This is a genomic window from Petrotoga sp. Shatin.DS.tank11.9.2.9.3, from assembly GCF_003665005.1.
Classification (GTDB): domain Bacteria; phylum Thermotogota; class Thermotogae; order Petrotogales; family Petrotogaceae; genus Petrotoga; species Petrotoga mobilis.
This window is the reverse complement of sequence record NZ_JGVT01000001.1, coordinates 346,030-388,642: the sequence shown is the minus strand read 5'-3', so window position 1 is coordinate 388,642 and position 42,613 is coordinate 346,030. Positions and strand designations below refer to the sequence as shown.

General features: G+C 33.9%; 32 protein-coding genes, 1 other RNA gene and 2 pseudogenes. 23 read left to right on the top strand and 12 right to left on the bottom strand.

What is annotated here, in order from left to right:
* The first annotated feature begins 182 nt into the window (after positions 1-182).
* From BZ25_RS01720 to BZ25_RS01705, 4 genes are all read left to right on the top strand, one after another.
* Positions 183-1,862, top strand: coding sequence for a phospho-sugar mutase (locus tag BZ25_RS01720; protein ID WP_103065449.1), 1,680 nt, complete (start codon positions 183-185; stop codon positions 1,860-1,862).
* Positions 1,863-1,885: 23 nt separating this feature from the next.
* Positions 1,886-2,464 (top strand): hypothetical protein, encoded by a 579-nt coding sequence (locus BZ25_RS01715; protein WP_121515525.1) that lies wholly within the window; start codon positions 1,886-1,888, stop codon positions 2,462-2,464.
* Between the two features lie 11 nt (positions 2,465-2,475).
* A complete protein-coding gene (gene truA / locus BZ25_RS01710; protein ID WP_121515524.1) occupies positions 2,476-3,213 on the top strand; it encodes a tRNA pseudouridine(38-40) synthase TruA in 738 nt (245 codons plus the stop codon).
* 77 nt (positions 3,214-3,290) lie between these two features.
* The gene (locus tag BZ25_RS01705; protein ID WP_121515523.1) at positions 3,291-4,337 is read left to right on the top strand and encodes a hypothetical protein; all 1,047 of its coding nucleotides are present in this window, start codon (positions 3,291-3,293) and stop codon (positions 4,335-4,337) included.
* Positions 4,338-4,341: 4 nt separating this feature from the next.
* Here BZ25_RS01705 and BZ25_RS01700 read toward each other — a convergent pair whose 3' ends face one another.
* The 6 genes from BZ25_RS01700 to BZ25_RS01675 form a co-directional block, all read right to left on the bottom strand.
* On the bottom strand, positions 4,342-5,070 hold the full coding sequence (locus BZ25_RS01700) for an ATP-binding cassette domain-containing protein (RefSeq protein WP_121515522.1): 729 nt from the start codon (positions 5,068-5,070) through the stop codon (positions 4,342-4,344).
* Between the two features lies 1 nt (position 5,071).
* Positions 5,072-5,251, bottom strand: a complete 180-nt coding sequence (locus BZ25_RS01695; RefSeq protein ID WP_103065453.1) for a hypothetical protein — start codon at positions 5,249-5,251, stop codon at positions 5,072-5,074.
* 264 nt (positions 5,252-5,515) lie between these two features.
* Positions 5,516-5,875, bottom strand: a transfer-messenger RNA (tmRNA) gene (ssrA, locus tag BZ25_RS01690).
* Positions 5,876-5,955: 80 nt separating this feature from the next.
* Positions 5,956-6,576, bottom strand: a complete 621-nt coding sequence (locus BZ25_RS01685; protein ID WP_103065454.1) for a HEAT repeat domain-containing protein — start codon at positions 6,574-6,576, stop codon at positions 5,956-5,958.
* A 16-nt stretch (positions 6,577-6,592) separates the two neighbouring features.
* The gene (locus BZ25_RS01680; protein ID WP_121515521.1) at positions 6,593-8,188 is read right to left on the bottom strand and encodes a DNA repair protein RecN; all 1,596 of its coding nucleotides are present in this window, start codon (positions 8,186-8,188) and stop codon (positions 6,593-6,595) included.
* A 61-nt stretch (positions 8,189-8,249) separates the two neighbouring features.
* On the bottom strand, positions 8,250-9,668 hold the full coding sequence (locus BZ25_RS01675; protein ID WP_121515520.1) for a glycosyltransferase: 1,419 nt from the start codon (positions 9,666-9,668) through the stop codon (positions 8,250-8,252).
* A 358-nt stretch (positions 9,669-10,026) separates the two neighbouring features.
* Here BZ25_RS01675 and BZ25_RS01670 point away from each other — a divergent pair, with 358 nt between their 5' ends.
* The 5 genes from BZ25_RS01670 (at position 10,027) to BZ25_RS01650 (ending at position 19,091) form a co-directional block, all read left to right on the top strand.
* Complete coding sequence (locus BZ25_RS01670; protein WP_121567218.1) at positions 10,027-10,929, top strand: phospholipase D-like domain-containing protein; 903 nt, start codon at positions 10,027-10,029, stop codon at positions 10,927-10,929.
* Positions 10,930-11,010: 81 nt separating this feature from the next.
* The gene (locus BZ25_RS01665) at positions 11,011-12,738 is read left to right on the top strand and encodes an NAD+ synthase (RefSeq protein ID WP_121515518.1); all 1,728 of its coding nucleotides are present in this window, start codon (positions 11,011-11,013) and stop codon (positions 12,736-12,738) included.
* A 306-nt stretch (positions 12,739-13,044) separates the two neighbouring features.
* Positions 13,045-13,779: a hypothetical protein gene (locus BZ25_RS01660; protein WP_147429923.1), complete on the top strand. Its 735-nt coding sequence runs from the start codon at positions 13,045-13,047 to the stop codon at positions 13,777-13,779.
* 127 nt (positions 13,780-13,906) lie between these two features.
* The gene (gene glgP / locus BZ25_RS01655; protein WP_103064713.1) at positions 13,907-16,474 is read left to right on the top strand and encodes an alpha-glucan family phosphorylase; all 2,568 of its coding nucleotides are present in this window, start codon (positions 13,907-13,909) and stop codon (positions 16,472-16,474) included.
* Positions 16,475-16,568: 94 nt separating this feature from the next.
* Positions 16,569-19,091: an adenosylcobalamin-dependent ribonucleoside-diphosphate reductase gene (locus tag BZ25_RS01650; protein ID WP_121515516.1), complete on the top strand. Its 2,523-nt coding sequence runs from the start codon at positions 16,569-16,571 to the stop codon at positions 19,089-19,091.
* Positions 19,092-19,181: 90 nt separating this feature from the next.
* On the opposite strand, the gene BZ25_RS01645 is transcribed toward BZ25_RS01650, so the two are convergent.
* A complete protein-coding gene (locus BZ25_RS01645; RefSeq protein WP_121515515.1) occupies positions 19,182-19,526 on the bottom strand; it encodes a DUF190 domain-containing protein in 345 nt (114 codons plus the stop codon).
* Between the two features lie 59 nt (positions 19,527-19,585).
* Positions 19,586-19,963, bottom strand: coding sequence for a fluoride efflux transporter CrcB (gene crcB, locus BZ25_RS01640; protein ID WP_121515514.1), 378 nt, complete (start codon positions 19,961-19,963; stop codon positions 19,586-19,588).
* A 209-nt stretch (positions 19,964-20,172) separates the two neighbouring features.
* Between crcB and BZ25_RS01635 the strand changes: the two genes are divergently transcribed.
* From BZ25_RS01635 to BZ25_RS01575, 14 genes and pseudogenes are all read left to right on the top strand, one after another.
* Positions 20,173-21,273 (top strand): tyrosine-protein phosphatase, encoded by a 1,101-nt coding sequence (locus BZ25_RS01635; RefSeq protein WP_199676822.1) that lies wholly within the window; start codon positions 20,173-20,175, stop codon positions 21,271-21,273.
* A gap of 113 nt (positions 21,274-21,386) precedes the next feature.
* Positions 21,387-21,717: pseudogene (locus BZ25_RS01630) on the top strand (ISLre2 family transposase); the annotation flags it as partial.
* A 139-nt stretch (positions 21,718-21,856) separates the two neighbouring features.
* Entirely contained in the window at positions 21,857-22,042 is a 186-nt protein-coding gene (locus BZ25_RS10175; protein ID WP_147429922.1) for a hypothetical protein, read from the top strand.
* Positions 22,030-22,392, top strand: coding sequence for a hypothetical protein (locus tag BZ25_RS01625; protein WP_121515513.1), 363 nt, complete (start codon positions 22,030-22,032; stop codon positions 22,390-22,392). Before BZ25_RS10175 ends, BZ25_RS01625 begins: the two co-directional genes overlap by 13 nt.
* A gap of 177 nt (positions 22,393-22,569) precedes the next feature.
* Positions 22,570-24,294: a class I SAM-dependent DNA methyltransferase gene (locus tag BZ25_RS01620; RefSeq protein WP_199676821.1), complete on the top strand. Its 1,725-nt coding sequence runs from the start codon at positions 22,570-22,572 to the stop codon at positions 24,292-24,294.
* On the top strand, positions 24,294-25,676 hold the full coding sequence (locus BZ25_RS01615; protein ID WP_121515511.1) for a restriction endonuclease subunit S: 1,383 nt from the start codon (positions 24,294-24,296) through the stop codon (positions 25,674-25,676). The genes BZ25_RS01620 and BZ25_RS01615 overlap by 1 nt, the downstream gene beginning before the upstream one ends.
* Before the next feature lie 28 nt (positions 25,677-25,704).
* Positions 25,705-26,760, top strand: coding sequence for a hypothetical protein (locus BZ25_RS01610; protein WP_121515526.1), 1,056 nt, complete (start codon positions 25,705-25,707; stop codon positions 26,758-26,760).
* Complete coding sequence (locus BZ25_RS01605) at positions 26,757-27,812, top strand: hypothetical protein (protein WP_121515510.1); 1,056 nt, start codon at positions 26,757-26,759, stop codon at positions 27,810-27,812. Before BZ25_RS01610 ends, BZ25_RS01605 begins: the two co-directional genes overlap by 4 nt.
* A 128-nt stretch (positions 27,813-27,940) precedes the next feature.
* Entirely contained in the window at positions 27,941-31,885 is a 3,945-nt protein-coding gene (locus BZ25_RS01600) for a hypothetical protein (RefSeq protein ID WP_199676819.1), read from the top strand.
* Positions 31,885-32,685 carry a hypothetical protein gene (locus tag BZ25_RS01595; RefSeq protein WP_121515508.1) on the top strand — a complete coding sequence of 267 codons (801 nt, stop codon included), beginning with the start codon at positions 31,885-31,887 and terminating at the stop codon, positions 32,683-32,685. The genes BZ25_RS01600 and BZ25_RS01595 overlap by 1 nt, the downstream gene beginning before the upstream one ends.
* Positions 32,672-33,832: a hypothetical protein gene (locus tag BZ25_RS01590; protein WP_121515507.1), complete on the top strand. Its 1,161-nt coding sequence runs from the start codon at positions 32,672-32,674 to the stop codon at positions 33,830-33,832. Before BZ25_RS01595 ends, BZ25_RS01590 begins: the two co-directional genes overlap by 14 nt.
* A gap of 18 nt (positions 33,833-33,850) precedes the next feature.
* Positions 33,851-35,536, top strand: a complete 1,686-nt coding sequence (locus BZ25_RS01585; protein WP_121515506.1) for a helicase HerA domain-containing protein — start codon at positions 33,851-33,853, stop codon at positions 35,534-35,536.
* Positions 35,529-36,170 (top strand): hypothetical protein, encoded by a 642-nt coding sequence (locus BZ25_RS01580; protein WP_121515505.1) that lies wholly within the window; start codon positions 35,529-35,531, stop codon positions 36,168-36,170. Before BZ25_RS01585 ends, BZ25_RS01580 begins: the two co-directional genes overlap by 8 nt.
* Before the next feature lie 65 nt (positions 36,171-36,235).
* Entirely contained in the window at positions 36,236-37,633 is a 1,398-nt protein-coding gene (locus BZ25_RS01575) for a serine/threonine-protein kinase (protein WP_199676818.1), read from the top strand.
* A 703-nt stretch (positions 37,634-38,336) separates the two neighbouring features.
* On the opposite strand, the gene BZ25_RS01570 is transcribed toward BZ25_RS01575, so the two are convergent.
* The 4 genes and pseudogenes from BZ25_RS01570 to BZ25_RS01560 all read right to left on the bottom strand — a co-directional run.
* Positions 38,337-39,500, bottom strand: a complete 1,164-nt coding sequence (locus BZ25_RS01570; protein WP_121515503.1) for a DarT ssDNA thymidine ADP-ribosyltransferase family protein — start codon at positions 39,498-39,500, stop codon at positions 38,337-38,339.
* 807 nt (positions 39,501-40,307) lie between these two features.
* Positions 40,308-40,436 (bottom strand): hypothetical protein, encoded by a 129-nt coding sequence (locus BZ25_RS10525; protein WP_255415868.1) that lies wholly within the window; start codon positions 40,434-40,436, stop codon positions 40,308-40,310.
* A gap of 170 nt (positions 40,437-40,606) precedes the next feature.
* Complete coding sequence (locus BZ25_RS01565) at positions 40,607-40,813, bottom strand: hypothetical protein (RefSeq protein WP_121515502.1); 207 nt, start codon at positions 40,811-40,813, stop codon at positions 40,607-40,609.
* A gap of 423 nt (positions 40,814-41,236) precedes the next feature.
* Positions 41,237-42,052, bottom strand: a pseudogene (locus BZ25_RS01560) (IS110 family transposase); the annotation flags it as partial.
* Positions 42,053-42,613: the final 561 nt, after the last annotated feature.

Here is a 42,613-nt window from a genome sequence, read left to right as displayed (position 1 = left end):
GTACGCTTTGACGTGTGAGAGTAGGTATCGCCCCCTTCCTTTTTTTTAAATGTTTCTCTGCCCAAGTCCCGCCCTAAAAATTGCCGCGTAGAATATACGCGGCATTTTTGTTTATTAAAATGAAGAAAATATGATATAATTTTTTAGACAAAAAAATTCTAAAAATGGAGGTAGGAAGTGAGATGGAGGATGTTAAGGAAGTAGCATATAAAAGATATCAGCAATGGCTTGAAAGTGTAACAGATGATTTCAAGGAAGAACTACTCCGTTTAAAGGATAATGAAGAGGAAATTATTGATCGCTTTTATAAAGATTTAGAGTTTGGAACTGGTGGATTAAGGGGTATAATGGGTGTTGGTACCAACAGAATGAATGTATATACAGTAGCTCGAGCAACTCAGGGCTTCGCTAATTATTTAAAAAAATATAAAGATTTTCCGAGTGTTGTTATTGCTTACGATACGAGGTTAAACTCCGACCTATTTGCAAAGGTTGCTGCTCGAGTATTGGCTGCTAATAACGTTAATGTACATATTTTTGATCAAGTTGCTCCTACACCCTTACTTTCCTTCACCGTAAGAAAATTAAAAGCAGATGGAGGAATAATCATAACAGCAAGCCATAATCCACCGCAATACAACGGTTACAAGGTTTATACATCCGACGGCACTCAAGCTGTTCCCCAATATGCAAATGAAATTACTTCAGAAATTGAAAAGTTAGATTACTTCAAAGATATTAAAATGATGGGATTCGAAGAAGCTGTTAATTCTGAAAAAATAAATATACTCAGCGAATCTATTTTCAATGATTATTTAGATGAAATTGAAGGGTACATTAGGTCCTTAAATCCAAAAATGGATAAAAAACCCTTAATAGTATATACACCATTGTATGGAGCTGCTTTGAAATTAGTTGAAGGCATTTTGAATAGGTTAGGTTTTGAGTTTAGTCTAGTTGAAGAACAATCAAAAATTGATCCTTCTTTCTCAACTTTAAAGGTTCCTAATCCCGAAGAGAAAGAAGCATTTGAATTAGCTTTGAAAAAAGCAAAAGAAATAGATGCCGATCTAATTTTGGCAACGGATCCTGATGGAGACAGAATAGGGGTATTTGAGAAGTATAAAGGCGATTATGTATCTTTTACAGGAAATCAAATTGGAGTGATGTTGGCTCATTATTTGTTAAGCAAATTTAGGGAATTTTCTTCCTTAAAACCAGACGATTACATTGTAAAGACAATAGTCACTACTGATATGGTTAAACCCATTGCCCAAGAGTTCGATGTAAAAGTCGAAGAAACATTGACAGGATTCAAATATATAGGAGAAAAAATAGAAAAATACCTAGGAAGTGGGAAAAAATTTATATTTGGATTTGAGGAAAGTTATGGATATTTGGCGAACGATCATGTGAGGGATAAAGATGCCATAATTGCTGCTGCATTAATTTCCGTTATGAGTTCTGAGTCCCTATCCAAACTGAAAACACTCACCGAGTATTTGAAAGATCTAAAAGAAAGATATGGTTATTATGATGAAAAGCTTCTTTCTTTTACTTTTGAAGGGTTTGAAGGAACTCAAAAAATAAAACGCATAATGAGCAAAATGAGAAAAAATCCTCCTATAAAAGTTGGTGATTTTCCTTTGAAGGAAACTTTAGATTATCTTAATGGAATAGAGGGGTTTCCGAAATCCGACGTAGTAGAACTGAGATACTCAAACGTTAAAATTATAGCGAGGCCTTCAGGCACAGAGCCAAAAATCAAATTTTATATTATGGTAAAATCATCTTCCGAAAATGAATCTCGCAAATTGATAAAAGATGCTGAGCAGGCTATCTCAGAAATTGTAAATGTTTAGTATTCTAATAAAGGTGAGTGAAAATGAGGTTTCATAACGTTTTATTTACAGATAATGGTAATTTCGTAGAAATCAACGATATTTCTTATTTAGATGGAAGCACTATAAAAATAAACGACATTCTTCCGCCTTCGATTTTAAGAAAAGGTTCTGTTAACTTCGTGGGATATTTTCTTGTGGAAGAGGATAATAATGATCTATCAGGTATAAGAAGATATTTAAATATAAGCGAGCGAAGAGGAAAATACCTTAAATTAAGTTATTGTGATGACATATCTAACACGGTTAGAGAGATTCATGGTGATTATGTTGATCTGGTTTCTAAATATGCAGGGTTAAGGAGAGTAATCTCTTCTTTCAACGATTTGATTTTAGAAAACGATATAAACAATAATTTTAGTTATTGGTTAGAAAAGACGGTTGAAAATGTTCCTCTTGACGTTAGAGAGTTGATTGCTCAAAGAATTACAAAATTTGTTAATTTGTATTTGATAAAGATCTATGAAGGGATTTATAAAAGAAATATAGATCTATTAAAAAGATTTGAATCGGAAATCGCATTCAAAATTTTAGAAGCTCAACTATTACAGAAGACATATTAGGAGGAGTATTCGTGAAATGGGTTGCAGCAACGGTAATGTATGATGGTTCAAACTTTTATGGTTATCAGAGTCAACCGACATTTCGTACCGTTCAAGATGAGTTTGAAAAAGCCTTAAAGGTTATTTTTAAAAAAGAAATTCCTTCTTATGCGTGTGGAAGAACTGATACAGGAGTACATGCGGTAGGCCAAGTTATTTCCTTTAAAGTAGAAAATGAAAATATGACTGAAAAAAATATCAAAGATGCTTTGAATGCTATTTTACCAGAAGATGTGTATGTAAAAGAAGTCAAAGAAGTAAAAGAAGGGTTTAATCCAAGGGCAGAGGCAAAAAAAAGAATATATCATTATTTTATTTATATTAGTGAAGATCCAAATATATTTTTAAGGGACAGAGTATGGTGGATCCCTTTTACATTGAATTTAGAAAAGATGAGACAGGCAGCAAAATATTTTGAAGGGGAGCATGATTTTACAAGTTTTAAAACCGGTAACGATGAAAGAAATCCCATAAGGACCATTTATAGGGTAAGAATAATAGAGTTAAGAAAAGATTTAATATTGATAAGAGTTGAAGGCAAGTCCTTTTTAAAAAGAATGGTTAGAAATATCGTAGGTTCATTGGTAAAGGTGGGTACAGATGTATGGGAAGTGGAAAAAATACAGGAAATTTTGGAAGCAAAAAAAAGAGCTTTAGCACCTGCCTCAGCTCCTGCGCAAGGGTTGTATTTTTACTCAGCTTTATTTTAATAAATGGTATAATCTTAGCCAAAGTGGAAATAGGCTTAATTTATAATGGACCTTCTAACTATTTCGACGAGGTCTTGTTGAATCTCTACAAATACGCGGATATCTCCATACCTCCTGATGAAAACTCTCAAATTTTGGAAATAGATTATATTAACGATCTATTTTATATAAGATATAACAACACAATTTTTACAACCTCAATGGAAAATTTGGATAGTACTATCCATGAAATACTTAAGGAACTTCCTAGGAGCGTTTTTGTTATCGCAGAAAACTCTTTTATTCTTACAGACGATGGAACCAAAACGTCTGCTTTTTTAAGTTGGAATCAAAATATGAGTGTACTTTTAGATGTCAATGGTTTTATTTTTGAGCATAAGTTTTCTCCACCCATTGGTGAGATGATTACAAGAGTACCTTCAAAATGGATAGAGCTAGAAATTACGGGTGACAGCAGAGAAGCTACTTTAAACAATCTAAAAATAAAAACACCAATTACAATAAATGTACCACCTTCAAAACTTACTTTCACGGATGGAGTAAAAAAAATAGAAATAGACTTAACGAATTATGAAGGTGAAAAATATACATTAGATCTGGAAAAACAACAGATATATAAAAAAGTTGAAACTAATATAGATAAAGTATTTGAAATTGAAAGTGGCGTATTTTTCTATGGAGAACCTTTATCTATTTGGGTGCCAAAAAAAGGAGAACCTGTCATTACTAAATCCCGGTTTTATTGTGATTATGGTGATATAGAAGAAAAAAGTAAGACATTCTATATCGATGGAGAAATTGTTTTTGCCTATGAAAAAGATAGTACGGTATACTTACTTTCCAGTTCGGGCCAATTTCTCACTTTGGGTAAAAAGAATATAAATCGAGATTTTGAAAGAGCTCCTTTATCCATTTTGGTCACAGATGAATATATTCAAATAAAAACCTTCAAATTAGAAAGTTATAGGATTGAATTTGCTGGAGGAATATTCAAAGAAGGAAATGTTTACAATATGTTTTTAGAGTTGCCTTCCTATGCACCACAAAAGGAATACGATTTAGGTAAGTTTGATATCGAAATTACAAAAAACGAAGTTATAATCTATTCTAATGAAGATGAGTAATAAACTAAAGAGGGAAATTCAGCAAAAAACCTTCAATACTCCCTTTGTAAACAATCTCACCCTGATCCAAAAAAACAATCTTTTCTGCAATGTCTGAAAACAAGGAGAGATTTCTTGTAGATATAATCAATGATCGATCTTCTTTGATATCGTAAAGAAAGTCTTTAATATTTTTATGCATGAAATCGTCCAAATGATCTAAGATAGAATCAAATATGAATACTTGTGGGTTTCTAACTAAACTCAGAAAAATTATAAATGAAATCTTATCTCCAATTGTCCAATTCCAAAAACTCTCATAACTTTTTAACGAAGAATGATTGGAAAAGATATGTGCGATATTAAGCTTTTCAAGAAGTATAAATTGCTCATGTGATATCTCGGAAGGTTTTATTCCTAATACGAGGTTGAAGACTTCACTTAAAGTTAAGAAATTTATATTATCAACAAAGGTTGGCTCCGAATATGCAATTTCGGAGCGCAGATATCGTTTTTCAATATTATTGACATCCTCACCTAAAAATAAAATCTCACCAGTAGTTTGGATGTTTTTAAAAAGTTCCTCATTCAAAGTTACAATAGATCTTGCTAATAAAGATTTACCTGCATTCCTAGGTCCATAAATTAAAAGAATTTCATTTTTTGATATTTCTAAATTAATATCATTTAGTAGTCTTTGATTGTTAATGTATACAGATAAATCTTTAATTTCGATAATCTTATCTTTATCCATTTTAATGTTTTGTGCTTTTCATATTATTAAAAAAATATTCCTCTTTGACTAAAGCTAACTTTCTAATACTTTCTTCATTATCAGCATTTTTTAGGGATCTAATAAAATCAATTTGGGAAGAGTATTTAAATTTTGCATAATCATCATTTTCTTCGTAAGTACTTTGATTTTTTTCATACATCGTGAGTGCCGCCTTCCTTCGCTTAATCTTAAAATTGGTGGCTTACCAACAATATGATACTCTCTTCTTTATACAAAAAAGCTAAATTTCATTACATTTCTTTTATAAAACAGTGAAAAATCACATGTTTAAGAAAAGAAAAAAGGGCGGTCTATGCCTCCCTTTCTTTGTTTAACATAAAATATTATTTTTAAGAACGATTGTATTTCTTGAGCTAAAGCCTGAACAATTAATGTGAAAGTTTTAACATTTTGCCTTAAAAAATGGTGGAGACGGCGGGAATCGAACCCGCGTCCGAAAATAGGTGAAGCCGGCTTCTCCGAGCGCAGTCCGCAATCAGTTTTCGGAAATTGTGACTTTGCGGACCGAGTCACAATTTCCTATTACCCGTTGGTACTTCTAAAATCCGGGTAAGAGATTTTAGAAGTGGAACCTTTTTCTGACGCCTCATTCCTCAAGCAAGGTTCCAAGAAAACTTGGGGAGAGACGAGCCGCCGTCTACGCAGCAGCTAATGCTAATTCTGGTTCTTCGGCATTTCAATGTTTTTTCGTTTTTTACGAGGTTTCAGACTCCTCGACTCGCTTCCCGACTTCAGCCTATTCCCGTCGAACCCAATCGTCCCCATACTTTATTCCTTAACCCGTTCGGGGTGAATTCTTTTTGCTGGGATACGTTTATATTATAACAAATTTTCAGTTCAAAATCAAGACCTCTTAAGATGCCACTGTAGTTTTTCAGATATTTCTGGGTCACGTTCTTGTAGGTATGGAACCAAATCAAAATTCTTAGACAAGATTTTTGTTATTGAATCCAAAATGAGCACTTTTAAAGAGTTGTTGGAAGTTTTATAATACTTTTCTAAAAGTATATCTAAAGTTTTTCTGTTCGGTAACTCGGTAATGGCCATAACGCTTATCTCTTCTATTTCCCATTCATCGCTGTCAATATAAGTTTTCAATATGTCTAAATAAGATTCATCTTTTGTGATTTTTAATAGATTTTCTATGATCAAAGGGAAAGCCCTCTCATCTGAAAATTTATTGAACATCATCTTAAGGTTTTCCACTATTTCATGGCACTTCAAGTCAGATAAAAGTTCAGCTAGATACAACAAAACAGTATCGTCTTGAAAGTTCAGATTGAATCTTCGTTTGAACTCTTGTAAAAGGTATTCTTTTCCCTCGGGTGCCATAACGCTCAATGCATCCCTTGCCAATTCTCGAACTTCGTAATCATCGTCATCTAATAGCTCTATTAAATTAGGTATAGCTTGAAGTCCTTTTTCATCAACTATCTTTTTTATCAGATCTTCACGACTGTACATCTTTTACACATCCTTTTCAATAGACAATATTCCCGTACATCTCTTTTATTTCTTCCAATCTTTCATTTTCTGATAATTTTATGATTGCTGAACTAGTTTCTTCGTTTGACGATTTTACTATTTTAAAGTGTTCAGTGGCGAAATTTGCTACTTGGGGCATATGAGTGATTACAATAATTTGTTTGTCTTTTGATAATTCGTTGAGTTTATTTCCTACAACATCTGCCATCCTTGGGCCAACTCCAGAATCAATCTCGTCAAAAACCATAGTATCAATTGCGTGATTTTTCCCTAGTACAACCTCCACTGCTAATATTATTCTAGACAATTCACCCCCAGAAGCTATTTCGGATAAAGGCATAAAATCACTTTTTGGATTTGTTTTTAATAAAAAGGTGATCCTATGTGCTGCCTCTTTTTTTGGCTCTTTTAGTCTTTCTATCTTCCAATCTATCTTACTATTTTCCATATTAAGATCCTTCAGATTGTTTTCAATGTTTGATTTTAAATCGTTGAGAAAAGGAGTAACCTTCTCTATTATTTTATCACTGAGTTCTAATAATTCGTCTTTCAATTTATATAATCTTGGTTCTAACTCGTGAAAATCGCTTTTTATTTCTTCTAATTCATTTTTTTGAATTCTAAACTTGTTGAGATTTTTTAAAACATCATCAAGAGATGGACCATATTTTCTTTTTAAATCGATGATTTTGTTCAGTCTCTCGCTGACTCTTTCCAATTCTTCTGGATCGCTATCTAGTTGAGATAATCTATTTTCTAAAAGGGTGTATAATTCGGCTATTTGTTCCTGAATAGACGAAGCTAGAGAATGTTCTTCAATGAATCCAAAATCTTTTAACTTTGACAAATTGTAAATTATATAACCAATTTCCTCATCGATACTTTGTTCCTCTCTATCTTTTAGTATGTTTAAAGATTCTACCAAACGTTCCCTGATTTCTTCTAAATTATTTAGAGTTTTAAACCGAGCAGAAAGTTCATCATCTTCATGAGGTTGAAGATTCGCCTCTTCAATTTCCTGGATCTGGTAGTTTAAAATATCAATATTTCGAAAGATTTCGGTTTTATTGGTTGGAAGGTTTTCTAGCTTTCTTTTCAAATTCAAGTATTCCTCATACCCCTTATCGTAATCAAAAAAATATTCGGGGAATTTCTCTCTCAAAATCTTAAAAATCAAAGAATTCTGATAATTCTCGTCTCTCAAAGCTATGTTGGAGTCTTGAGAATGTATTTCTAACAGATACTTCGAAATGTCTTGAACGACGTTTTTAGGAACTATTGTATCGTTAACTCTGAAAAGTGTCTTTTTAGGAGTGAAATTTACGGCTAAGATCAAATCATCACCATCAAAGGGCACGTATTCTCTCAGCATCTCTTTGATAAAATCATTAACGGTAAAATATGCTGAAACTGAACCTTCTGAGGTCTTCAGGTTTTGAGGAACGTTTCCTATTAAAAAAAGATTTAAAGCATTTAGAAACATGGATTTTCCCGTTCCCGACTCACCGGTGATAGCGCAGAAATTATCGTTAAAATCCACGTTAGCACTTTTAAAGAGACCAAAATTTTTTATGGACAAAGAAAGTAGCATTTACCACACCAACCTTACAATCGGCACTTTATTCTTCTATCATCGAAATTATACCATAATTTTAAATCTTTTTATTTTTTAAATAATCAAGTATTATTTCATTTGCATCTAAAGGAGGCACTTTTTCTAACGTTTTTTTGGGAAGTTTAACTCCTTCCTCAATAACCTCTAAATATCCTCTAGCAGTACTCTTCCAAGTATAATTTTCTAAAACTCTTTTTTTAACCTTTTTTGAAAAATAATCATAATTATTCAAAGCTTTTATTAAGCCCTCAACAATATCTTGAATATCTTCAGGATTAATTAACACACCTGAACCATCCGAAAATATTTCGCTTGGTCCACCATTCTTTGTTGCAACAACAGCAAGGCCACAAGCGCCTGCTTCGATAGGAGCTAAGCCAAAAGGTTCATAAAAAGAGGGTAAAACAAAAACGGACTTCAATTTTGAAAAGAGTTTGTAAGCGGTAGCTAAGGCAATTTGAGATTTTAAATCAAAAAAATATACCTTATCTTTTATATCTGCTTTTTCTATTTCTTCCAAAATTGGGGTTAGGATGGATCTTTCTTTTTCTGACAATTTTTGTATGTCGGTGAAAGGATCAGGAATGCCCCTAAGAAATATTCCTAGATTTGCCTTATCTTGAAGATCTCTAGAATTTGCATATGCCTTCACAACAGCGATATGATTCTTTTTAGCATCTAAACGGCTGGAAAGAATGATAAAAGGTTTTTGCTGTTTATTTAATTTATTTTCAATTTGAGCGACAGTGTCTTGATCGAGAACAGTCATATCGTCGTTAAAGATATCCGTGTTAACTCCAGGGGGAATCACTTTGTATTTACTGTCGTTTGCAACTTCAGAAACATCGGCATACAAAGGATGAGAATATTGTTCATATCTTTCCATAGATGTGGAGACAATAATTTTAGATGCGTATTGCATTGACAACCTTTCAGCCATTATTCTTTGTGAAAAATGGTACTCTTTGTCGAGATCTTCAAAATTCTCCGAAGAGACGTTTAATTTGTCCATTTTTTGGGCACCTAAAGAATGCCCTGTGAACGAGAAATTTAAGCCTAATTTTGATTTTAAAAGAACTCCTGAGTACCCTCCATCGGCGTAATGAGTGGTTATGAAATCTATATTTTTGCCTTTGTAAAATGAAAGAATATTATCAACGTATTCCTTTAAAAATAGCCACAATTGTTCTTTGTTTAAAAATTTTTCTCCGCCAAAAGGTATTCTAACGATAGTTGGGTTTTTATTCGTATCAAAATAATCCAACTCCTTAGAAAACTCGGGCCAGTTGGGATCAATTATCTGTCTGGTAACTATATCCACAGAAACATTTAAATTAGCCAGCTCTTTAGATACTTCTTTAACGTAGATCAACTGACCACCAAAATCAGGATGCTCAGTTAAATGAGAATCGTTTTTGTCAAAGTTGCCCTGAGGATTGAGAAACAACACCTTCATGCAAAATTCCTCCAATAGTCTGTTATTTGCAATACAACAAATATATTTTACCATACTTATAATAAATTTTCTTTTCAACGCGCTTTTTAGAAACATAATCTGAAAATATGCTATAATTCTAAAGATTTCAATCTTTTTTCTGTGGGCAACGGGGCAAAATATTGATTTTTTTCCTTATAGATGGGCTGCTTGGCAAAAAATAAAAACCCTTTTTTCCTTAATAGATGGGCCGTTTGGCAAAAAATGAAAAACCTTTTTCCTTATGGGCGGGGAGCGGGGCGAAGGGGCGCTAACACAGTTTTAGAAGTAATTCTCATAATAAAGCTTCAAAAGTTCACCACACGGAGGTTTAACAACATTGAAAACAAAATTTACTTTAACAGCATTATTTCTATTTTCCTTTACCTCGCTTTTTTCCTTTGAACTCTTCTTCTCTGGTGGCGAATTAGTACACTTTATAAATCAAAAACTAAAAACAAGCACTTCAGTAAAAGTTGTATCTTTTAGTTTAGATGATACAATTTCTGAAAATTTATCAGCTATAAACCATCAAATATTTTTAGAAAAAGATGGAGGATATTCTGGAGATATAAATTTAAGCATCAAATACGATAAAAACACTGACGGTTACCTACATCAAAAATATATGATCTTCGATAACAACTCAGTATTATTTGGAACTGGGAACTTCACTACAAGCGGTTTATTAACAGATCTAAACATCTTCATCTACACCGAAGATGAAAAGATTGTTAAAGTTTTTCTTGATGAATATGAGAACTTTCAAAGGGGTAAATTTGGATATTCAAAAGAAGTAATCAATCAGCGTCTAAACACCACCGAATTTGGGAAGGTAAAAATAATAACTGGGCCATCAAAAGAGGTTCTTAACTCAGTCTTAAATGAGATTAAGAGATCCAAAATTTCTTTAAAAGTCTTTTCGTATTCTTTCACCGATCCCTATTTCGTTCACATCTTGGAACAAGTTTCTTCCAACAATGTAAAGGTTGAAATACTATCCGATGATTGGAACAAAATCTACACTTCACCCTTAAAATATATGCAAGGCATAAATATAAAGTATAGGAATGACATTCATGCAAAGTGTATAACAATAGATGGAGAAACAGTTATTATAGGAAGTTACAATCTGACGTACAGGGCAAGAGAGAAAAACGACGAAATGGTTGTCATAATAAAAAACAAAAGGTTAGCTGACATCATAAATAGAAAATTTGATTTATTATGGCAAGAATGGTAAAATATATTGGTGTTTCTTTTTTCAATATCCGAAAAAGGAGGTCCATGCTTTTAAAAAATAAACCTAAAGCATAAATTAGCTATGAAAATAAGAATATCTTTGGCTCAAATGAATTCTACAGTTGGCGACTATCCAGGAAATGTTGAAAAGATAAAAGATTTCATCTCTAAGGCAGATGAAAAAGGTGCCGATCTAATACTCTTTCCAGAATTATCTCTAAATGGTTATCCTCCAGAAGATTTAATCTTAAAAACTCAATTTCTCAAGGATTCTTTGAAAAGTATAGAAGAAATACAAGATTTTAGTAAATCTAAAGATGTTGTAATAGTTTTAGGTGCTGTTGACTGGGATGTTGAATCCTACAACTCTGCTTTTGTTATATACAAAGGCAAAATCTATGGTAGTTATAAAAAGATGTTCTTACCAAACTACTCTGTTTTTGACGAAAAAAGGTATTTTACTGCCGGTAGAGTACCTTTTTTAATGGAAATGGAACGGATCAAAATAGGAATTACAATTTGTGAAGATCTGTGGGTTCCCAATGGACCGGCTGTTTCTTTAGCCCAAAACGGAGCCAATTTGATTTTAAATCTTTCTTCATCTCCTTTTTATAAGGGAAGAAATAAAGTAAGGTTTGAAATGCTTAAAACTAGAGCATCAGAGTTATCGAGTTGGATCGCTTATTGCAATATTATAGGTGGTCAAGATGAGTTAGTTTTCGATGGTGGAAGCGTTGTAATTAACCCATACGGAGAAATAGAATTAAGCGCTCCTTCTTTTGAAGAAGGCTTGTATTTTATAGATTTAGATCCCCTCGAACCCACTAGAGCCAATTTAAGGGAAGGGAAAAGGAAGCATTACAATCAAAGTGCCTATTATGAAAGTGTAAATACAATCAAAATAGGAAAAAAGATTAGAGAAAAAACTCCTATAAAAGCTGTTAAAGTTGACTCTTTTGATATATACGAGCAATTGTACCTCGCTGTAAAAACAGGGATAAAAGACTACGTTTGGAAAAATGGTTTTCAAAAAGTTGTATTAGGATTGAGTGGAGGAATAGATTCCTCGCTCACAGCCGCTATTGCTGCGGACGCTATAGGTCCTGAAAATGTTTTGGGATTACTAATGCCTTCTCAATACTCTTCTAAAGGCAGTATCGATGATTCGATAGAGCTATCCAAAAATTTGGGAATTAATTATAAAATAATACCAATAAATGACATATACGAAAAATATATTGAAAATTTGAAGGAAAGCTTTAAAAACACTGATGAAGACAAAACTGAAGAAAACATTCAAGCAAGGATAAGGGGAAACTTAGTAATGGCATTTTCGAACAAATTCGGATATTTAGCCTTAGCTTGCGGCAACAAAAGTGAAGCAGCTACAGGATATGCTACATTGTATGGTGACATGGCGGGAGGATTCTCTCCCATTAAAGACTTATACAAAACAGACTTATATAAAGTTGCTAGAAAATACAACGAACTTCACGGAAAAGAAATTATTATAAGATCTATATTAGAAAAACCGCCTTCAGCAGAGCTTAGACCAAATCAAAAAGATGAGGATACTTTGCCGCCATATGCTTTACTCGATGAGATTTTATTCAAGTATATAGACAGAGAAATGTCATATGATGAATTACTACAGGAAGGATACGATGAAGGGTTATTGAAAAATGTAATAAACATGGTCAACAAGAACGAATACAAAAGAAGGCAATCTGCTCCTGGTATAAAACTAACTGAAAGAAGTTTTGGAAAAGACAGAAGAATGCCAATTACGAATAAATATATTCCCTGGTAGTTAATGTCAAGTAAGTGGGGAAAAGGGAGCTAAATAAATACCTTTTTCCTTATGGGCGGGCTGCGGGGCGAAGGGGCGCTAAATAAAGACTAAGCGCAACTTACAAAAAACGATGTTAACAATTAACTAAAAAAGCTCTACTTTTAAAAGGGTCACAGGGCAGAGCCCTTTTGCTGATTTATGCAAAAAAGTTTCTTAAAACGAACTTTGATTTTGGGGATCTTAAGGGGGAAACCCCTTAATGGCCAAGGGTGGGGAACGGGGAAAAGGGCGCTAAAAACAACCATTAAAACAGGAGAAAAAATCATGGAAGAAAAAGAAAAAAACCAATCCAACGACAGTCTAAAAAATTTATTAATCATCATTGGCACTATGGCAGTCATATATTTTGCTACTTTCATACTATGGAATTTGTATGTAGAAAACTTAGAAAGCCATTATTACTATCCATATGTAAAAATCAAAGAAACAGGCTACGAACGGGTTAAAAAAATGCCTTTTTCGCCCAAAGGTTACAATATAACCATTGAAAAAAGCAATATCACAAACACTTACACAGTAAAAACAAAGTTTGGTTCATTCAATATTCAAACATTTGACGATAGATTCTTCTTTTTTGAAAACTCTGATATGATTGTAATCTCATATCCTTCATACGATTTCAGGGGACTCGAATATTCTGTAATTCTAGAAAATGGAAATATCTTTAAATTTGTTATAGTACCAAACGAAGAAATCGTAGAAGATGTTTTCACCTTTGTTGAAAATCTTTTAAGAATAAGGGTCTTAGAGATTCCAGAATTAGCAAATTATGAATATATCAAAGAAAGTGAGAACAGTTACACCATTGTAAGTAACGATCAAGAGTTTACTTTATCAAAAAATTTGATAAGTACGGTAGGTGAATCCCAAGACTACATTTATTTCATTTCGAAAAAGTATGGGTTGTTCAACAAGATATACTATTTAGAAAAATCAACCAATAATTTTGGAGAACTAATAATGATATCGGAATCTCAAGAATTTTGGAGCAATAATTAGAAAATATAAAAATAAAGAATTTTTAAGTATAATATTTATTGTAAAAGATTTACTGGAGTTGGGTCCAAAAGGGGGTATCTAATTTTTAAAGATTCTATCATCAAAAGCTATATTGGGAGGGTAAAAAATGGATTTTATAAGTAAAATTACCGTCGTTCCAAAAATCCCGGAAAAGATTCTGGGGTTAAAAGAACTCTCTGAAAACATGTGGTGGACATGGAATTATAAAACTCAAGCCTTATTCGAAACCATAGACAAAGAGCTTTGGGAGTCCACTCAGAGAAACCCGGTTACCTTTTTAAAACGTGTGGAACAAAAAAAGTTAAACACTGCTGCAGAAGATTCGAAATTTAACGAACTCTATCAAGAAGTCATGAAAGAGTTTTCTAATTATATGAATGAAAATAGCAACACATGGTTCAGTAAGACCCACCGTTCTTTTAAAGATGGAGAAATTGCTTACTTTTGTATGGAATATGGCATTCACGAGTCTTTTCCTATGTATTCTGGTGGTTTAGGAATATTGGCTGGTGATCATCTAAAAAGTGCAAGTGATCTAGGTATACCGCTTATAGCTATAGGTTTACTATACCAAAAGGGATATTTTATTCAGAGGCTTAATTCAGAAGGATGGCAAGAAAGTATATTTTTAGATTACGATTTTTCGGATTTTCCTATTATTCCCGCCAAAGATAGCAACGGGGATGAAATATACGTCGATATAGACCTATTAGGGAAAAAGGTATTCGCTAAAGTTTGGCAGGTAAAGGTAGGAAGAGTGAACCTATACCTCTTGGACACCAACCTAATGCAAAATGATCCTGAAGATAGAGAAATAACCTCCACATTGTATGGTGGAGACATAGAAATGCGTATAAAACAAGAAATACTAATAGGGATTGGTGGTGTTAAAGCCGTAAGAAAGTTAGGATACAACCCATCTGTTTGGCACATGAATGAAGGTCACGCTGCATTCTTAGGTCTTGAAAGAATACGTGAATTAGTCCAAGAACATGGCTTAACTTTTCAGGAAGCAGTAGAAGCGGTTCGGGCTGGAAACGTTTTTACCACTCACACTCCCGTGCCTGCTGGAAACGATGTATTTTCTATTTCTTTAATTGATAAATATTTTGGAGACTTTTGGCCTAAATTAGGAGCTTCAAGGCAAGACTTTCTCAATTTAGGATTAGAAAAGAGACAAAACGCAGAAGAATTATTTTCAATGACCATTTTGGCGCTAAAACTCTCTGGAAGATCAAATGCTGTTTCAAGGCTACATGGAGAAGTATCGAGAAAGTTATGGAACCATGTTTGGCCAGGTATCGAATGGTTGGAAGTACCTATAAACTATGTTACCAATGGCGTACATATAGACACATGGTTAAACCCAAAATTGCAGGAATCTTTAAAAGAATACCTGGGTGCTGACTGGATGTCAAAAATTGACGATCCAGAACTTTGGGAAAAAATTGATAATATCCCTGACCATGAACTATGGGAAACTCACCAACAATTAAAAAAAGAGTTAATAGAATACATTAGGAAGAGTATAAAAGCACAAAGATCGAGACATGGAGAAACAGTTGAACAACTCGAGGAAGTAAACCAAATAGGTGATGAAAAAGCTTTAACTATCGGTTTTGCCAGAAGGTTTGCTACTTACAAACGGGCAGATCTAATATTCAGCGATGAAGAAAGATTAAAAAAGATCTTGAACGATCCAGACAAACCCGTACAATTAATATTCGCTGGTAAAGCTCACCCTGCGGATAAACCAGGTCAAGAACTCATAAAAAAGATATACGAATACTCACGAAAACCTGAATTTCAAAATAAGGTCATAATTCTAGAAAACTACGACATGGATATGGCAAGGCACTTAGTCTCTGGGGTGGACATTTGGTTAAACAACCCCAGACGTCCAAGAGAGGCATCTGGAACATCAGGTGAAAAAGCGGGAATGAATGGAGCCATAAACTTCTCAGTCTTAGATGGCTGGTGGGTTGAAGGATACAACGGTAAAAACGGATGGGCTATAGGGGATAACAGAGACTACGAAGACCTGAAATTACAGGACAAAATAGACAGTGTTTCAATATACAACCAATTAGAAAAACAAATAGTGCCTATGTACTATGAAAAAGGAGAAACTGACGTTTCAAAAGAATGGGTATCAAAGATGAAAGAGTCTATTAAAAGTGTCACATCTTTTTTCAACACAGCCAGAATGCTCAAAGAATACACTCAAAAACTATATATGCCCGCTTTCGAGCAGCACACACGTTTTTCAAACGATGACTTTAAATTGGCAAAAGAATTTGCCGGATGGGTTAAATTGTTAAAAGAAAATTGGGACTCTATAAAAATACATGTCAAACTCGATCAAGATCTTACTGGTGTAAAAAATGCAGAAGAAGAAATAGGAGTACAAGCAGAAATATACTTGCCAGGTATAGGTCCAGACTCAATCCTACCAGAAGTTGTATTTGCAAGGTTAAAAGATGGTAAGATTGCAAACATAAGGCGGTACGATATGAAACTCATCAAAGAAGTACAAAAAGACACATATCTATACTCAGTAAAATTTAAAATAGAAGACAGGGGGGAATATGGAATAAATGTAAGGGTAACACCTAACAATCCTCTCATGCCCCATAAAAACTACTTGATGGGACTAGTAAAATATCCTCAATAAGATTTTGTAAATTTTTAATAGACCCCCTTGATTTCAATATATTGTCGTGTTATCATATAAAAGTACAATATATTGATTCAAGGGGGTAATTTTCATGAGAGTTTTAAATAAATGGATCCAAAAAGAACCATCGAAGAATGCAATCACCATATTAAAAGACAGATATTTCTTAAAAGATGGCGAAGGGAATTATTTAGAAAGCACATGGGATGAAGTTGCAAAAAGGATTGCAAGACATGTTGCTGCAGCTGAAGTAAACTATACCAACGATGTAGAAGAAATAAAAAATGCAGAAGAGCATTTTTATCAACTAATTAAATCTCGAATTTTCTTACCGAACAGTCCAACGATATTCAACGCAGGCAAAACAATGGACAGACAATTATTCAAAAAAGATATAGAAGAAACAACTTTAGAAGACTACAAAACAATTTTTGATTCAAGAACAAAACACAACATGTTATCTGCATGTTTTGTAATCCCTATGGACGACTCAATGAGCGCCATATTCGATGCGGTAAAAAATGCTGCTTTAATAATGAAATATGGAGGAGGAGTAGGATACGACTTCTCTGTTTTACGTCCAAAAGGTTCTTCTATCGCAGGAACAGGGGGAAAATCCTCCGGACCTATTAGCTTCATGCATGTTTTCAACACAGCAGCTTCCACGATAGAACAAGGTGGGGCAAGGCGGGCAGCTCAAATGGCTGTATTAAGGTATGATCATCCCGATGTCTTTGACTTTATAAATTCCAAAAAAGACAACAAAGGCAACAATGTCTTGAATTATTTCAACATTTCAGTAAACATTGACAACCCAAAAGAATTCAAAAAAATGCTCGAAGAAGATGGGGATCTCACCTTAGAACATCCCGCATCATCCATAAGAAAGACTATCAAGGCAAACGATTTAATGAACAAAATGGTAGAAAACGCATGGAAAACGGGAGATCCTGGGATGCTTTTCCTCGGCAGACACAATCAGTACTATGCTATGAGTGAGCATACTCCAGTCACTGCCACAAACCCATGTGGAGAAGAACCACTGCCACCCTTTGGAAGTTGTAATCTTGGCTCTATAGACGTTGCAAAACTAGTGGAAGACATGGATTTAGGAAATCCCCACTCTGAGGATATTTCAGAATTTCAAGAAATAGTATATTGGGCTGTAAGATTTTTAGATGACGTCATAGAATCAAACATCTACCCTCTGAAAGAAATTGAAGAAATATCGAAAAAGCAAAGATTTATTGGATTAGGCATAATGGGGTTAGCGGATGCATTATACAAAAAAGAGCTACCCTACAACTCAGAACAAGCCAGAAAGTTCATGGCAAAATTAACCGCCGAATTAGCGTATTTCTCTCACGTTGCAAGTACTGAATTAGCCAAAGAAAGAGGCAATTTCCCAGACTTTCAACGATCCAAATACCCTAACGGTTTCATACCATTTCCCATGTTGGATGACGAAATAGACGAAGACCTAAAAATATGGAATGAAAAAATACGCCAACATTTTCAAGGCGAAGCCACAAAATACAAAAGAAATGTACAAACAAACACCATAGCCCCCACAGGTTCAATATCTAACTTAGCAGACACATCAAGTGGAATCGAACCAAACTTCTTACTATCCTACGTAAGATACATGACCAACAAAGAAGGAGACAGAGTGCCTCTATCTTATATAAATCCAATATTAATGGAAAAAATAGGCACCAACATGACAGAAGAGTTAAAAGCAGAAATCATTGAAAAAGGAAGTATTCAAAATATAGACAGCATACCAAACGAAATCAAAAAAATATTTGTAACCTCTATGGATATACCACCAAAAGATCATTTGTTGGCTCAACACGTAATTCAAAGTTATCTTGATGCCTCATGTTCTAAAACTATAAATATGCCCAAATCTTCAACTATAGAAGACGTTAAAGCTATCTATCTACAAGCATTAGAATTAAACCTAAAAGGATTGACTATTTACAGAGATGGAAGCCTCGAAACCCAAGTTCTAACCTCAGCATCCCAAGAAGAAAAAGAAACATCCGGAACACAAGGCAAAAACGTCACATTTTTTGTCTTGGATGAAAAACACAAACTAAGGGCAAGGCCAAGAAAAGAAACCTTACGAAGCGTCACACGAAAGTTCAAACACGACACGGGAACGGTATACGTCACAGTTTCTTTCGATGATGCTGGAGAAGCGGTAGAAATCTTTCTATCAGATGGCACGGAAACGGCAGAGGTCATTGGAAGATTATCATCCATAGCTTTAAGAGCAGGCGTCTCAACGGATGAAATAGTTGAGCAATTAAAAAAAGTTAAAGGAACATATTGTAAAGGATTGGCACAGGAAATAAGCAAAGCCCTCAACGATTTCAACCAGTTATGGGGATCTAAAATAGAAGATTATGAAGTAATAAGAACGGGCACACCTAAAACCAGGGAAGAAGTAGAAAAATTTGTCTACGCCAACGACTTAAAATACGAAAAAGGTTATTACATAGACTCAGAAGGCAACGCATACTGCCCAAGCTGTCTATCTAAAAATGCTCTGATAAACGAATCAGGCTGTGTCACCTGCACCACTTGCGGATGGTCAAAGTGTTCTTAAAAAGATATAATTAACAATTAATTTAACCCCGGTGGAAATACTCACCGGGTTTTTGCTTCGTAAATATGACTTAGCTACCATAACTGCACTTTATCTACTTTTTTTACTGCTAGAATAACTAATCACCTTTACATCTTCGACAGTAATTAATCCATCTTTAACTAATTCCTGGACCTCAGGTAATATTTTTTCAATCTTTTCAGCCTCATCTACCACTTCTATTATCAAAGGAAGATCTGAGGATAATTGTAAAATATGTGCACTTTCTATTCTACTGTTTAACCCGAAACCTTCTATACCTCTAATGACAGTAGTACCAGCCATCCCAGCTTTTTTAAACTTTTTAACTAAAACGTGGTAAAGCGGCTCATGATTCCATTTATCTGTTTCACCAATATATATTTTTAAAATCTTGCCTTCTCCTGAATATTGCATAATTTTCTCCTTTCTATGGACTACCTAGCAATTTAAATAAATTTATTAAGAAAACGAAATTAGCTAATAGCCTTTGCTACAATAATGCCTCCCATAACAGAAAGAAGAGCTAAGAGCAAATTCGATAGGATATTCATTCCAGCAAAGAACCAATCACGTTCTTCAATAAGAACAACTGTCTCATAACTAAAGGTTGAAAAAGTAGTCAGAGCACCGATAAATCCAGTGGTGATTGCCAATCTGAGGTAAGGATGAGTTATACCTTTCTCTAAGAAAAAAGTCATTATAAATCCAAGAAAAAAAGACCCAAGAACATTAACTATTAAAGTACCATAAGGTAAAACACCCTCAAGTTTCAAGCTTACCCACCTCGAAAGCAAAAATCGACTAATTGCTCCAAAAAATCCTCCTAAACCTACAAAGAAAATTTCTGCCATGCTTAGCTCCTTTCTTGTTTGTAGTATCGTTTAGCATTATTATACATTATCTTTATTCAAAAACAAAAAAGATGGTATAATAATTACAGGGATCTTAAAATAGAAGACATGGAAGTAATTTTGTAACTCTGAAAAATTATCTATGTGAACTAAATTTAATTATTTGCTTTAGGAAACAAAAAAAGAAAATTACTAGGGGGTGTAAGAAAGTGAGTAAGCTAAAGAAAGTTTTTCATACTGCAAGCTTCGTTTTAGCTGTTTTCTTAGTTTTATCATTGGTAAATATATCTTTTGCGCAAGGGATAGTTTCGTCAGATGTGGTTGGGACTGTTTCTGAAATTGACAAATATGGAAATGTCCATACTGATATCCCAGAAACAACAATCTTCGAATATGGTTTTGAAATAGGGGATATGCTATTATTAAAACTTGATGAAACAAACGTTATTGCACCTTTTGTTACAACTTATGGCGACGTTGACAGAGGCAGTCCACTTGTTAGAACAACAAGTGGTCATGTTCAACTTGCAATTAACTATGGGAATTTCGCCAAAACCTATAATTTAGAAATTGGAGAAACAATAACTATCCAACTCAAAGAAAAAGGAGCGTATAAATCAGAACTTGAAATTCGTCATTTAGTTAGAACAAACAACAGGGATGACTATGCAAGTGATGAAATCTTTGCCAACTTTAGAGAAGTTACCCTTGGAAATATTGGAGAGGGGAAACTTTATAGATCTTCACACCCATCCATCGATGATCCGCGTTCTCCATATGCAAGTAAATTAATGGAAAAAGCAGGAATTAAGACTGTAATTAATTTATCCGATTCACAAGAAGAATTGATGAACAATCTACAGTATTCAAGTTATTACAAGACGATATATGATCAAGGCAATCTGATAGCTCTTAACATGGGTGTAGATCCTATGAGTGAAGACTTTGCAAGGAAATTAAAAGAAGGGTTACTTTTCATGATTGAAAAAGAACCTCCATATTTAGTGCATTGTGTGGAAGGAAAGGATAGAGCAGGTATAACTGTTGCACTTTTCGGGGCAATAATGGATGCTTCAACAAAAGAAATATATAGCGATTATGTAAAATCATACGAAAATTATTACAATATAGAGGAAGGGACACCAGCCTATGAGGCAGTTGAAAGAATAATTTCAGATTTATTTGTTGAAATGAACAATGGTGATCGAGTTGATGATTCAAATATAAAAGAGGTAGCTATTAAATATCTAACAGAAAGAGTAGGATTAACCAAGGAACAAATTTATCAACTACAACAGAAACTAAAATAAAAAAAGCAAGATCTATATACCCCCCTTTGTGGTGGATTTTCTATTTTTTCAAAATTTTTTATCAAAGGCCTAAAAAATATGATATCTTTTAATTTAAATATGATTGAAGTTTGTTGTCTTCAACATTCAGGCCATTATCTTCAAGAAGATGTTTGAACTATTCAAAGACGAAACCCTCAAAAATCGGAGAAGGATTAAAGCTAAGAGCGAAATTAAAGGCATTTGAGAAAAATGGAGACAATTTAAGAGACGTCGAATGGTGCAAAAAACGAAAAAACAACGATGAAAGTTATAAAGTAACAAAGAAGGAAATAAAAGAGGCAGTAAAGAGAGTTAAAACTTATACCAAAGAAAAAATAAACAATATTACATTATTAAAGATGATCAAAGTTAACGATATCTCATAGAATTCTATTAGTAATAAAATATGGAAGAATGATATAAAAAACACATAATAATGGAGCCTTTGCTTTAAGCAATTAGATGGGTTGTCTTTAAAAAAATATTCAACAGTTTCTAGACACTATCCTTACTCATCCAAAATTGCTAAAAATAAATCGAGCATGCTAAAATATCTTCTTTTTTGTTCCTTTTATTGGTAGTAAGTGCAGTTTATGCTAATTCACAAGAATTAATAACAATACCAGATATAGAAAACCTCGAAAAAGCAAAAGTTTCTTCTATATTGGGTGGAGACACAATTAACACTTACCAATACGCTGAAAGTATCAGATTGATCGATGGAGGTGGAAGCTGTTGGGAGAAATAATATATGAACAACTGAAAACCCTTAAATCTGTTGAAGAATTGCACCAAAGATTAAAAGAATCCGGAATGAAATGGAATAAAGCACAATTACAACTATTTCTTCTTATGGATAGTAATATTAAAAAGACAGGGGATTTATACAGTGTTAAAGGAAATAATCTAAATACTATGATATTGGACATAGTGGATAAAGTAATGGAGGGTAAATCTATTGTACCTATAAAAAAAATTATGGAGCATGTGCCAAATGATATTATAGTAAGTGCAGAAGAGATATCAAAAATCGCCGTGCAAAGCGGGAAGTATAAACTTCATCACAATCGAGCTATTTTAATCAGAGCAAAAAATTAAGGAGGGATTTTTATTCAGGAACTAAAGGATAGAATCAAAAGACTTGGTTATGAAGAAATAAAGGATATTGATGATGCTACCTTTATAGCCAGTCATAAAGATATATATGTATATGTAAAAAAAATAGATGAAGAACAGTTAAGGCCAGAACTAGTTACTGCCGTAACATTTGAAGCGATGGCAACAGACCCTATTCCTACATATGCTTGGATTACAAATGGTACCAGCAATGCCTATGTACTTGTGGAAGAGGAAAAGGGTGTTCCAGAAATTCCATCAGTCTTTGAAGATGAAAACAAATTGTACTCAGGCAAAAAGCAACTTACTGATAGGGACAAATGGTCAATAAGAAAATATCAGGAGTTACAAGAGAAATTTGATGGACTCCATGAAATGATTTATGGAATGAAAGACCATGTAAATAACTCCAATGATGTAATCGATGAATTCAGCAAACTTATTTTTTTGGAGACCTTCAGGCTTTATCATTCTGAATATAGATTAACTAAAGGGAATGTAGGGGGAAAACTATTTAATGAAATATATAGATATGAATATGTAGAAAAGTATAAGGATAAGGCAGTCCAGGAAATAAGGGAAGCCTTCAAAGAAATAAAAAACCATGAAGAGTATGTTGCTATTTTGGATAATGGGGAAAAGGCCAACATATTTGGTGCAGATGAATATATAAAATTAGAGAATCCAAACATCTATATTGCTGTTTTAAAGGCTCTCCAGGATTTGGGGCCAATATTAATTGATGGTGTAGAGAGGCGTGCCACATTACGGGATTTAACTGGGGATGTATTGGGTAGGGTTTATGATGTACTGCTTCGTGGGAAGTTTGAGAATAAAGGTGGTATGGGTATCTATCTTACCCCAAGACAGGTAACGGAAGCAGCAGCAGAAATGGTTTTACACGACCTTACCAAAGACGGGGCAGCAAAACTAATTGCTAAAGACCCCAAAACAGGAGCACCTATCCTCCATATAGGTGATTTGTGCTGTGGTTCGGCAGGATTTTTAATAAAAATGCTTCAGAAGATAGAACACTACCTTCTGAACAAATTGACAGGAGACAAGAAGCAGTATGAGGAACTTTTTGAACAAATGAAGGAACACTGTTTTATAGGTGCGGATAATGCCCCAGGAATGGTTCTCAAGGCAAGAATCAATATGGCACTGCATGGAGCGCCTAAGTGTCCTATTTTCCAAACGAGAAATTCCCTTATGAATACACGACTTGAACCAGGTACATTCGATGCAATCCTTACAAATCCCCCATTTTCAAAAAACGGAATTGCGAAAAAGATTAAGAAGAGAAATACCACTGTTGAAAACCCTGAAGGTGCTGAAATTATCAAATATTATTCGTCTGACATAGATGAAGATGGACAAAACAGGATGAGTCCCTATGGCTTATCACTTGGGTCAGAGCCAAACAGCAGAGGCAAATGGAAAGAAGTAAAGTCGTCGGTAGACCCAGCAGTGTTATTTATTGATAGAAATCTGCAACTGTTAAAACCAGGCGGATTGCTCATGATAGTTGTACCAGATGGAATCCTTTCAAACTCCGGGTATAAATATGTTCGCGAATATATTATGGGTAAAAAGAACCCTGTAACAGGTGAATTCGAAGGTGGCAAAGCGATACTGAAAGCAGTAATCAGCCTTCCACAGGAAACTTTTGCCCTTTCAGGTTCAAGTGCAAAAACGTCGCTGCTATATTTAAAGAAGAAAGAACATCCAGGAGAAAAACAGGGTCCTGTATTTATGGCAGTTACAGATGAAGTTGGATTTACAGTAAAGCAGAATGTTGAAATACAGTTAGGCGATGACCACAACGACTTATTAAAGATTGTGGAGGCTTATAAAAAGGGTATACCAGAGGAGGAACAATAATGTATTTTGAATATATATACCCAAAACTTATAGATGATAGAATAGATGCTCAATTTTTTACTCTTGAATACATAGAATCATTAGAAAAAATTAATAAGTTTAGAATAGAAACGCTAGGAAATATTTCAGAAAGAATTTTCGACCCTCCACATACTGCTCCTGAATTTGTTGATAAGTCAGATTTTGAAATGATTATGATTGAAAATATAACTTTAAATGGAATTGAAGGTAACTTTAGAGCAATTTCAGAAATTTGTCATAAAGATGTATTTAAAAATTCACATTTAGAAGGAAATGAATTATTGGTTAGTAGAGTGGGAAATTCAAGTGGTACTTTTGCATCGGTTTTTCTTTGCTACAAAGGAAAGAATGTATCAGGTAATATTTCTATAATAAAATTAAAAAATGAAGTAATTGATAAAGAATATGTTTTTGCCTATTTTAATTCTAATGTTGGACAAAACTCAATAAAGCGGAATATTGCTAACACTGCGAGAAAATTTTTGACTATTAATAATATTAGAGAATTCCAAATCCCTATCCCATCTTGTGAAATTCAAAAGTACATAGGAGATAAGGTTAGAAAAGCAGAAGAGTTGAGAGAAGAAGCGAAAAGGTTGAAGAAAGAGGCTGAAGAAATTATAAATAAGTCATTAAATTTCAAACAATTGGACTTGTTTTATAAAGGAATTAAAGTAAAATTCAAATGGATAAGTACCAATCTACTTACTGATAGAATTGATGGGAATTATTATGAACAAAAATATTTTGAAACTATTAACCATATTAAGAGAAATTCAAAGAAATATATAACTTTAAACAGTATAATAGATTCTATTTATAGTGGAAAAAAGCCTATATATGAAGAAAAAGGTGCAGAAGTATATTTTGTTCAAAGCGGAAATATATCGTCAAACTTTTTGGAAATAGATAACAAAGAAAAAGTAGATTTAAGCAAATATAGTCAGGTATTATTTGGAGATTTATTAATTGCCAAAGATGGTGAAACGATTGGAAAAATTGCTATTAACTTTACAAATGAAACAATTATTATTAACGAACACACGTACTGTATTAGATTAAAAGAAAATTATAAGTATTATTCTGCTTATATCTATTACTTATTGATTAATGATTATATAAATTCATTATTTTGCAGAGAAGCAACAGGAAGTGCACAAAAAAGCTTAAATTTTTCATTTGCTGAAAACATTATTATTCCTATATTAGAAGAGTATATAATTATGAATTTATATAATTTAGAATTAAGGCGGTGCAATAATATCTATCAATCTAAACATCTAATCCAAGAAGCCAAGCAAGATATAGAAGACCTGATAGAAGGCAACTTTGATATGTCAAAAGTAAAGGCGGATAATTAAAATTTTAAGTCAAAGGCAGATGAAACCTTTGGTAGACATAAATGAATTGGTGGAAAGTTTAAATAGTCTATATGACAATGGAGAAATAAAAAATAACACTGATTTACAATACCTTATAGGCCAAAACTTTGTTAAGGTTGCAGAGGATAGGCTAGTTATCACAAAAAAATGGATTAAGTTCAGCGGAAAGGCAGGCAGGGAAAATTTTATATCTTCACTTCTCTGTTTCTATCCGCCTCTGTTACTTAAATTGCTAAAAAAAGTGTACGAAGAGGCTTGTATTATAGGTCAGAGGGGGGACAGCAAAGCCTTGTACGAGTTTATAGACAGCATTCCTGAATTTGCTGAAACTATATTAAACATTAAGGATAAAGATGTAGAAGAGACGAAAGAAATAAAGTCTTTTTATCATGCCGTGTTTAATGGGTATCCTCAATATCCTTCAATACTTACAAAACTAAAAACCATGCAGCTGGCAGAGGACACAGAGGATGTAGAGTTATCACCGATGGGTAATAATCCTAATGAAATATGGATCAAGGGCAGGATGATAACTTCATCTGTAAACGTCCTGGAGTTAAAGGATAAAAATAAATACACCTTTACTCCCTATGAGTATAATGATGTTCCGGTGGAAGAGCCAGTAAAAGAGGTTCTTTCTTACCCATGGGAAACTTTTCTAACAATACTATTAATGGTAGCCATTGAATACCAGACTGCCGGTTTTGAAGGCTTATCCATAAGACCTACGGACCATACCAACTATTATGCAACCCAGCCTTTGGATTTTTACATTATTAATACAAAGGGCAGAGAAGTTAGGGTAGGAAGACTTAAAGATTTTGTATATGAGTTTTGTATTGGAAATGATATGTATCTTTTTCCAGATAAGGCTCCTGAAGTAGACAAAGTAGTTTTTGATATGATGGATGTACAGAAAATTGATTTTAAAGATGGGGAATATGTCCTCAATGAAAAATTTAAAGACCTGATATACTCAAAGGATATTATTATAAAAAACCGCTCAAGAAAGTTTAAAAGCACTCTTAAAGACTATATAGAAAAGTTGAGGAATACATTATGATTATCAAGATAGGTAGGGACAGATTTTGGGTAAAGACAGCCAATATAGAAAGATGGGCAGAAATTTTAAAATCTTTACCGAAGAAAATACCCTGCAACAGTAAGAAAGATTTAGCCAGAGATTATCTAGGCTATGAGATTGACAAGAGCGGGAGAATTGTGAATGCTGATGAGGCATATGGTCTTTTCGGTGCTGAAAAAAGTAGAGACTCTTTAACTATTACTGGATGTAACTTTATAAAGAAAATTAAAGATGGATATGAACTTACAGAAGGTGCCAATGAATTGGTAGAAAAATTTAAGCATGATGAGGAATGGGAAAAGGTGTTAGGAAGACAATTATTAAAGTATTCCATAAGAATTAGGGCCATTGCTTATGCTATGCTAAATGGAGGATATCTCTATTTTGAAAAAGGATATATGGGGAACTTTGTAAAGGCTTATATTATCCTAAATGACAAGAAGTTTTACATTTTCAGCAGCAAGTTCGATCAAATAAATATTAATAGTTTAATGAAGGAGAATCCATTAAAGATATTAGGCGTTTTTTGGAGAAATGAACTAGATGTTTCAGAAATAGAAGAAATTGAATTTAGAGGTGTTAATAAAGATTATCCTTCTTTAAGCTCTATGAGTACTTATTTAAAAACACCAATGCTGTTATTTGACTACTTAGGGTGGATTGTTGAAAGTGGAGATGGAAGGTACATTTTAGATAAACATAAGATAAAAGAGGATGCAGGTATTGATATATATGAAAGTTTAGTAAATGAAACCGATATGGATGATATAGAAATTCTACATAAATTAATTAAGGAGTACTCGGATGCAAGGGAATTTTTCCCAATAGAAATAGTAGGCTCCATGTTGAAAAAGATGGTTGACGGTGAGAATACCATGACAAATGAACGATGGATTGACCATTACTTTGTTACAGGTATAAACAAAGGGAAGTTTATAATTAAAGACCATGAGCAGGGACAGCCCAGGCATGGCAGGGGCTTGCTGGGGAAAAAAGATTATCAATTAATTAAGTTGGAGATTAGAGATTAGGAGGAATGGATATGTCTATATGGGCTCCCTTCGGTACCAGTGATTTTCCTTTAAATCAGCCGATGGTAGGGCAAAAAGAATTTTACGGGATTTTTAAAGGCTTTACGAAGACTATGAAAAGTGCAGGGATGGCAACTATTTTTCCGCTGATTTCAAAGTGGGGTGTAGGTAAATCCCGTATCGGTTTCGAACTTATTTCGGAACCTCTTGGAATGGACAAGGGCTGGATTGTTAATGAAGATGGTGTACAAAAGGAAGTAAGAATTTTCAAACCGAATTTCGAAGATAAGGTGCTACCGCTATACATAAGGTATTCCCAAATGTGCCATCCAGATTTAATTGGAGATAACTGGGTGGTTTATGGCATTTACACAGCACTGTCTTATTTAAGCAGAGAACCCGATGGAAGCATTCAGGGAAAGATTATGGAAGCCATTCAAAATGCCTTTTCTCCTGTAGGGTTTGATAGAAACATCCTTGGAGATTTACTGCAAGTAGACAGGGTAAATTTAAATGAGCTGGTTATAAGCAAAGAAAAATTGGATGAGTTAACCAGAAGAGCAATGGAGTATATTAAGAAATTCGGTATTGAACATTTTCTTATTATTTGCGATGAGTTAGAAACAGCTGGGGAAATTGCAAAGTATGGAATTGAAAAAGAGAAGAAACTGGTAAATAAAATTGATGGAGAAGCAATTCAGGTAATTACAAGTGCTATAAAGCATGAAGACCCAAGGAAGAAATATCCAGAGGTTTCCTATCTTCTTTTGTGTTCTACAGTTATAGGAGGGAGTATCCAGGGGATAGGTGCTTTAGATAGAAGAACCGAAATGTATGAAATGCTTCAGAATTCCTTCGCAGATATATCGGATTATATAGCCTATCTTAACAATAAGGGTATGATACCTGAGTATCCAAAAGGACTGATAGAGGCAGCCTATACCATTGCAGGAGGTAACTTTGGTTGGTTCAACGTTATTATGAATAACGTAGACCAAAAGATGGAAGATAGTTTTGTCAAAAGACAAACAGGATATATTTTTGAAACCATATTAAATTCTAGCAACCGTTTTAAGGAAAGTTTGATTGATAAACCTGCTTTTGACTATATTCAGTGTGATGACAGATTCAGACAGACTATTAAGCATGCTCTTTTAGAGCAAATCCCTAAGAAGAAAACAAGCTATTCTGCGGAAGAAATAAATGCCATGATGGATGCAAAGGCAGAAGATGGCGAAAAGTTATTCAAAGAGTTTTACTGTGTGAAATTAGAAAAGGATGATTTGGCGGTTTATCTAAATTCTCAAGGCTACAAAAGAGAAACGAGAGATATATTTGTTAATAATTTCGGTAGCAGTTTTGATTTAGGCATACTTTTAAGAACCCTGAAGACTTTTTCTCTCAATGTAAAAGAAAATGAGTATATTGTTGGTAAGGAAGAAGAAACATTTTTAGACCAGGTCAGGATGTTGTATCCCAAGGATGATATTGAAGAATCAGCGAGAAATATCTATGGATATATTCTTGAAAAAATAGAAAAAGATGATATAAAAAAAGCAGAATATATTGGACCAAACTTTGCTTACTTAAGTCGCCTTGATAAAAGGTATAGAGTAGAAAAAGATGATTTTGGTTACGTTCCGGATACTGAAAAAAATAAAGAGATTGAAGCGCTAGTAAAAGAAATAATCAAAAACAGAAAAGAGGAAGTAAAAAGGGTTCTTTCGGGTACCTGCAGGGCTTTAGAGATAAATTACCCTGAGGAAAGTTTCTATACTATCGATGGAGTTGAATGTGTCAGGACCAAGGTAGAAGGAGGACCATATCTTGATGTTCATGAGGACAGAATAGTAGATATTATATGGGGCAAGGATGAAGAGAAACTAAAAGATGCACTGTTAGATAGCCGACTTTTAAAAGAAGGAGTTCATCCTGTTATTGTAATCTCTGATTCTGTTATTAGTACGGAGTACAATGAAAAATTTGTAAAAGAAAAGTATGAAGGCATAGGAAAGTGCTTGATATTTGTCAATATAACCAGACTACAAAAACATATTTTAGAGGTCATGTCCATAGATAAGGATATATTGGATATAAGGGAGAACAGAAATGTTGTTACTTCTACCTTCAGGGATAGAATTAGAAAAATCAGGGACCATTTTAACCTAAAGGCAAGGGAATGGTTTGAAAAATTAGATGGAGAAGGCTGGATATTAAGACCTATCATCTATAAGAAACATGATGAGAAACAAATAGCACTGCTGTCAAAGGCCTATAAGAAGATGCTCATCCATCACCTTGATTTTGAGGAACTTGGAAGCAAAAAAGATGTGAAATTGTCCGATGCAGAATATACCGAGTTAAAGAATGTTTTGAAATCAACGGCCATAGGTAGGATGAATGAGGGAAAAGGATATAAGGAAACAGGGTTATTCATTCATGAGGATGAAAATAATTACAGCATAAATATACCAGCCTGTATGAACAGAATACTGAAGTTTAATGGAAATATCAACAAATCCATGACTGATTACAGGAATAAATTTTTCTTCAGCCTTATACACGAGGTAAAGGCGAAACGCATTATAGAACAGTGGTTAGAGTTTATGATGGGGGTAAATCTTTTACTGAGAACCAGGGACGGTTTTATTGAGAGAATATCCAATTATAAGTTGGACGGCCGGTATTCTATGGTTAAAAAATGGCTGGAAGATGACTGCAAAAAAGAAATTGACAGCATGAAGAAGGTTATAAACGGTCCTTATTTGGATGTCCTTGAGAAGAATCAAATACCTTATTATAAAGTTCAGCTCCAAGAGGCTGAAAAAATTAAGGATAGCATTAATGTTGATGTGTTATCAGAAAAAGATGATAAGAATATGGAAAACTTCAGAGATGTCATTTCGAAGATTGAGAAATTTCTTGGGATTTGCTACCAAGCATATGAAAGCGATGGATGGAATAACATAAAAACTTATAATCCAAACATCATAAAGGATATTAAAATTGATGATAAGGAGAAGCCTTTGTGGTTTAGGGTAAGGCATATAAGATTGTTTATAGACTATATTAATACTTTAAAGGACCCGGCAGTAAAGAGTATTACAGATAAAATTGCAGAAATCAAGAAAAATTGTGAGTATGGCGGTTTTATGCTTCCTATCTCTCCGATAACGAACATATTGCAAAAGTATTGTAATGAACTGGAGAGCTCAACTGATTACGAAAAGATGACTATATCAGGTACAGGAACTATGGTTTCCTATGTAAATACATTAGCATATAAGTTAAAAGATGGGGATTTTAGTGGAGCATATAGGCGAATTGAAGATATTCTTGATGACTGCGGATTAGAGTTTAATGAAAATAATGAATTAAAGTGGGCTAATGATAGAGGAATAATAGGTGAGTATAAGGATATTTATAAGAATTTTACTTCTATCATTGACTTTTATAAGAAATTACCTGAAAGTAAAAGGTGGGTTGATTATTTTTCAGATGCACCAGAAAAATTAAGGAATCATACCGAGGTGAAGAATTTAAGCAATTGTATTAAGGAAATAAAGTTATTTGTTAACGGCGGTCTTGAACAGGAGATTGAAGATAACGAGCCTGTTATGCTGAGTAAACCTGATGAATTTTTGGCCTTTCTTAAAAAGAGGGTAGAAGATATGCAGCAGTATATAGGGCTTATTGAAGGTTATAGAACAAATGTAATGAATTTAGCAAGGACAAAGAAGAATGAGTTTTATGATAATTTGCTGATAAGTACCATAGATAAGATATGCAGAGTACAAGGTAAACCTCCCGTATCCGCGCAGATAAGCATGGAAGAGTACCCAAAAGAGGAAACTTATACTGCCACAAAAAAAGCGATACAGAATAAAATGAATTTGCTTGCAAGTGAAGGTGAATCATTCTTTAAAAATTCACTATTGATTAAAAAAACTACATTTAGTTTCTTTAAGCAGGTAGTAGAAAAGAATGGAGACATTAACTGGGATAACTACCTTGAGGAAAAGCGTGAGTTAGAATCGGTGAAACTCATTCGGACAAAGGTTGAGGTACTGTAATGGCTATTCAAATATTAGATGAATATAAGAATAGAACAGAATACAAGCTTCTTAAGGATTTTTATGATTGCCAGGTAGCCCAGATGAATTCACTGCAAACTGGGATTTTAGTTCTGCCTGGGATTCTATTAAGTAAACTGGGCAAACAACAGTTAGACTTGCTTAATACATGGCTGGAGGATAATAAAAACCAGTTAATACTTACACCTTCCTGGACTAAAATGAATTTAAAGGAAATCCTTCACTCATCGGTAGATATAGGAATAAGTAGAACAGATGATAATTATGAGGGAATTCCGATAGGCTTTTTGATTGATACCACTGTAAAAGATGTTGTATTTCAACAAAATGGAAAGAAATTTGGAATTCATTACAGGAAGAATACGGGAACAGGTCTAGTAACGGTAGTCACACTACCGTTATTGGACTATAAAATGATTCAGTTAGAAGATAAATTAAAGGCTCTTTTTAATTCCCTGCTTGTTGCTGAGGATGTTAAACAAGAATCCTTGGTAGAAACAAAAGATTTTATATTAGGTGATATTCATGTTTATTTGATTATCCTGACAGGGGCTGATATTGACTTAAGTCAATGCCTGTCAAATATAATTCATAAATATTTTGGAGTTTTCATTGATGAAGAAACTGCTAAGCAAGGATATCAAGACCTGATAGCAAATCAATATATTAACAAGAATGGGTTGTTGAGCAAGGGAATGGATGTGATACAAGAAAGGAATTTAAAATCCTTTATCAATGCTGTAAAACAAAGGAGAGAAAAAGAAGATGGATGGATTTGAAGAAAGTAATACTCCAATATCCCAAAGCATAGTGGCTAATATTCAATTAGGTCTTCCAGCCACAGTTTCTAGGTTATCATCCAAAATGCGGTTTATTGATAAAATAGCCCCTGTCCTAAAGGAAAGTGGGGTTGTTAGAAATATAGAATTAATAATCCCTCTCACTATCAAGGTATCAGGTATTGCTGCAACCAATAGGACTTCCAGTGCATTTGGCGGAATGCTATATGTCGCTGGGGCAGTAAGGCAGGACATACTTATAAGTGAAGGTTCTATTTATAAAACAAGACAGGAAAGTATCGTTGATGTAGATGAGATAGATGACCTGGATAATCAGAAAAAGTTGAAGTTTATAGATATTATCAATGTATATAAACTTCTGTCTGATTTAATGGAAGATGATGAAATGCCTGAACTTGTTTTGATAGATGTGCCTTTAGTACTTGAACGTTCGGATGCTCCCCTTGCAGATAGAAAGGATACTATAAAAGTTTATGATAAATGCAGGGAGACCATTAAGTTTTTCTGGGAGAAATATAAGGACATGGTATATCCATTTAATGAAAATGGAATTAAGATCGGATCAGTGGGAACAAAAAGGTTTGGTGCAATTATATATGCTCTGACTGAGGATAATTTAGTTTATATTCCAGATGATGTGGACAGTAGTATAATTAAAAAGATGGAACAACTAATGCCCAAAATTCAAGATGTAGGTATTAAAAGGCTGCTAACAGGTATTCTTGTAAAAAGAACAAGGACAGCAGCATTTCAATATGACGGATTAAATAAGGATAACAGGCTGGAGCCTGAAACTTTACGAGATGTGGGATTAATAGGCATGCATATTAAGGGGGGGAACACTACACTACCACTTTTGGTAGAAGTATTAGGGGGCGTAAAAGATTGGTCATCTGAAATGCTGGATGAACTGGCTTCTCAAATTATATCCATGATTGCATTTGACCAGAAGAAAGCACTACCACTGCCATTGTGGTATGCCAGATATTCTTTAAAGCCAGTTGAGGCAACAAATAATGGGAAAAATGTAATTTTAGGATACTATAAAACACAAACCAGGGAAATGCTTCAAAACGAGGCATTAGAGAACATTTGGAAAGAAGATTTGGATGTATTTGAGGACTGAGGAGTAGGAGTGATTGTAGTGGATAAATACGTAGGCAAACTTATCGGCAATACAGGCAATCCTAATGATTTAAAAATCGCCCTCGAAAACAGTTTCTCTGCTAAAAGAGGAGAGTTTGTAAAAATTAAACACAGAGAATCGGAAGAAGATGGGAATACATACGTTCTGGGAAGAATTGTATCCATATCCAGGAGTAATATTCTGTATAACTCTAATATGGGGGAGGGGCTGACATCTCTCGAGATACTACCAGGTGCTCAAGTTACCGGGGAGACTTTATTTGGGACTATAGAACTAGTGGGGTACAGAGATAACTATGGGCAGATAAAAATACCAAGGCGACCCCTTAATCCAGGGGAAAAGGTATATGGTGTTGATTATGAATTTTTATCAAAGTTTTATAAGTTTGATGAGAATACAAGCATTAACATAGGCAATTTGATTGGATACGACAAGGGGAATAATATAGTGCCTGTTTATCTCGACGTAAACAAACTGGTTACAGAACATTTGGCTGTGTTGGCAATGACAGGTTCTGGTAAATCGTACACTGTGGGTAGAATTATTGAAAGACTTGTGGCTGAGATGAATGGCTCAGTAGTAGTATTTGATGTTCATGGGGAATATGGCAAGGCGTTTGAAAAGGGAGAGATTCATTTTAATAACAATTTTGATTACATTGAGGATGAGAAAGAGAACGAGAGCATATTAAAAATTCAAGAGAATTTATTAAAGATGCTGAATGCTGGTGGAGGAATAAAAGTATATACTCCTCAGCTGGATTCTTTTGATTATAAATATAGTGCAAAAAATCATCATTTGGCCTTGCAATTTGATAGATTCGATATGGATGATTTATCTTCCATTCTCCCGGATTTAACAGAAGCTCAGGAAAGAGTATTGGATGTTGCCATCAGATATTGGAAAGCAAAATATAATAATCCGCCTCGGGATATTCAGGATTTAACATATCTCATTTCTGACGAACAGGGACTTGAGGAACTAAAAAGATGGGACAATTTGACGGAAGGGGAGGCAAAAGCGCTGAATAATCGAAGCGCAGCAGTTGCTTCTATGAAGTTGGGCCGAGTAATAAATGAAGCAAAGAGTTTTTATACAAGGGCAATTGGTGAACCTACAGATATTTATGAAATGATTGGGGAAAAAGGAAAGAGCGTGGGAAGGCTTGTAATTATAGATTTACAAGGTTTGTCAGATGATGCTAAGCAGATTATTACAGCGTTAATATCCAGCGAGATTATGAGGGCAGCATCAGATAAAAAAAGACAAATAAGGCCATGTTTTCTTGTATATGAAGAGGGACATAATTTTGCACCTGCAGGGATTCCAAGTATATCTAAAAAAATCATTAAGAAAATTGCAGCAGAAGGAAGGAAGTTTGGTACTGGATTTGCAATTATTTCTCAAAGGCCCTCAAAATTGGACCCTGATGTTACATCGCAATGTAATACAATAATTACAATGAGATTAAAGAATCCAGATGACCAGAGGTTTATTGCAAGAACGTCAGATATGTTTTCATCATCTGATATTGAAGAATTACCATCTTTATCAACGGGAGAAGCATTGATAAATGGTAGGTCAATACCTGCACCACTGTTAGTAAAAGTAGGAACAAAAGCACTTATACATGGTGGTGAATCCCCTGAAGTTATTAAGGAGTGGGGTACATTTAATGGATAGGGAAAAGATAGTTGAATTTATAAAGGAAGAGTTTAAAACAGGAAATATTAGGAACAAATTGTTTCCTATGATGACAAAATTTGGGGTAAGGGACTATTCAGAAACTGTCCATACTGTAGGTCTTAATTATATAACCGCAATAGGTAGATTTATTGATGGGGTTACGTCCCTTTCTGAATGTCCTGTGTTTCCATATTCTGAAAAAAGCCACTATGGAGAAATGGTTGCAGAGAGCCAAGCCAGTTACGGAATAAAAGTTAACGAAGTAAGACCGGATTCTATTTGGTATTCGAAAGAGGACAATAGTCCTATATTGATTTGTGAATTTGAAAGATATGAAAAGAATAGACGAAAAGATTTAAAAATCAAGGAAAAGATACAAAATCTGCTTCTTGCTTATCATCAGTTGGGCGAGAATGTACCTATTATACTGTTTGTATATTGGAGTTATGCTGGTAAGAATCCAGGGGATATTGATGAATATATATCAATATTGGATAAAGGCTTTAAGAAAAATGATGGTATATATATACAAGGGATAAATACTTTTAAAACGACCTATCTGGTTTATCGCTGTGTTGCTTCAGGCAATATTGATAATTTAACACTAAATCAGTGGGTAGAGGTAGGTTAATTATGAAGAAAAAAGCAGTTAATTTTCATCCACAAGTAGATTTGAATATAGGGGATAAGTATTTGTTGAAAGAATTTATTGATGAGGGTTCCTTTGGTTATGTATGGAAAGCTGTGAACTTTGAAAGCAGACAAACAGTGGCACTTAAAATACCAAAGGACCAGGAACGTGGGGATAATACCCTATCGGAAGGGAAAGAATTCATCGGGAGTTATCACCCAAATGTTATTTCTATATTCTGGATGGGACGCGTAGATGGAGTTTTTCTAATTGAAATGGAATATTTTAATGGGCATAAATTATCAGATGAGTTATGTGAAACTGGATTTAAGAGTCCCAGAACATTTGAAGAAATATATAATTTGTTTTTTCAAATATTGGATGGTGTAGAATATATACATTCAAAGATGATATGTCATGGAGATATTAAGCCTCAAAATATATTAATAGATGGGGAAATAGCCAAAATAACCGACTTTGGTACAAGCAAACTGATAGAAGATTTATTTATAAAAACAATTGATGGCGGAGGCACCTGGGCTTATATGGCTCCGGAAGTGGCTGGCTCGAACCGCAGGTATCTTAACTCTGATATATATGCATTGGGGGTACTTTTATACAAGTTTTTAACTGGCAGAACTCCTCATGAAACTGCCAATCAATTAATTAATAATATGCCTTATCCAAAACCAAGAGAAATAAACAATAATATACCTGAATCAGTTGAAGGAATAATCATGAAATTACTTAAAAGAAACCCCGAGGAAAGGTATCGGAGCATTAAAGAGATAAAAAAGGATTTCGAAGAGGTATTAAGGAATGGAAATAACAATATTATTTCTTACAACAAGCTGGTTGGGGTAAGATATGAGAAGGCTGATTGGATAGAAAGAGTAATCCGATACTATAAGAATAAAGAACTTGATAAGGCAGAATTACTGTTAAAAACTGAATACGAGAATGGAAATAAATCTGCTGAGGTATTGTATCACATTGCTTATACATATTTTCAGCAAAGAAGATATTTTGATAGTATGGATGTGATAAAAGATATTGATATTACACAGGTAGAGGATATCAGGCAAGAGGCATTAGAAGATAACCTTCTTTACTTAAAAGGGAAATTGTTTTTTGAACTTAAAAAATATGAGGAAGCAGTTAAAGTATATGAAAAACTAGTATCGAGAAATCCAGATGACTTGAACTATATATATAAACTGGCATGCGCCTATGGCTTAAATAATGAACAGGGAAAATCCATAAAGATTCTGGAGGATATTAATAAAAAGATCCCTGGAATGCTTTATATAATAAAAAAACTTGGTCACGCATACGACCAGAGAAAAGACTTTAAAAAGGCAAGAGCTTATTTTAATTATGCCATACGTTTAGATCCGAATGATACCCTGATTAAGAGTAGGCTGGAGGAATATAGTAAATATTTAAATTATCTTGGGTATTAGAGTGGGATGTTTTGATTTGATAGAAACAAAATTGTGATTCTAGTGTAAAAAGTCTTTTTTCTTAACCAAGAGAGATAAATATCAAATAGGTTGATTAAACAAAGATACAAAATATAGTTAGTAAAAATAGGTTCTCTTCCAAAAAGTGTGGTAGAAAAAAATGAAATATGAACAAATGATTAAATAATCTGGTATCATTTGGAGGAAAAACACAAAAAAAACAACAAAATACTTACTATTAAAAAATCCTAACAACCTTACCAAGAAAGGTAAAGCCAGACTCGATGAATTGATGGAATATCAACATCTTGACACAGTTCAAGCCTAGGGATTAGTACTTGAGTTTAAAAAGACATTCGATTACAAGGAACTTTCTTATGTAGCTAAGCATTTTCTGTTTTCCTTTATTGTCCTTGGTAAACTTAATTTAACTCCAGCTTAATTACCCAATATTTTCGTGAGAGAACCAAATTTTCTTTCAAACCATTTAGTTTGTAGTGTTCAAATAATGCTTTTTATCTCTGATGTAATCTTTGAAATACAAATATAATCCCTTCAGGGAATTCTTCAAGGCATTTTTCTGAAAATTAAAAAGTGTTTTGTCATTTGAAAGCTTAAGTTAAATTAACCCATACCACTTCGCAGGAGATTCCTCAAAAGAAATATCTTTTACAATGTTTTGAGGGTAGAGATTTGACATATATTATCTCATCAGGAAGTCTTTAGACAATTGGTCTTCTGGTATCTTTCTTTCTATAGGTAGATATAAATTTACTGGAATCATCAACTGTTTTAGGTAAGAACAAAGCATTGGCCCCATAATACCCCAAGGTAACCATCCTAGTCCACAACCCAATGCTGGAATTGCCAAAGACTTTATACCCTCATGTTTATATTGAGCTATAAGCCATTTTAATCCTTCTTCTATCCCTCTAAAGTCTGCTGCTTCTCTCCAATTGGTTTTTGTAGGAAAAAGCAAAAACCAGGTTTGTAAATTCAAATTGGTTAACTTTTCAGCTTCATCAGCCAGTATGAAGTCTAATGACTCCTCTCTTTTATAAAGGTAGGGTTTCCCCATTACTAGAGTTTTGTTCTTGCACAAATCCTGATATTTTACATATACGTCGGGAAATTGATATTTAGCCCTTGATGCAAGTCCCTTGCCCATAACACCCACAGTATTAACGCTAATAGTAAGAGTTTGCATTCTTGAAAAAAACATATCACCTTCAACAAGGGTAAGAGTTTCTGAAAGAGGAATCTTACGGGAAGGTTGGAAAAATAATTCTGGTTCGGGAATCACAGGAATATTTCCGTTGCAAATTGACTTAGCTTTATTTAGCGCATTTTCATCAGGCACATAAATTTCACTGATATAGTCAGGCTCTATCTCCTCTGGAATTAAACATTCAGCCATAATTTCTCGTTTGGAACCATCGGCGGAAGTCCACCATTCTTTATCAGCCTTTTCTCGTATACCTTTAAGGTGCTTTTGCGCCTTATCATATGGTAAAATCTCTGTATAAGGACTTGCAGCATTTCCAGTTGTGATAAATATATCTTTTTTCTCAAAGATGCTATTTCTAATACCGATAATTATAATATCTTCTGCCTTGACTCCACTAAAAAATATTACACGATAAAGCATAGCATTGCGTGGTTGGAAATACAAATTGGCGAAATCCCACAGATTTTTTCCCTCTGTAACTTTTTTTTCTTTTCTGCTAGCAACTATCGACGAATCGTAGATAGGAGTAAAATCAATTTTATCTTCTTCTATTTTTCTATGACATAAAATGCCCCTTTTTAAAATTGAAGCTAAGTTGTTTATATGAGTGATATAATAGAGTTCTCTTAGTCTTAACATATTTCACGCCCTCCAATTAATGGTCTGATTAATTTATAACCTAAAGCCTTGGGTTTGACTTTTGTGCTGTCGTGAAATTCTATTTCGCAATCGTTTACTTTTTTATCCATTTACCAGTAAGATTAGACAAAGTCTGTCTAATATCCAGCTTGTCTCGAGGGGAGGCAAGGGATTGGGATAGAGGTTGCCAAATCAACTTTGACTTTTTTGAGCATCTTTTCGTATTTCATAAAGACATATTCTGATAAGAACTTCTGCCTGAGGCATTAAATAAGACGCCATCTTCACATTTGCAATTTGTCAGTGTTTCCTTGGATTATTCCAAACTGGTAATACTTGAAAAATTGGTGTATGCCACTTGAATCTTGGGGTCCTACATTTATCCGTTTATTAGAGATGCGTAGTTTTTGTCATCCTGGTAAAAGCACGCTATAAAAACTCACTTACATTTCAAAGGTTAAATATTTTTTCTGGTCATCTTCTTTGTCTAATTTGTTTAAATTTAAAACGGCTAATCACTGGTACCAGAGCCACCAAAATAATCTAAATATATAACCTCACCACATTCCATGACTAAAAACTGCTTTATTGTGCGATAAATTTTACGCGTTTCAAATTCAGAACTCCCAGTATATTAGTCAAATACTCACTTCCATATTGAGGATTAGAATATAATGGATGTTTCATAAGTGTTTTCGGTATTTCAGTGTAAAATGTTGGAGTAAAAATATTCACTATCGTAACAATATAAGTGACTTTTGGACAGAAACTCTTTCAAATGTTCTATGCCATTCAGTTTTTCACTATTTATAACAATAGCAAAACAAATTCATACCTTGCTTTAATATATTTTTCTCTTAGATTATCAACAAAATCATCATCAAAAGTCGAAATTTTACTATCATAAACTTTCTTATACTCTTCTAGGGAGATCATAAAAATTCCCTTCCTTATTAAGCAGTATCAAATAGTATCTATTTGGATGATCTTCCTTGAATTTGTGCCCGTTCTCTTTAGCGAAGAGGATTTTCTGGGTTCAAGTTCCTTTACAAATAATTTATCGATAGCACCTAAATCTTTTGCGTTGTTATATGATATTCGCTCGTCTAAGATACTTTGCTTGCAACACGTCCTTGCATCTTAGATTCTGAGGCCATCGTAGTAATAGGACTAATATAATTATTCTTTTTAAACCCCTTATCTAATAGGGTTGTGAAATATCTCAATTCAACATCGTCAATTGTTGTTTCGTTTATTTCACCATTTTTTAGAAAGGATTTTGAAATATTCAACCTATTTTCAATCAGTGCCAAACAAGAACGTCTTTATATCTATAGGTTATTGGAGATGAATCTGTATTAAATAGCGGGTCAATATATATTGTTTTCACTTTTTCTTGAATTTTGGTAGGATCGTGTTTGGTGCTTGATAGTTTTCACTCTTTATCAGCCAGCCGTTTAAGGTTTTATCCAAATCCTCAAGATGGTTCAAAATCTCAAGCTCCAAATCCTTAAAGTACTTAGTATCAATCGGAAGGTGGTATATTTTTTGTTTAAATGCTTGCCATTAAATCAGTCTGAAAAACATCACTATTTTTAAAATTCTAGCGAATTATATCATATTAGATGTTTGTGAAAAAGATTAATTTGATTATAATTCGATGTCTTTGAACTGTTATCATATTCTTGACTCCTATGATAAAAATCAAGATTTTAGTAAAGAATCTATCCTATTTTTTATGCTAATATGAAATTATTGAAGTCCTCAAACACCCAATCGTTTTTTAAGGTCTCGTAAATTATACTTAACATTTTACGTGCGGTAGCGATTATTGCTTTACCGCCACCTTTCTTATGTTTCAACCGCTCGTAAAAACTTCTTATATACGGATTATATCTTATCGCTGTCAGTGCTACTTGTACCAGGGTAGTACGTAATATCTTATCGCCTCGTTTGGTTATTCGTCCATGTCTTATACTTTCATTTGAATCATATACGCGGGGTACCAGTCCAGCATAAGCACATAATTTCTTAGAATTATCAAAATCATTAATGTCACCAATATTGCTCAGAATTATTGTTGAACTTAGTTTACCTATCCCTGTTATACTCTGCAGATTTTTCTGGCCTTTCAATCCTTCTCCCTTTTCTTTTATCTCTTTTTCTATCTTCTTTATACCCTCATTTAACGACTTTATCTGATCAACAATTACCCCTATCTCAAACCGCCTTGTTTCACTCACTGCCACATTTCTAACCTCTTCTAATGCCTTCTCACTGGAAAACATTTCCCGACGAGTCGTTATTCCATATTCCAGTAATATCCCATGTATCTTATTCTTTAAGGTACTGCGTAACTTTACTAGTTTGTCTCTTGTCTGAATTAAACTCTTTAACTCCCTATTCTCTTCACTCATTACTCTTACCTCTGGCAATAACCCTTTGCTTAAATACTCCGCTATTATTTCCGCATCATGCCGGTCAGTCTTTTTCACACTCTCACTTATTACCTTGAACTGCGACGGATTGATTACTCGAGCTTTCTTTACCTCCTATTTTTTTCGGAGTAGATTCTTTACTGGTGACTCACCATCCTCCTATCCAGGGTCTTTGCCCTATGGTGACCATTCGGTAATAGGTCTGATTAATCTCTTTTACGGGATCTTTGTCCCAGTCAAGAATCCAATCTACTACCTATCCACTCCGGATATTATATTTTATTATATTTTACCTTATTCATCCGGAGTTATTGTCACCTCTTGATTTTTATCATATCATCTCTTTTTAGGTTAAGAAGATTGATCTTATTGCTCATACGAATATATCTGTTCCTGTTATTCATTATCATACTTATAACGAAAAGAGAATACTTAAAGTACTTTTTGAAAAGGAAAAAGAGAACAATGATCTTAATCTTTCAAGAAACAGGCCCCACAAGAAGAACGATAACCTTATAATACCTTCATACCCAACTTTAAACTAAAAAGCAAAGTAAAGAGCGACAATGGTAAATCTGTAAAAAAAAGAATATGAGAAACCTAAGACTCCATACCAACGTTTGCTTGAAAGCAATACTGTTAGCGAAAAAACTAAATCTCAACTAAAGAAAACAT

Bases quoted from the DNA above. Each gene is read 5' to 3' on its own strand.
- BZ25_RS01590 (WP_121515507.1), top strand. From the start codon at position 32,672: ATGGATGGATTTGAAGAAAGTAATACTCCAATATCCCAAAGCATAGTG.
- BZ25_RS01665 (WP_121515518.1), top strand. From the start codon at position 11,011: ATGAAAATAAGAATATCTTTGGCTCAAATGAATTCTACAGTTGGCGAC.
- BZ25_RS01700 (WP_121515522.1), bottom strand. From the start codon at position 5,070: ATGGATAAAGATAAGATTATCGAAATTAAAGATTTATCTGTATACATT.
- BZ25_RS01660 (WP_147429923.1), top strand. From the start codon at position 13,045: ATGGAAGAAAAAGAAAAAAACCAATCCAACGACAGTCTAAAAAATTTA.
- BZ25_RS01595 (WP_121515508.1), top strand. From the start codon at position 31,885: ATGGCTATTCAAATATTAGATGAATATAAGAATAGAACAGAATACAAG.
- BZ25_RS01620 (WP_199676821.1), top strand. From the start codon at position 22,570: ATGGCAACAGACCCTATTCCTACATATGCTTGGATTACAAATGGTACC.
- BZ25_RS01645 (WP_121515515.1), bottom strand. From the start codon at position 19,526: ATGCAATATTCAGGAGAAGGCAAGATTTTAAAAATATATATTGGTGAA.
- BZ25_RS01650 (WP_121515516.1), top strand. From the start codon at position 16,569: ATGAGAGTTTTAAATAAATGGATCCAAAAAGAACCATCGAAGAATGCA.
- BZ25_RS01720 (WP_103065449.1), top strand. From the start codon at position 183: ATGGAGGATGTTAAGGAAGTAGCATATAAAAGATATCAGCAATGGCTT.
- BZ25_RS01570 (WP_121515503.1), bottom strand. From the start codon at position 39,500: ATGTTAAGACTAAGAGAACTCTATTATATCACTCATATAAACAACTTA.
- BZ25_RS01680 (WP_121515521.1), bottom strand. From the start codon at position 8,188: ATGCTACTTTCTTTGTCCATAAAAAATTTTGGTCTCTTTAAAAGTGCT.
- BZ25_RS01580 (WP_121515505.1), top strand. From the start codon at position 35,529: ATGGATAGGGAAAAGATAGTTGAATTTATAAAGGAAGAGTTTAAAACA.
- BZ25_RS01615 (WP_121515511.1), top strand. From the start codon at position 24,294: ATGTATTTTGAATATATATACCCAAAACTTATAGATGATAGAATAGAT.
- crcB (WP_121515514.1), bottom strand. From the start codon at position 19,963: ATGGCAGAAATTTTCTTTGTAGGTTTAGGAGGATTTTTTGGAGCAATT.
- BZ25_RS01685 (WP_103065454.1), bottom strand. From the start codon at position 6,576: ATGTACAGTCGTGAAGATCTGATAAAAAAGATAGTTGATGAAAAAGGA.
- BZ25_RS01600 (WP_199676819.1), top strand. From the start codon at position 27,941: ATGGCAACTATTTTTCCGCTGATTTCAAAGTGGGGTGTAGGTAAATCC.
- glgP (WP_103064713.1), top strand. From the start codon at position 13,907: ATGGATTTTATAAGTAAAATTACCGTCGTTCCAAAAATCCCGGAAAAG.
- BZ25_RS01715 (WP_121515525.1), top strand. From the start codon at position 1,886: ATGAGGTTTCATAACGTTTTATTTACAGATAATGGTAATTTCGTAGAA.
- BZ25_RS01605 (WP_121515510.1), top strand. From the start codon at position 26,757: ATGATTATCAAGATAGGTAGGGACAGATTTTGGGTAAAGACAGCCAAT.
- BZ25_RS10525 (WP_255415868.1), bottom strand. From the start codon at position 40,436: ATGATCTCCCTAGAAGAGTATAAGAAAGTTTATGATAGTAAAATTTCG.
- BZ25_RS01695 (WP_103065453.1), bottom strand. From the start codon at position 5,251: ATGTATGAAAAAAATCAAAGTACTTACGAAGAAAATGATGATTATGCA.
- BZ25_RS01675 (WP_121515520.1), bottom strand. From the start codon at position 9,668: ATGAAGGTGTTGTTTCTCAATCCTCAGGGCAACTTTGACAAAAACGAT.